This window comes from Paenibacillus rhizovicinus (assembly GCF_010365285.1).
Classification (GTDB): domain Bacteria; phylum Bacillota; class Bacilli; order Paenibacillales; family Paenibacillaceae; genus Paenibacillus_Z; species Paenibacillus_Z rhizovicinus.
This window is the reverse complement of record NZ_CP048288.1, coordinates 115344-168523: the sequence shown is the minus strand read 5'-3', so window position 1 is coordinate 168523 and position 53180 is coordinate 115344. Positions and strand designations below refer to the sequence as shown.

Here is a 53180-nt window from a genome sequence, read left to right as displayed (position 1 = left end):
TTCATGTCTCGCCGCTTCCAATTTCTTTTGCATTCCCATCTTGATAAGCTCCTCGCAGTTAATTTGCCGGCTTGTGCTCGACGGTTTTCGTTTTGACTTCTTTTACATCGTCCAAGCGATGCAGAGTCTCCTGGATCTGGCGCTCCAGCCAGGCTGCGTTATAAGAATGATGAGTGACCTCAACTGTGATCGTTGTTTTGATCATGAAATCTTCTCCTTGTAGACTGTTCGGCCTTCATGCTCGCCAAGGATCTCAATGCTCTGCAGCTGCGCAGGTGTGTAATCCTTGATTTGATTCGTCGGCTCGACGTAATATTCGTTAGAGCTCTCGTCTTGAATAGCCGCACCGTCCTTGCCGTAATCTTCCTGAATGATCAGGGATCCCTCCGGGATCCCTGTCACCTTCGACACGGCCAGCCGACATTTTTCACCGGTCAGCATAACTTGTCCGTCGTGCATTTCTTGCAGAGATCAACAGTCCTGCCTGATGTTCCACGCACCCGTGGCAGATCCACTTGCGTGAGTGTGTCGTGCCAGGTCTTACATTCATCGCATTGTTGCTTTCCGAGGAACTCCATGACGTCAGATTCATCCTCCGGACCTGGATCGATCGAGAACTCGTCATCCTTCATCTTGGTTACTTCTACGACCTTGTTTTCCCAAACGAATACTGCCCGGCGAAGATTGTTGTCGTTGATGATCTTGACCATTTCATCGACTCGCTTGTCGTATCCGGCTTCGTCTTTGAAATTGAAATTGGATGAATAAAAGCTGGTCATTGTATTTCCTCCTAAGATAAAAAGTTTTCCATGACGGACTCGCTGGTGTACCAATAGCTATCATGCATTAGTATCTGGTCTGGGATCGAGAATTTTGGATCCTGGTAAAGGACCTGTACGTCATTGCGCACGATTAGCAGGTTGATAGCCTTCAAGTTACCTTCATGTACCAAATACCAGATCGTATTTGTTTCAGCGACGTATATTTTCATTTGCACCGGAACGGAAGCCCCGGTGCGCAGAATTGTAACCTTCATGACGCTACCCCCTAATTGTAGTCAACGATTTTGGGTTCGCTATTCATCCAGGCCCTCTCGTAATCGGTTGTGGTTGGCGGCTCGATCTGTTCGGCATGAGGCGCCAGATCGGACCAATGCATTTCATTGATTGCCCAATTGATAAGAACGTCATCAGACTCCTTCATGGCCAGTTCCACTGCATCCGGGACGTAATCCACTTCGCAATCATCGTTTTCTCCCTTATGAGTGGCTACGACTTCAATAGGAAATTGCCAAAGCGATCCGTCCGGCATCCGGACTTGCATGTATTTACTGTCCATCGGATTGGCCTTCTTCGGACTCGGACTCGGCCGCCGGAACGTCCTGATAATCCCGAATGGTCACGTCCATGTACCGGACCACGAAGCAGTCCCTTCGATTTGCCTTCCAACTCTGGATGCTGGTGATCTGTGCCGATGGAAATCTGCTTTTGATCAGCTGTTCGAGCAACTGGCGATTATTATCGTTGTCGATAAGCTGCGGATCCCGGCCGTCGTCGTCCATGTAGATTTCGAAGCCGGCATCTTTCAGCTCCTGCAGCCTGTTGCGATGATCCTGCTCATCGCTTACTGGCGTCTTGGTGAAGCTCCGTCGTTCCATCGAGCTGAGCATGAAGCCGAACTTCACCTTATAGCCGTATTGAGTGAAGGAGTCCTCAGAGACGTAACAGAATCCATGGTTGTTCCACCAGTCTCGAACGGTATCATGCAGCACCCCCAGCTGCTCGTCCAGGCCGTCTATTGGCTTACTGGAGCCAAGCTGCTCCCGGAGGCGGTGAATCTCGCCGTTCGCCCGGCGGATATCCTTATAGCGCTTTTCCTGTTCTGCTTTCAAGGTACCAGCATACTCCAACGGCTCGCCGAGTTCAGAGACATAAGATTCAATCAGACTCATCAGCGTGTTGCGCATTTCGTATGTGAGCTTGCCCTCTTTGAGCAATTGATGAAGATGGCCGACAGAGCCGTAAATATCCTTCAGGCTTTTATTTGCCAGCGCCTCCTGGTCGGCCGTCATGGTCACGATCTGCAAATCCTGCTCGGTGCGCTGAGGAATACTGAGCGTGTATGGCTCATATGGTTTTTTCTCTTCAGTCATGGTGGCCTCCAATGTTAGATGATGATTTCTACTTCGTTACCGTCCTTGTCCCACTCTTTGAAGCAGTGGAAACTAGTCTGAAGCCGAGGAGCTCCGTTCGATGACGTGCCTTTCAAATAAATAGTCATGTCTAGTGCGACCGCTCGAGCGTCCATGTAACGTGGAACTTTATTAATGGCCTCTGCAATTCGATTTAGATCGCATGTTTCATGCACCATCAGACGCAAGCTGCCGAGGAACAGCTCTGAAATGGTCGGCGGAAGGTCAGACTTAAATAACCAATAGAAACCCTTTCCCCTCAGATCCGGGGATAGCTTCTGGCTAATGACTCGATACTCGTTACGAGGATCGTCATCAGCGCACGGCATACGGTATTTGATCGATTGAGAGATACTCTTCATGTCATTGACCATGGGCGATTGCCTCCAGTTCTTTGGTTATGCTGCCGTATCGCTGCTCAGCCGCCCGACGGACACGTTCCGGCTGCTTCTCGTCCTCCATCAATGAACGGTTATGCATCTGCCTCTCGGTTAACGCCTCAACTGTCAGGCGACGCTCTGCCCATTCAGGCAATGTATCAATTGCCTGTTCAACGATGCTCATATGGAATTGAATCCACTCGTGGCGGTCGGAGCCTTCTTTCTCCTGCTCCAGCTTGTGGAGCGACTGCACTGCATTACCATGGACAACCATGAAATCATGGACATCAAGGCAGCCAGTGAGCATCAACCGAAGATCATACTTCTTTTTGATCGCCTGCAACAGGTCCTTCTTCTCCTGGTATCTCGACAAGAATGTTCACCTCCCTCCAGTAATCCAATAGGAACTGGCGCTGGATCTCGTCCAGCTCCTTGAAATGCGTTACAAACCATTCGACCTGATTCATGGACATCTTCTCGGCACCTTCAATACGCAAATGAGAGAAGACCTCCTTGTCAGGGCCCCTGCTGCCCATTGTAACGAACCCCATGCGTTTGACGAACTCATACATGGATTCTTCCAGCGAACGCCTAGAACGCAGCCCTAGCTTCGCTGCGACGGCATATAGCCGGTATACATTGGCATCAGCTTCATGGCATCCATACTCGCAAGGGATAAACTCCCCGTTCGGACAGAGAGTACCATTTAATCCGGTATTTGTATTCTTAAACCTTGAATGCAAGTTTATATCCATCAAACGTAACCTCCGTGTCCAATAAATACCTGAATTGCTTCAGCATCCATCCAAAAGTTTGGACCTGCAGCTCATTCATTTGTGCCTTACACACTGCGGTTAGATAGCCGCAATTGTCCTCATCATGCACACGAACCCATCCGGATTCCACTAGAAACTCACGAGCGTGGATATAGGGATCTTTCGGACCGAGGCCGGCTTTGCGCATCTGCCCCCAGGGAGTCCCCTCTTCTATCCGCTCCGTGAACTCGGCGATCTCCTTGTCGAGTTTCAAGTGGGCGGCAAGCATGCGGGACTTTACATCATGGCCGCCAAATCCGCAGGAGTACCAATCGCCTGCCGGGGAGATCCATCCGTATTCGCTTGAGAATACGCCAGGTAGGTCCGGCTCCAAGTCATTGATGTAGCCGCTGAGCGAAAGTTCAGTCAGTCTTACTGCAGACATCATCAAGAGCCTCCTGTCCGGTTTCGGCGGTAAATTTCTTGATATACTCCACTTCTAGCCGGTGCTTCTCTTTTGGCCCGCACGTTAAGCATAGCCCCTCATATTTGCCAATGCTTGAATGCAGGTTTTCTACCGGAACGTCTTCTGCCCCGCAGCCCTTGCATGTATCGTAGGTGGCTTTCTCAGTCGAGTAACTGACCCTGATGTTTCGAGTACCGTAGTAACACTTCTCGCAATTGCTGCATTCAATCAAGCCGAGGTCTTCGTCGCCTGGCGACGTTTCCTGACTTTCTGTGTCCTCATGGCCACAAAATGGGCATACGAGATTGTCGGTATATTCGTGATCAATATCGCTCATTATGCGTCCTCCCCAATAGCATCATCAATGGTGTCCCAGTCAATATCTGCACTGGTGAGTGGATTATGGTCCAGCTTACGATAGCGAACCATGGCCATTACCGCTGCTCGCTGCAGCTCGTTTAATGAGTGCCCATAGCCTGGTCGGATCGTTCCTGTGTTGAACTCGTCCCGCAACATCACCCAGCCGATGCTATCAAGGAAATCTTTCGGCAATCCTTGTTCATACCGGAACCTCATCATATCGTCGGTGAAATCCTTGCCCATCGATTTTTCGTAGGCAATATAAAGCTCTTCGATGTCGGATCGCTCCCTGACAATCTTCTCCGCCTTGATCTGGTGGCCCGCAAAGCCGCAGCTATACCAGACGCCTTCTGGGCTAACCCAGGCAAATGGGCTGTAAAACTCGCCGTTCGCATCGGGCTGTCCGTGAAACTTAAATTCTTCATTTCGTGTAGGAATGTTCCAGTTCTCGACGACTCGATCGTAATCTTCCTTCGAAACGTATTCGTCAGAGACTTTGACGAATTCCTTGGCCTTTTCCGTGTTGACCGTCCGTTCACGTTGAATGTCATCCAGATAAGGATGCGTATAGACAATCTCCTCGTCGCCCCATTTGCGTCCAGATGCAAGCCACTGCCGATCATAAACGATTCTCTGGTACTCGCTCATTGTCTCTGGCGTGACACCGGCGGCCTTCCATTCCTTTAGTTTTTCGTGCCAGAACATCGTCATCTTGTGCAATGCTTCGGCGTGTCCACGCACCGGCCCGCCAAGCACCTCGAAAGCGAAGCGTTCATCCGTCAGAAGATACGTGCCCCAACCGAGTGGATGTGGTGGCAGCTTTGTCTCTAGGGAAAATCCGACACGCTCCCTTGCCCAAACCACGCTACTGCGACTGCCGTCGGTGAGCGGAGCGTTGATGTGATTATAAAGACCGTTTCCGCCCATAAATGAGTCGATATACCAAATGGGCGCCACATCCATATGACGTTCCAATTCGAATCGATCGATCTTTGCCTGCTTCTTTTTGATCATGAGCCCGATTGGACGAATGAGCTTGCCGTCCTCGACAACCTCACCCTCATTGACGCCGACAATAATCTTGCGGCCTTCCAGGATCTCGATGGCAAGTGGGTATTTCTTTTCTTCCGGGCAGCCCTCCATGATGCTGTAGAGAAGCTCGAGCACCTTGTCCATGTCTCGGCCATCATCCCAGAATTGTGTGCGGGCCAGCTCGCAAATAAAATCCATATGTACTTGAAACGTTAATGATTCCATGACTTCCCTCCTTAGTAGTATCGATAAATGAAATAGCCGCCTTCCTTGTGTTCGGCATTGTCATACGGGTCCAAATAATGCCCATACCCATTTGTCATTGCCAGCGTTTCGGCGAACTCGATTAGGCCACAAGATTTGCCGATAGCATCTAATAGCTGCACGTCGTTAAAATCATAGCCGGTTTGATTTTTAACTCCTGTCGTATGTGGAATGTTTTTGACCTGATCCATCGTGAGCCCGGTCATCGTGTGAAGAAAAGCATAAGTAAACGAGAGACCTGAGATATTGCTATCCAAGTACCGGGCGAGGCGATACTTGCGTTCCTCTGGCAGCAGGACCAAAAAGCCCATCTCGCATACACCGTCCACGATACTCGACTCAAAGTATGAGCGGCGGAAACAATCAAAGCCATGATCATAACCAATTTCGTCGATATCACAAACCAAATGGGCCGCCAGGGCCTCCGACCGCAAGCTTGTGATTGGGTAGGCCTGAGCCAGTTCCATAGGTTTCCTGACCTTTCCATAGGTTATTTTTGGCCAAAGAAAACCCCTTTTCAATTGAAGGGGTGATAAATAATGTTGGCAGTAGCCGGACTCGAACCGACAACCATTTCACATACAGCTACTCCATGCTCATTCGCATCTTTCACAGCAGCTACTTCCTCCCTATGAGGAGCTCTATCCAATTGAGCTATACCGCCATGTTGTACTCCATTCAACACACGAGTGCAGGACAATCACTTCGTCACTGGCCAATAAGCCCCGCATACTTGTCCGATGCGGCTTCTAGCAATATCAGACATGACTCGGGTATTTCGTAACCGCTTGGTAGCCTGCGCAGAGAATACAATCGTCGCCACCATGTCACGGTTCATGCGAACGAAGGATCCTGGCTTGTGCATTACGCTTCCCCTGCAGCCCCTTGAGCTGTTCGCTACCGCCGGCCAAAGCGACTTGGGATCATAGAAGCAGGGTACTGACGGTCTTTCTCGTGTGCTGAATGGAGGATCCAATCTCACCAGCTTAGTTCATGCGTGTTTTATAAGGTGTTGCAAGAGTATTCCCCGCTGGGCAAGTGACTCAAGCTCACTGACACATCATCTCGGCGTATTAAGGGTGTTGATTGGACCACCATGCCACTTCGTCGATACTATGCACGATTTCAGGTCGTGTTGGCTGCTCTACTACGCCGGGCCAGGCGCCCGAGCATTTCGTTTTTACCTACTCTCGATCGTTGCAGCTCCGGCTTTTCTCTAAACGTACCGGGTTGAGCCCCGTGGGCCACGCTGACAGACCTCATGCCACCACTATCTGTCTGGGGGATCCCTATTATTGGCCCTTCCTGCGACTTAGCCGCTTTGATGACCCTCACCCACCGCTTGGCCATCATGGGGGAGCCACTCCTACTCCCCTTCTCTCGAGGTTTACAGCTTATCCTATGCTGGCGCTTGTGGCGACTTCCAGTCATTCACGAGGGGACTGGCAAAACCCCACAGGCCGAAGCCTGCATGCGCTAATTACGCATTGCGCCTCACTGCGTATCGTTTTGAGGACCATCAGCCAACATGGAGTCGGAATCGATGCATCTTCGGTTCTTCACCTACTGTACTTTCGGCAAGCTTGCCTACTTGTACCTCGACACCGTGCTCGCCAGCATATATCCAGGGCTTGCCACGATAAAACCCATCCCATTCTTCGATTTTTGCAAGGGGAACATAACGGGAAGAAAACTAACCCCCGAAAGGCTCACAATGCCGTCATGTCTCAAGATCCGCACGGCGCAGGACCGGTACAGAGGATCGGACGATTGCGAGTCCTTTCGGGAGACAGGATCAACTAGGATCCTGTCGCCTTCTTCTCTTTAATGATGTTCGCACTCGGCGCATAAAAGTCGCTAAGTTTACTTTTGCCGCCACGAGGCACTTCAACGAGCGCTCGGCGATAAACGTAGTTGCGATCCTGGAATTTAACTCTGCTGCCAGGCATTTTTCGAACAAGCCCGTCTTTCATTTTATCGAGAGGCAGCATGGCATGTCCGTCGGCTTTTCTCTCGATAAAACCCAGGAACTTTCCGGTCTTTGTCGTCGTAGATCCACCCGATTGGCTGGACCAGGTTACGATTGTCCCGATCTCCATGGCTATTGTTCCATCTCCTTTTTGACGATCCCGGCCCGGAATTCTTCGTATGCCGGATGGTTCTGATTTTTCAGCCACCGTACATAGGCGACATTATCGGATCCGTAAATTCCAGAACGATCTTTCAGGGGGACCTCCTTCTCAAACTGACGCCAGAGACCGGTATGTTCGGCCGGAAATTCTGAGGCAAATGCGTTTGTGATGAAGATGGATTGGTTGACTTGATTCTGGTCCATAGGAGATCCCCCTTAATTTTTAGGCGATGAGCTTGCTGGCTTCCGGCTTCTTGAACGAATCGGAAGGAATTGCGAGCTCATTGCGTGTTTCGGTCACGATCAGATCGAACTCCATTTGACCGGCGCCCGGCGGCTCAAGTGCAGCCGTAAGCACGCCATTTTCCACCAGGTAGCCTACGCCATTAATGACGTATTCGCCGTCGTCGAGCGTTACATCGCTGCCCGTTGGCTTGGTTGTCAGCGTCATCAGATCGATCATATTACCGTTTTTATCTGGATACCATGTATTGATTTTGATTTGTCTCATCGGTCTCACCTCGTCTTGAGTTTTGAAACCGTGTAATGCGTTACGCATGTAAATATAGCACACTACACGGCATAAATCAAAGCTATTTTGAGAAATTATTACAAGAATCGACTACTACGCTTGTTCACCGTAGCTGGCGACCATTGCGGCGAAAGCGTCGCCTTCCGTCTCAATCGGATTGAAGTTTTCAATGGCTGGCGTTGTCGGTGCGCCGGCTACCCGAATCGGCAGAACCAGATCCACGTTTTCCTGACGGCCGTTGTACGTGCGCAGGATCATCGGCGCATCGGCTGCGTTCAGCCCAAGCGAGAGCTCGACGTCGCCCGCATGCGCAAGCATATCCGTGAAGTATTTGACGTTGCAAGAGAGAACGAGATCGTCGCCCTCGCCACGAGTCAACTGCACGTCTTCCTTGAGTTGATTACCTTCTGCGGTCGTGGCGGTCAGCACACGCATACGGCGCTGCACCGGATTGATGATCATATGCGCCAAGCAGCCCTGTTCATCTTGAAACAGCGAGCAGCGATCGAAGATCTCTTTGAGCTCCTTGGACCCGATCGTCATATTGATTTGCGTCGTCGGCGGAATCAGCGAGTCAACTTGCGGATACACTTCCGCATAGACGCTCGAATAGATCTTCGTGTTACCGAGGGTATACATGATCGAGCTGTCGTTGAACTCGATCAGCGTCGTTGGATTGCCTTTGAGGCTCTTCTTTACCTCGGAGACCGTCTCAGCCGGAACGGCGAGTCGTGCATCTTCTGCCGCTACATCCAGATCGTAATGCTGCGCTGCCAAACGGTGACGGTCGCAAGCAACCGTGCGGAAGGATTTGCCCTTGAGCTCGTGCATGACACTGGTCAGCACTTTGTCTGTTTCCTTTTTGGAAACCGCATAATCCGTGCGTTTGTACATCATCAGCAGCACGTCGGTTGGGATCTCGAACGAGCGTGTGCCTCTGACAGGATGGAGCTGTGGATACAGATCGAGATGAAGGCCAGTCATATTGACCTCGGCCCCTTTGGATTTGATCTTCACGCCCAGGCCGTCGAACGTAAGAACCGTATTCACCCCGGTCAGCTTCGCTAGCAGATCCATGAATTTCTTTCCAGGGAACAACATGCCGCCTGCCTCTCCTTCGAGAGCGGCTACGCCTTTCTCAAGCGGCAGGAAGGTTTGCGTCGTGATGCTGCCATTAGAGCCACGCAGCTCGAGGCGATCCTGATTGATATAAAAATAGAGCATAGTGAGCGACGGAATGGAAGCCTTCGTGGAGATCGATCCGCCGACACGGCCGACAGCTTCCTTGAGGGCGCTTGTCTTGATTGTGGCAGTCAGTTTCTGAGTCGAAGTAAAGGCAGTCGCCGCTGCTGCCGCTTCTAGCTGAGCCGCCCGTTGTTGTTCTTCTGTAAGGGTTTCGGTTGTCATCGGACAAAACCTCCGTTAATTTTTCATATAGAATTCCGCCGATAGGCGGTAATGGTTTTGGTAGTCACCGATCGATTAATGTTAGGTCAAGTTCCTGGTCCCGTTGTATGCCGGCCGACCACCGCCGACTTTCCAGGTATTCACCTTGCCGACGTTTGACTCTTCTTTTGCCCAGTCTGCTATTTTTTTCGGCACAATGACAGGGGATGGCCCCCGATGTCGCTTTTTGGGTTGTTGTTGTTGTTCATCCGACACTTCAATCACCCCCTCTCATGCACCGTCTTTCAAGTCATCCAGATAGCAGAGATAACACTTTTCAACCGGGCCGGGCTCAATTTCATATTCGCACCGCCGGCACTTCGGGCATATGACAGCATACACCCGAATCCGGCCAGTAAACAGAATAGGAACTTTGTTGAAGTAAGTCTGGACCAGCTCCATTAGAACGAAAAGGCGATTTGACCCTCGATAACACGATCCTTCTTGCGCAACCCCTTGTTGTACTTCGAGGCATCTTGGATCGAGAGCATCATGTCTTCCATGTGCTTGAGGTAATCGTCCAGAGCTTCTGCGGAGATCTTGCCGGCAGCGAAGTCGGCTTGCTTGGATGCGATCATGCCTTGTGCAATGCGGCGCACTTCTTCAAGACCGAGCGGATTCATGACGGTCTCATCATAAGACTCGTAACCGAAATTCATCACGCTCTGCATGCTTTGATCACGAGCCTCATTGATTCGCTTCCAGCGATCTTCAATAGAGTCCACTCCGTCCAGCGTTCCTTCACGCATCAGGCGCTTGGCCAGCGCATTGATGCCGTCACCGGTCTCGGCCATTGCACGGAGGCCTTCCTCGGAGAACTTACCCTGCAGCGCCAATGCGGCATCGATCTTCTTGGCGATATGGTTCAGCACGTCGGCTTGCATCGTTTCCTGATACACCAGCGTGTAAACCTCGACATCCTTCGTTTGCTTAATACGCCACGAACGGCGGCAAGACTGCATGTAGTTGTAAGTCGAGTAGTCCATCTGGTAGTACACGATCGTCGGGAAATCGAGCAAGTCGAGCCCGACCGAAACAAGACGAGGGTTGGTGATCAGAACGTCCCAGCCGTTCTTGTCCATCATTTGGCGCAGCCATTTCTCACGGTCCTCCTGCTTAGGCATCGTCAGGCCATCGTAGTCCTTGCCACTAGAGCGCAGGATGCCGACATTGTAGCCTTCTGCCTTGAGCTTGTTGTACAGGTAGAGATCGACCGGATTGACGCCGGTGAAGCGGCAGTACACCATGGTTTTGCGTTCCCGGCGGATCTGCGCATCAATCATGTTCGTGAGCGCATTGTACTTCGTCGGGATCAAGTCATCAGAGCTGAAATTGATCGGCGTGGCCAAAGTCCGCTGCCGGCCCTGGTCATCGTAATAGGTGATCGGACTTTGGTTAAACGGCATATCTGCATACTGATAGATCCGGTTCACGTAAGTCGATACATGCTTCATGCCGCCTTGCGCCACATTGCTTCGCATCTGGGATCCGACTTGTTCCTCGAGATCCCGGTAAGCAGCCAAATGGTCCGGATGCATCTCAACAAAGATCGGCTCTTCTCGATACCTCGGCAGCGCCTGCGCCAAGTCCGACAGCTCGAGGAATGCACAGTTCGAGATCAGGAATCGAGAGAATACCTGCGGCGAAACGCCGGGCTTTTCGGAGCGGCCACTCTTCTTGCGGGTTTGTGATGCTGTATTTGCCAGCGATGCGCCTTCCCAGTCATCCACCATGCGGAATTTGTGCTCGAACACGCCATAACGCTCGATGAACCCGTTAATGTCGTTGTACGTGATCCCTTCACGCTTCAGCCGGCGGGAATCCAAACGGGCAATCAGGTAGAACAGGTCAGAGGCTTGTCCGCCAAGCAGCGTACCCGTCAGCAGAATCTGCTTCGTCGTGTGATTGACGAGCTGGCCAAACGCATTCGCACGGTCAGTGTCGCCGGATTTGTACTCATGTACCTCATCAGCGATCAGGTACTTGAAGAAGCCACGGCGGAGTCGGTTGTTGATGAACCAAGCAGGGGACACTTTTCGATTCAGGGATTTATCCTTGAGTGGCATCGGCTGCCACAGGTTATATCCGCAGGCATGCATTTGTTTTCCCGGCGTCTTGATCCGGTGAGAAGGCATGTATTTTGTCGCAACGAGATTCGTGCAATAGGCATTCGCCACTTTGCGGTCATAAACCATCTTGCCGCTGGAATTGCGGGTCTTGTAAAAGTTTACGTCCGACATCTTCTCGTTGCGTCCCTTGCCTACTTTTAGAGGCTGGCCGCAATCCGGGCAATAGAAGCCGGTATCGCCGCTCATCACGTACTCACGCAAATGGCCATCGGCGTAGAATTCACTTTTGTGCAGCGCCAGTCTGGCCTTTTTGCCCTCTTCACGAGACTGCTTTGCATCGCCTTTGCGCTCACGCCAGTTTTCCACCGGAACGATCGGATAATCCGCTTTGGCAACATCGGAGCTCATAACATAATACTCGATTGTCTCGGGCTTATACGGTGCATGCTGGAGCGGAATGATGTCACGATAGCTTTTGATCTCGATTACTTTGGCGCCAGGGATGCGGTCTTGAATTTCCCGCATCCACTTCGATACCATGATGGTCGGCACGAAAACGATGGTCCGGAATGGATCCGGATTTCGTTTCGCTTGATCAATCGCTTCCGTGATGTATGGCAGCACTTCGCCCATAACCGTTTTACCAGTACCCATTTCACAAACGAGGAACACATAGCGGTCGTCAATCAGCGTCTTCGCTGCACCCATCACCGTATCGGCCTGCGGCGGAAAGAGCCCAGTGATGCCCCGCTGATTCGCATGCAGGTTGACATCATAGAAAGCCTCACTGTGGCGGTCCCGCATTGGATCAAAGCGCAGTGCCGTGTTCTCTTGGATACGAGAACCAAGGGCGCCGGCAAAATGAGTCAGGTAATCATCAAGACCGTTGCAATCCTTCAAGATGCCTTCGTCTTCGCTGCGGCCATCGCTCATCAGGTTGGATCCGGATGGATCGAAGTAGATCTCCTGCGCCAGAATGCCTTGTGTAATGATCTCTTCGAGCTGTCGCTCTGTAATGGACAGCAAGCCGGCCTCCAGCGCATGCTCACGTCCGTAGCAGCGAACTTCAAGCGGCGAATAAAAATGATCGGCGATCAACGTATCGACGATATATTCCTGCCAATCTTCAAGCATTGGCGTATTGTACCGGTCATTGAGCACCTGATAGATCGTCTTCTTGAAATCACCATCCCAGGCCAGGATGAGTTCCTCGGGCGCACGACGTGGAGACTCTCCATTTTGGAGCCGCTGCTCTTCTTCAGCCTGCCAATCCTGGCGATCCTTTACGTTCGGACGAGCGTTCTTGGCGACAAACATCATCTGCAGCAAGTCGTCCACCTTGCTGTCATGTACATGGAAGAAGTTCTTCTCATGGATGTATATATTCGTGATTTCGTTTTTGTGCAGAGACTCCTTTTCATTGCCTTCAGCCCGCACGATACGACCGGTACGCACCTCTTGCATATTGGCAGCCAGTGACTTGACACGAATATCCGTGCTCATAACATTGGCGAGATAAACGTTCCGTACATTGCGGCGCATGTCCAGTACCAGCAGATCGCAAAATGCCTGCTCGTGGAAACCACGGCCAAAGATTTCGAGCTTGTATAATTCAGTGGATCGCAAAGTACCCATTGTTCATCCTCCTAAAGTAATCGATGAAATTCTCCGTGACGATCGAGGTACTTGATGCCGATATTGAAGAACTCTCGCTCTTTGATGCGCACATCGGTGCCATCTTCGCTTTCTTCTTCCTCGGTCGTTTCCTTCGACATTTTGATGACACTGCCCTTAACCAGATGCTGGTCGGGCCCGGTTCCGATATGACCGTTCAAAAGTCCACTCGCAAGCAGCAAGGAAACATGCCCCTTATGCAACTGCGTAGGCGGCTGTGGCGCCTCATTGTTCAGCACCGATCCGTATGTCTCTACATACTTCGAGATAAGCGGAGACTTGCCCAGGGCGCCCAGGACCTCGTCACCAGTGATAGGGCCTACCCTGAAGTTTTCGATCCACTCCGGTTTACTCATCGGCACCTGGTACATTGGTGTTTGTTGAAAACTGATCTCTGGGATTTCTTTATACGGTGTCAGCCGGTACTGCATAAGCACCCGTGCCGCATCCTGATCACGATTCGCTTGCCGCCGCTTCTTGGCGAAGATAATACATTTCCGCTGTTCGGCATACTCTTCATCTTCCAGACGGAAAATTTTCACGTCCTCGTAGCTGCTCGCCAACTTAAAGCAAATTTGGCCATCGATAAATTCCTTCGGCGTCACGAACACAAGGATCCCGCCGGGCATCAAATACTTACTGACGAAGTTCAAGACGAACCGGTCCCACCGATACTGCTCCGTGCGTTTTTCTTGTTCAAATAGAGCACGACGGAAGGCGATCTCTCGATCTTCTATTGCTTTCTTGAGCTGCCTGTCAGCTTCTTCTTTCCGTTTTTGGATCTCTTCTTCGGTTTGGCCTTCATCACCGAAGTCGATCATTTCCATCTGCTGTGCCATAGCCTCGATGCGAGCCCGCTCTTCAGCCTCAAAGTTCGGAACCTTAAACGGATCAAAATCACGGAAAAGCTCATCTGTGAAGCGATCGTCAACGATCGGGTTGGCCAATACCATGGAGAACACTTCATTCGTGATCTTCGATTGGCTCTTGTAGTCCGACCGGCATACCTTGTCGAAGCCGTTGCTCTGCGCCAAGCGTGCCTGGTATGTATTCTCCTCGATCCCATAGCGGTGAGGCTGAGCTGCTTTCTTGGTCATTTCAAGAAGCGGCTCACCGTCATGACATTTGATGTCGAGCGCTGTGATCGGCTGATTTTCCGGGAAACCCAGGTGTGTACCGATACACCTTGAAGTAATCTTGGATAATGGATCATTCATGTATCGCATTACGACTCATCCTCCGTATCGTCCATGTAATTTCGAATCGATCTTAAAATAGCTTCTTCTCCGATGTCTGCGCTGCCGATAAGCCGATGAAAAAGGCGTTCTGCCTCTGCGACGCCGACCCCTATTTCACGACGAATGAGAGCGATAGCGTCCGCTTCAAGAGCAGCTGAAATATCCCCACCGCCAAGCACATTCACACGGCGGACCGGCCGCCCGTTAATATCTCGCTCAGGCGTGATTGAAACCGATTGGACCTCCCCAATCTCTTGGCCACCCAAAAACATGCGGATTGGTCGTCGCTGCGCCGAGTAAAGATCGATATCGACCTCTGGCGCATCAACATGTTGAATCACCGTTTTAAGATCATCAATGACTTCATTAATCAGCACTACGGGAACTCCCGCCTGGAAGTAGCCGATCGTGCTCTTCATTTCCTTGCTGTGCCATACTTTGACGTCTTTGTAACGGGATTCCGTCCCGTGCGCTTTTTCGACCTCATACCGCTCCGAGAGCATAACTGCAAATGGGATAGGCGTATCGAGTGTGTAAACTCCTGGCGTATCCAAGCGGAATCGCAGAACAACCCGGTAAACGACATCGGCAACCTTGAATCGTTTGTTCATGATCTTGAAATTCTTCGGTTGACGTTCTTCCTCGAACCACCTCGATGAGGTCATATTTTTGAATGTCGATTCCATGATGTTAAATACATCGATGGGCGACTGATTATATAAATAAGCTGTAATCAGTTCCATGGTGGAAAAGTACACCTCCGATTAATTTCTAAGCTATTATACCACATATATACATAAAGAAAAGGCACTACACTTAAATTTGTGTAATGCCTTTCAATATAGATCGTTATTCCTTTAATTTACTCAAGATATATTGACGAACGTCTCTTGCGGATTTAAATCCGTCCGGCTGCAGCTGCAGGTCATACATGGCGATACCGAGCAGCGTCTCGATCAAGACGGACTGCGTAATCGCCTCGCCGCCCTCGAGCTGATTCTCTTCCGAGAAGTCCCCGAGCCATTTGACAATATCCTTGTTATAATAGCGCACGTTGCGCTGAAGCGGCTTGACGCCGTAACGCTCCGGATCCACATCGTCCCGGTACACTTTCTTTGCTTCGGCGGGAAGATCATCATACATTCTTTCGCCTTTCGGTACAACCTGCTGCTGCCGTCTTGGCGCCGGTGTTGTTTGGGCGGCCGGTGTCGCCTCAGAAGCTGCTGCGACCTGGGAATGATTAATAGCGGGCGCTGAAGATGGTTCATTGCTTGACGATTGCTTTTTACCTCCGAGGAAACCTCCACCCGAAGGCAATGCGGTGTTGTTTGTCGGGCTGCCCACCAGTCCCTTGGCAAGCTCCCTGATATCCTTAGACATGTGAGCCCTCCTTAACTATGTATGCCTTGATTATAGGCGATACAGAATTAAGTATCAACATATTTCATACCGTTATTACGTTTTTTATGCTGTTATGGGCTGATTGCTCGTGAGAAAGTTCTGTATTGTCGTGAGTTCGTCCACGGACAGTTCATGCAGCTGTTGGAATGGACGTGTCCTCCGGATGCACTCTTGGTGCAGTTGAACTAAGTTCACCTGACGAGCAGCCAGATCCATCAAGATGCCATTGATTTCGTTCTCAAGGCGCACACGCTGTTGCTGTGTAGCTTCTGTGTAGCCAACCTTAATCATCTCTTCCTGGCTGCAGGATCCACTGTGGTACCCCAGATTATCCAGTGCCCGGCCAACCGCTGATTCCTCCGAGTTCTCGACCCAGGCATTCTTATCCGCTTTGGGTCCACCCGCAAGGGATAAAGAGTGGCCAACGCTATCCGCCCTGGTCATGATAGCGATCGTCGTCGCCACGATGCCGGCATTGTCATGCGTCGCACTCTTGGCCAGATCGGAGATCGCTGCAACCACTTCAGGTGTCAGGCTCATCTCCGTCTTCTCTTTCCAGACCATCGCCACATGCATAACGAAATTGTTTGCATAGCCGATACCGGAGATCGTCATTGGATGAATGATTGAATTCGGATAGTCCTTGCGTAGGCGAACCTTGCGCTGCTTGACTGTCTCGTAATTAGCCAGATCGAACCCACCATTGCCCGCATTCCCTTTATTGTTGTTCCCGTAACTCATCCGAGGAGTCCTCCCTGATCTTCTCCGCTTTGAACGCTCGTAAGAAGGCATCGTGATCTTCTTCAGTAGCGGAAGCACCGCTTAATTGAAGCTGAATCATTGCTGGCAGCCACTCGGACGGCTTAGCACCTCGATCCACGGCCGGTCCAGAAAAGCCGGCTACATGGATCGAGAAGTCATGAATATACGAGCCGGACACCGTTTCGCATTTCCATACGCCATCGAGCTCATATCCGTCGTATCTGAGAAATTCTTTACAACGAATGGGAGTGAGAACGACCCGCTCTCCATAGGGAGAGAAGTCTTCTTCATTGAACTGTTTGATATCATGGAGGACACCGCTCAAGAAGTCACCTATCTTATGCGGATCCATTTTGAATCGCATTTCCGTAATGCGCTTCGTACTCATGATTGTATCAAATTCCTGCTTGGTGATCTCTTTTGCAGGCAGGAACCAGAATAATCGATTAAAATAGCGGCCATCCCGAACGAAAGCGTGAAATTGAATATGTTTCTTCAACCATTCTATCATGTAATGCACCTCATGACACCAGATGTTTTTTTTGAATCGCATAATGATTGACTTGCGCTTGCAGAGCTTCATACGAAACGTTGAACAGCTCCGAAGCCTGGCGAAGATACGTGTCCTGCTCGACCGGCACCATGACGGCGCTCAAAATTTCGATCACCTTCTGCATCCGCATGTTCTGCAAATAGGCAATCTCAGAATGATGGTACATGATCCCCTCTTGAGTCTCATTGAACACTTTCTGAATCAGCCATTGCTTATAGGTGCGCTTGTTCCGGTCGATGTATTTAAGCATTCCTTCGGCATCCATGCCGTCAAGATACGCCTTGCATAAATCAAAGGGATCTAGCTTATTGTCGAGCGGCACGATCATTGGAATCAGTCCATGCTGCTCAATAATTTTACAGTCCCGTTCTGCGGCGTCCAGGCCGGCCTTGTCGCCGTCCCGCATGGTGATCACATATTTGGCCCCGGAGCGCTTGATCAACTCCATCTGGGCGTCTGTGAGCGCTACACCCATCGTACTAACCGCATGACGTGCGCCGCACTTATGTAACATGATCGCATCGGTCCATCCCTCAACGACAATGGCGGTCCGCCAGTCCTTGATATACGTCTTGGCCAAGTGGATCCCATATAGGTGATTTCGCTTATCGAATTCCGGATACGGATGGTTTTGGAAATAAGGATCTTCCTTCTTAATAGGGAAACGATCCTGATATTTCGGAATCTCCCTCTCCCCTCTCGACTTCCGTTCTTGGTTGATTCGATTGAGCTCTTCATCTGGCAGCAACACCCGGCCAGTGAAGCTCACGAGATCTCCGTAATAATCATGAAGCGAAAATACAATTCGGTCCCTGGTATTGGTGAAGTCGGTATCCTTGTCATCGCCGAATCCCAGACCCCATGATAATATGTCATGCAGGTTGAGACCTCGATGATACAAGTAATTGTAGGCAACCTTGTGATTCATGAGGCTTTCCGTAAACCGATCAGCAGCCTGCTTACAATGGTCCACCCATGCCTGCCGCAGCGTTGCTTTCTTTTGATCCTCCGGCGTAAGGGCCGGCAGCGGCTGATGCAAGAAAGTGGCCAGCCACTCTATCGCTTCGCCGAGATTGCAATTCAAGACACCTTTCAGGAATCCAAAAACATCACAAGATTGAACGCTACTATGATGCTTAGATCCGGCGCCACATGCCCAGCATCCGAACGTATTCAGATCCGGACGAATTTGCATACTCGGATCCGTATCGTTGTGAAATGGGCAAATCGCTACGAATGCATTCCCGTTTTGCTGGATCTGCACGAATTGCGAAACTACATCCAGGATCGTGGCCTTGTCTTTGAGCATTTGCTTAAATTCGTCGGGATATTTTCTCCCCACACCCGTCACCTCCGTTTGTTTATTTCATGATGAATGGGAGCGATAGCGACTACAAATTTCAACAAGCTTAATGCACTTCGGAACATCGAACATGCCGATGTGCGCTTCCTGCGGCGTGAGATCCATAACCTTCTGCATCCAACGATATGCCGCAGTGCGGTGCATGCTCTTGCTTTTCCAGATCGGATCAAAGGCTGCATGAGCCTGATTCCGATACCGTCTAAGCTCTGCATTCGCCATCGTCCCTAATGGCGCCTTGCTTCTCCCGTGAGTCCCGACGTAGGCATCGCATGGCCGACAAACGTAAACATTGCCGCCATAATCCCGCCCGTAGAACTCCTTGTGCGTCATAAAAACTGCGGGGCTGCCGCAATACGGGCATTCCATGCATACACCAGCCTTTTATAGACAAAATAAAAAGGAGAAGCGACAAGCGCCTCTCCTACTTTTCTGCACCAAGTACATATTTCACGAGGTTAGAAAGCTCAGTGGTGACTTGCTTCCGGAACTCGTTCCGGCTCAGAGCCATCGATTGGTTGGGCTGATCAACGAAACGGTCGATCGTATTCACCATCACCTGGTACATCATTTTGACTCGGTTTTGATCGATTTTATCTTGTTCCTGCTTGTTTTGCTTCTGCATGTTCGTGATCATTGCCACATGACCTTTGACTTCCTCTTCCAGCTTTGTGATCTTACCCATAAGCTGATTGCGCTCTTCAACCAATCCAAGAATCAAATTCTTGTCTGTCACGGTCGAGAGCTGATCCATAAGATCCTTGAGATAGATCATGTTTTGCTGAATCGTCTCATTGACGACAGCTAAGATATCACGGTCAGTCTTTTGCAGCACGACTTCTGCAGAAGGAATCGAATTAGATCGAGCAAGGAAGTCTTGAATTTTTTGATCCAAGGAAAACTCCGGGATGCCGACACTTGGCGCAGGCGCTGCCACAGGATCAAGATCTATCGGCAGTTCGGGCTGACGAGCTTCTTCTTCACGCAATGCGGGTGCCGGCTGCGGTGTTAACGGTGAAGCGTCCTGTTCCGTTGTTGCGCTCTCATCGTCTGTCTTGAACCTGGACGAGATATCCGTAACGGATGAGCCTGTGCCTGCTCGGCGCTGTTCAAGCCACTTTCTTCCTGCAGATCCGATCTCGGATGAGCCTTCTTCTTTTGGAACGCTTACGGGGATCGATGGGCCACTGCTTTCATCCGTTAACACATAAATTTTACGATTGTAGCGACCTCGCCGTTCTGTTGCCCGAATTAGTCCATCCTTAACAAGAGCCTTGAGATGATGATCCATTGTAGGTGGTTCTACTTGAAACTCATGCGCAAGATCTGTGGACGAGATTTCGGACTGCTGGTTGGGTGAATTTTTAATTAAGTTGGCGATATGATCGAATAATTCCTGGCGATCAACCTTTCTTGTTCTTGCAGTGGCGGCCATGCGAATCCTCCTTTAATCTATAAGGAAACTCTCTAGTTTATAATATAAGACAGTTATTGCCTGATGTAATACATTATAAACTAGAAAGAGAGAAAAAGCTAATGTATTCTTTAGTTTCTCTGCGGAATCTCCATTTTCCTTACGATTTCTTCTGGAAGTTCGTCCAAGAAGCGAGAAGGTTCAACCAGTTCCATACCGCCACGGAAGTTTGTCCGCTGGGTGGTGTGTGTCAAATACAACTCTTCTTCAGCTCGTGTAATGCCGACATAAGCCAGCCGACGCTCTTCTTCGATGTCCTCTTGATCCTTGCTGCGCCAGGATGGGAACACCTTTTCATTGACGCCGACAATGAACACAACTGGGAACTCCAAGCCTTTACTGGAGTGCATCGTCATGAGTTTGACCGAATTATCCGCAGCTGGATTATCGAAATCCATGAGCAAGGAAGTTTCAAGAAGGAATTCGCTCAGTTCTTTATCTGGATGTTCTTGTTTGTAACGCTCAACAAGACGCAAGAACTCTTGGATGTTCTCAACTTTCTCTTGAGCTTCCGGCGTCGCCTTGTTTTCCCACATACGGACGTAGCCGGTTTGATCCAGCACGTACTGGCAGAACCTCAAGACGTCCATGTCCAAGAACTTCTGGAAGTGTTCTATCAGATCCACGAACTCAGTGATTTTAGTTCCCGTTCGCTTATTGATCTTGTCGATGTCCCGGACCATTTTCATGGCTCGATGCAAGCTGACTTTATGAGACAGCGCAAAAGCCTGAAGGTGATCTTGTGAGGTGTCTCCTATGCCTCGTGCCGGCTTGTTCATGATCCGCCCGATCGCTGCATCGTCTTTCGGATTGTTGATCACTCGAAGGTACGAGACAATGTCCTTGATCTCCTCTCGCTGGAAGAAGCCCAGCCCTCCGACGACCTTATGCGGGATCATGTTGTGCAGAAATAACTGCTCAAACGGCGCCGACTGGTTGTTCGTCCGATAGAGAATCGCAAAGTCGCTCCACTTTCGCTTTCCTTCCTTAACAGCCTTCTGGATCAGCCAGGACACGAATGCGGCTTCCTTGTGTTCATTCTCCAGCGTCACGTCGTTGATCGGCTGCCCGCCCTGTTTGTTGGCGATTAGCGTCATTTCCTTCTGACGTGTGTTGTTCTTGATTACGCCGTTGCCGGCCGCCACGATGGTCGCATTGGATCTGTAATTGATCGTGAGTTGAACCGTATTACACGGAAAGTAAACAGCCTCAAAGTTCATGATGTGAGCAATGTCGCTGCCACGGAATCGGTAGATGGACTGTTTATCGTCCCCGACGACGAAAATGTTATTCTGTGGCCATGCCAGCATCTGCAGCAGCCGGAACTGCGCATGGTTGACGTCCTGGTACTCGTCGCTCATCACATACTGGAACTTGTTCTGAGCCCAGTTTCGGACCTCTTCGAAATTCTCCAGCAGCATGACCGTGTTCATAATGAGATCATCGAAGTCCATAGCATTGGCCTCTTTGAGCATCATCTGATAATCCCGGTACACGATGGCCATCATTTCATCTTGGGTCGTGTAAACTCGATGGACCATTGCCGTCTCCACGTCGGCCAGGTTGTTCTTGCAGTCGCCAATGAACTCTGCTGCTTGCTTCGGATGATACTTATCTTCGACGCTGTGCATCTGGTACACCTTGTAGATCAGCCTGTGGGAGTCATCCTGGTCGTAAATCGAGTATTTGGGGTCATAACCCAGATGATGGCCAAAGCGGCGTAGGATACGAACACAGAGGCTGTGGAACGTGCCTGCCCAGATATCGCTAACTGCATCTGGACCGCATGCCTTGATAATCCGCTCCTTCATCTCCCCTGCTGCCTTATTCGTAAACGTCGCAACAAACATGTTTTTAGCCTGAATGTTATGGCGGCCAATCATGTTGGCAATCCGATACGTCAAGGTCTTGGTTTTTCCGGATCCGGCGCCCGCAATAACGAGAACTGGCCCATAAATGATTTCCGCCGCACGCCGCTGCTGCGGATTGAGCTCCATAAGCATCTGTTCGATGGACACCTGTGGCAGCTGATTAGCTGGGATTGACATGACTATCTCCTCCTTCTAGTTGAATGAATCCGACAGGATCGGGAATTGAGCCAATTTGGAGGCGAGGGTTGGATAATGCTCCAAGTAATAATCACGGCGAGCTGCGAGCTGTTCACGCATCACCGGCCGTGCATTGCCGTGCTTCTCCAGCTCCTCAATTTCGTTCTCATACTCAATAAGACGAGCCTCAATCGTGAGCTGATTGGATTCCGAAAAACTGAGATTGTGGAACTCTTGAAAATACATGCGGAGTTGGCGAGCGCTAGAATTTACATCTCTCCGAAGATCTGTCGATTCAGAATCTTCAGCGAGCTTTTGCTCTGATTCACGCATCTTAATGATTCGGTACCTAATGTTATTGGAGCAACGGTTAAAGTCGTGCTCGTCTCCGCCGGTCTTTTGGATGAATGGATAGAATAAATCCAAGAACTGATCCAGCAGCTTCTGGAACTGTTCGGACGTTTCGAGTTGACATACTTTGCTTCTGAAATAGCGCATTACGCACTCTCCTTCATGGCTTCTTGATCGAGCTCATCTTGCAGGATCTTGGCAAACACTGGTGCAATCTCCCTGCAAAACGCCTCGCAGGCGACGTCACCAGTCGTCTCCGGACTGCCGTCACCGTGAATACGCCATTCCCAATCGAATACATCGTTGATAGATTCACGATCCAGCGACATGTAAAAGCGATCTTGAGAACAAGTGCTTCCAAGTTCACGCTCAATAATGCATATCGAATCCCAGACATCTTTGGCTTGTTCCTGCGAGATCTCGCCGCTAGAAAGTTTCACCCAATCATACCGCTTATACCGGAGGCCCGTTTCACGGCGCATACGGATGATTTCCTTTTTCCAAACGGTCAGCGATTTCTTCACATCGACTGTGGCTGCCTTACTATGATCATGCAGCTTGTCGTACAAATAGCCTTTTGGGTGATCGCCGGACTTGCCGCAGATCCGGATCAGGAACTTCTTGAAGTTGTCGCCGAAGGAGCGCCATCCGTATGTATAATTGCCGTAGTCGGATTGGATGTTCAGGTCGCCCATTTCATTGATCATGATATTTGCCCAGGTAAATTCCCCTGGCCATGTAATGTGATACGTTTCCGATACTGATTTGCTATGTTTGTACTCGGCCATGCCGCATCCCGCCTCTCAAATATTTTTCAACTAAATCCATGTTTGCTTCTTTTCTTCGCTCTTCATTGGTAAGGCGCCGCTGAAAAGCCAAGGCATCCCCATATAGATCTGTGACCACTTCCAACTTGTCAGATAACATGTTGATTTTATCAGTAATATCCTGAAGCATGGTTCGGAGCTTGGAGGGATCCTCGTAAATAAGGTGCTTGAGATCCCGGCGGTGCTGTTCAGTGCGATCGAGATACATCGCTTATTCACCTCCGTCTTGCATATCAGGGTGTCCTCACGCATTTAACGGCTTCCGACTTTCCCTGATCCAATCCAGGGCGCTTCCCACCGGCCACCGAAGCTGTGCTCTCATCGAACCCTCTACAAAGGTCAGGGCGCTCCATATTGATATGCAAGACGGAAGGAACAAACAATCTGCCCCTTCCTTCCATGCTGGTTAAGTCGGATCCGGCTCATCTGCGGCTGCCTTAAATTGTGCTTTAAGAGCTGCCGCATTCTGGTCCACGATCGCATTCTCCTGAATGACATTGATACCCGCTTGCATGCGGATATAATTTTTCTCGGAGTTTACGTACTTCTCAACGGTCGCATCAAAAACCGCTTGCGCCTTAGCTGCGTTCATGACAATCACCTCCCCTCATGATTCCCAGCCCACGTTACGGTCGTATTCTTCGGGCGTAATCAGCTCAAACATTTCCACCGGCTTCTTAGCGATACCGGCCACTTTTTCTGCGAAGTTCTGGTGCATCTCCGTATAGCGGTCTGCAGGAGGCACCTCGGGCAGATCCATTTTCAGCTGCGAATACAGCGGCACCAGCTCCCCTGTGTCGAGGTCGTGCGCCATCTCAGCTTCCGCTTTGATTCGGAAGCAAAATCGTACTTCAGATGTCGTCATGGCTACCTCCGCTTGGCTGCCGAAATCAGGGTTGGATGGGCAAACTTGAGCTGTTCGTACAGATCATTGAATGCCTGCCGGATATCCCACTGCGCCTCTTCACTCGTACGCAGGTTGATCAGATGGTACATCTCCCAGAGGTTGCAGTCGGCCAGAATCTGGCGCCGATGCGCATTCAGGACGACGTATTCTCTAATGCCTGGGCTAAGTGTTCCGAAAAACTCTTCGGCTTTTGCTGCGAGCTCGACAAGTTTGTGTTCGAGTCCGGCCTCTTTGATCCTCGGCGGGATAGTGATTCCGCTGTGAACATTTGGTGGGGCAAAAGTGAAGGCTGTTTTGCGATTATGGCGAAGCAGCTGATGCCAGTTGGCCTCCGAAATGAGCATGGAGAACTGGTAGTGAATCTGCTTGAAGCTCTCAGGCGGAGCGTCATATTTACCCATCTCCCAGATGAGCTCGAGAACGATTTCTTTAAGCTCCTCCGTGGAGTATGTGCCGGCACGAGCACGAGCCTCATTGATCGTAAGTCCTTGAGCTCGTACTATTTCATGCGTAACAATTTCCCGAAGTGCGTGACCTTCCAATGGGAAGTCGTAAAGCGCCACCGGTTGCAGCGCCTTGCCTTTGACAAACGTTTCCGGGAAGCGAGCCTTCATGCGCTTTTTGCTTTTCGCCTGGTATTCAGACGGATCGGCATGTTTCAGCAGTGTCGGCAGCACCTTCGTGATTTCACGTTTTAGCTTGTTGGTCATGTCATGCACTTCAGCATAATCAGACGCATACAAGTTGCTGAGTCCATCCCGCCATGACCGGCCGTTTGCCGTCATACCCAGTTGCGTGAACATCGCCAGCGGCAGCGCATAGCGGGCATCCTCGAATGACAGCTTCATGGCAGTGGCATTGATACGAGCGATCTCCGAGTCGGCCGACGGATAAAACTTGCCTTCCGTGAGATGCTTATAAACGCCATCAATCAGCTCTTCGAATACGTCGAAGCACTCATTCATGAAGCCCTCGTAGGCGATCCAGGCGGGGTTCTCGTGCATGTCACGAGTCGGTCCGCTGTGATTAATCCACCGCTCGAACGGATTGAACCAGGCGCCACGCACGGGCTTCTGGTAACGCTGTGAGTATTCCGTAATGGCATAATGCTCGTTGGAAAGTTCCAGCTCGGCAGAGGCCAAGCGGGACACTCGCTCCACGCCGACGTGGGCATTAGCATGCTCGGCAACCGAGCTATGACCATAGCCTACAACCCACTTTTCGTGGAAGGCTGCCGCTTTATCGCTCAGTTGCTCATATGGATTCTCCAGGATCTTGGCCGGATCAATAAATCCGTCCTTAATCGCCTGAAGCACATGCTCCTTGAAGCTTTTTGGAGAGCGGGATACCCATGCAAAAAGAACGGCGATAAATTCTTCAGGAAGATTCGTAACGCAATACACGTTATCTTCCATGTTGGTAATGAAGCGTTTTAGCATCTGGAACTCGTCGAGGACCAAACTCGCCGGAGCCTGGTCAAAGAGATCAGGATTTTGTTCGGCGGGCTTTGTTCCACCGGTACGCTTATTGCTGCGTGTTGTCGTCAAGCCAAATCACTCCATTCTTTGAAAAAGCAAGCGGGCATTTCGCCCGCCGCTCATTACGCAATTAGTCGTTCAGGCTGTTGAACACTTCAGTGTTCGGGCCGTCCTCATAGAACTCCGGCTTCTTGCCTTCAGAAACGACCGCATTGGTGCGGGAAAGGTGCAGCTCGATGTCACGAGTGACGACAGTGCAGGCTTGACCTTGCACGTTCATTGCTTCGAATTTGATACCGCCGGCTTTGCCGATCGTAAACTTCACTTGTTGTTGTTCCATGGTAAAATTCCTCCTGACGGAATGTTGGATTTGGGTCATACCAGGCACGGTATGTATAAATATTGGGGGACCTACACCATAGTAGCGGCAGCCCCCAATATACGGGATTCAAGTGCAGCCGTGGTTCCCGATCGACCACTGGCATCGTCACCTAACAGGACGCATCAATTTTATGCAGCGGCCTAAGAAGATCGCTTGACACTTTTTTTTCGAGAACAAGACATGATGATCAGAATGCCACCAAACAAGATAATGGACGTGAAAATATCAAGCGCCCACTCCAAGGTTGATTGAGCAGTCTGATTCCAACCCATGAATGCTGTGTAGATGATGTTAATCATGAAACCAAGGGCCGCAATGTTTGCGCCCATTCGAGCCCGCTTCATTTTCTCTGGGTCAGCCTGGTGGAGATAATATCCCACCAGGAGAGCCAAAAAAATGGAGAGCAGAACGTATTGCGTTACAACGCTCATTACGCCCAGCTCGTAGCCAGGAACTCGATCTCGCCGGCTTCATTCGTGGTCAGGGAATCCATATCCACGCTCCATCCGTTTTGTTCGCAAACGTCGATCGCTTTGTGCTTGTCATGCAGCTGCGCCACTTTTTCCGTGAATTGCTTCTCGGAGAAGCCGGTCATGAACCAATCGGCGTACAGTTTCAGCTCGCCTTCTTCTTGAGCAAAGCCGAGCGGTACCAGCTTGCCATCTTTTACGACGCCGAGAACGACGTTGCGTTTTTGATGCGCCCAGTCCTCGATCTGGCAGTTCTCCTTGTAGCCGAGATTCATTTCTTGCAGAGCTTTCTTGACGAACTCCACGGAATCAACCTTACATGCGAATGCTTTGAAATGAGACATTCAAATCACCTTTACCCTTCTGTATGTTTTATTTTTACTACCGATCGTAACGTGGGCATGGGCCACTCTCCCATGCATGCCGACTCTCAAAAAGTCGTACCCGGATTTCTACCGGACTGCCCGGCCTTTAGCGACAGGCACCCCATTGCCGTCCTGCTCATAAGCGTTGCGTTCTCTTGCGCCACCACGTTGCTGTTATGAAAAATAGCTTTTCGCAATCTTTTTAAGCACTTCAACCCGCTGCTTCTGAACGGCGATCACATCCTGATAGACGTGCTCCGGAAGCTCCTGGAGCTCATCGGTCGTGTACGTCTTCTCCATCATGTGCCGAGCGTGATTGATCATTTGACCCATACGCTCATCCAGAATGGGCTTCAGTAAGTGCTGAAACACTTGCAGGTGCTGATTCTGCTGCGAAAAATTGCGATAAGAATTTTCAAATTCAAGAATCTCATCCAGGGCAATTTGTATCGCCCGCCGAACCTTATCCGTTTTATCGAAATCACGCTCAAAGGCCATGGACTGATTCACAAAATCGATGGCCTTGATTTTTTCCATCGTTGGGTTATAGAGCAAAATCACCCCCTCCTTGCAATTAGTTTTCAAGATCAAGGTCTTCGAAGCCGCCGCCAATGACACGAAGCTTCGATTTCCCCTCTGCTTTATAGTCCTTGTGCAAGAAGTTGTGCTCCTCGGAAGACGCACACTTCGCAGAATGTTTTGCCCAGTTCCGCAGATCTGCCAGCAGCTGTGGATTACGCTTAGCCAGCGGAACGATCGTTTCGATCTGGAATACCAAATCCTCCGGTTGAATGTGGTGTACTGTTCGCTCGTTCTTCTTGAACGAGGCATACGCACGGCGGCCAGACTCGGCAACCACTTGCTCGATTTCTGCACCGGAAAAGTCTTTCATCCGACTGGCCAGTTCAGCAATTTCTACAACCGAGAACTTGCCGGATCCGATTTCCGGAACCGTGTCAACAATCTGGTAGCCACGCTTCTGCAGGTGGATCGAAAGGATCTGCTCCCGCTCTTTGTCATGAGGCAAGGAAACAAAGAATACCTCATCGAATCGGCCGGCACGAGTGAGCTCCGGAGGAAGCTTCGTCACATCATTCGCCGTGGCGATAACGAATACCGGCGCTTCTTTCTCGGAGAGCCACGTCAGCAGCTCTTGAACGACACGAGACAACGTGCCGGAATCGGACTTGTCCGAAGATGCGATGCCAGCAAGACCTTTCTCCAGCTCATCGATCCATAGCACACATGGGCTAACCGCCTCTGCGAGCTTCAACGCCCTGGCGATGTTCTTTTCGGATTGACCGACACGAGAATCCATGATGTCACTCATGTTCATCTTGAGTAGGGGAAGGTTCCACATGAATGCTGTGGCTTTAGCGAACAGTGACTTACCGGCGCCTGGCCATCCTGCCAGTACCGCCCCACGAACCGGATCGACGCCGAAGTTGCGGGCCTCCGGATCAAAGGCGAAGTAGGCATCGGTCAGCCAGCTTTTCACTACATCCATACCGCCGACATTACCCATGTCGCCCAGCTTGGTGATGTACTCTAGCAGTCCGGTCTTCCGGATCACCTGCTCCTTCTCGGCCACGATTTCAGCCAGTACGATCGCTTTGTGTTTAGCGACGGACTTCTTCAAGACGTTCGTGACTTCCGAATCCGTCATGCCGACCAAAGCGTTGATAATCGCTTCCCGTTCCCGGCCTGTTGGTAAGGCCAGATCTTTCGATTGCAAATAGGCCTCCAGGCTTTCGAGGTGCTCTGTCACCCGCCTGCGATCTGGGAGGTCATATTTTACCAACGTCACCAGCTTCTCGAGCTCAGTCGGGATCTGGCATTGCGGCGCAACAATGATGATCGGCTTATACATGTTGTCTGGCCATTCAATGACGTCACGCAGCTTACGCTTGGCCATCTTGTTGTCCCAGATATCATGGAAGTCCTTCAGAATAAATACGGTTTGATCTTTAGTATCCATGATGTGCTGTAGCATTTTGATTGGATCAGTCATCTGCTCCTTAGCCGGCTCACGGGTAATAACGTCACGCAATCCAGAGCTGGCGGTCCAGGATAAGCCCTTGTAGCTGCGGGCCTCGATCAAGGACTTCATGTCCTCAGTGAATCTTTCCTCCTCGTAGGTTTGAACAAGGATCAAACGGCGGCGGGAATTGAGAAGGATTTGGATCTCTTCCATCCCGGATACAAGCATTGAAGCGGCGGCGGTAGTCATGTATGGTGTTCCTCCTAAGCGATTTTGGTTTGGAGATTATTTCAAGGAATGAGAGCGACAGCGACCTAGAACAGCTCCAGATCGGCATATTTATTCATCATTTGCGCCTTCTTGGCCTTTTGTTCGCTGACTTTAAGGATGTCGAACCGAGCAGAATTAAACTGTTCCACGTACTGCGAATGCAAAAAGTCATCGCTGGCCACGCCACGAAGCGTATTCTTGGTTTCATTGGCCTTCTCGATCAGAAGGACTTTGTCCTTCTCTGTTTCCAGGCTGCGGATTTCCATTTGAACATGATTCATTCGAATGGATTGGTCGCTATGACCTTCCAGTGTTTCATCCAAGGCGAGCACGCCTCTGCCGGATTCCAAGACAATGAATTCGTAAATCGTCTGCGTGTCCAATGCATAATAGCTGAACCGATAGCGAGTTGGATCATCGAGCAGATCCTTCATGGATCGGACGCCAGATAGGATATCGAGGATATCGAAATGCGTTTCATTTGTATTCTTTTTGACGCAGAAAACAAGTGTCTCGAATGTGCCGACGTCCTGGTTAGCTTTCAGGTCATGAATAATACCAATTCCGTTATCCAGCGACACGATCTCGTCAATGCGAGAAAACAGCTTTCCGTCACCACGCTGATTCGAAATATAGTTCTCGATCATCGAATCCGTGGCGTTCTTGAACTCCTCCGTTTGTTCCAACCGGAGCTGCGTGTCGCTATGTACGACACGAGACATGATCGTTTCAAATTGCTCGCTCTTGAACGCCCGAGTGCTTCTTGTCTCAAGCGGGAACATAGCTTGGAACGTAACGATATTCGCTTCTTCATCGCCGATGATCGAGAAATCGATCTTCTTCTTCTCGTTCATGTCGAAATCATGCAGATATTCGGGCTCGACGATGATTTTATTGACGATCGACAGATCAACATGATCCATCTCGCCGGTCTTTGGATTCATTACTGGCATGGGTTGATACACCTCCGAGTGAAATTCCATGTTGGCCCGAAAGAGCTTTTGGCGCAGCGCCTTTAAGACGCCTCCGAACCTTATCATGGGGTCATTACGTTTTTGTTGGGAAACCGGCGGAATTTGAATAGTAGTAGGCCTATCTACTGACACGAGCGAATCAAGCTCCTCTTCCAAGGACTGAAACAATCGAGAGACATCGATATCAGCCATCATTTATCGGAAAACCGCAATGTCTTTCTGGCGTTTATGAAATGCCTTGCGGCAACGACTGTCGCAGTACGTGAACTGACGATTGTTGATAGGATGGCCGCAGCATTTACAATGCTTCTTGATAAGGTGCTTCTCCATCCAAACATCCGCATAGTCGAACACGAATTGCGGCGCCCAGCGAAGCGTTTCCTGAGTGTCGATCACCCGTTGGTTGCTCGACCCAATGAACATGCCTTCGTTCATGTATTTCTCGGTTGGAATCCGGTGCTTCGATTGGTAGTCGCCATCAACCAAAATATCAATGGTTCCCATGAGCTCTCGGATCTGATCCGCAGTCGCAATTTGAAAATGCGTAAGCTCCGGATTCCAATGGGCGCTGTAGGATAATAACGTCTCTTGAACAGCAGGTTCGTCGCCTCCACGCAGTCGATAAAAGACTCCTTGGGAGAGCAGATTCTCCAACAGATATGCGGTGTATACGACGATATGTATCCGAGGATCACGGCGCTTGAGTTCCCTGCAAACTTCAATCAGATTGCGTGTTTGCAGCAATGGCTCACCGCCGCAGAACGTCACCTGACGATTCCAGGCATCACGATCGATCATCTCGACAACTTCATTGATGTGCATGCGCTTGCGATCGCCGCCAAACTCCCATGTCGATGGGTTAAAGCAACCTTCGCAAGGATTAACAATCCCACGGATGCAACCCTTGAGAAATAGCTCTAGCCGTTTCCCTGGCCCGGCAGTGGTGGCGTCCTTTGTGACCCCGATAAAGCGCATATGTTGACGCTCAGAGATCGATTCTTCAATGTCACTCATATTATCTCTCCTGACTTGCGTAATGCATTACACAAAGTATAATCCAAAACCTGCGGTAACACAATAGAAAGTATGAAATATTTAACGCTTCATTAAGAAATGCGGCGATAGATGCCGGTTTTTTCTTGCATCTTCTCGTTGAGCTGTTCTGACAGCTTAATAAACTCATTCTGAGCGTTATTCAGATCAACTTGCGCCATTTTGAGTTCCACAATTTGTTGTTTCAGCTCGTCAGTCTTGTCCTGCAGAGCTTCCGCTTTCCTCTTTATGAAGATGCTCAAAATTATGGCAATGGCCAAACAGATATATCCAATTGACGGGAAAAAAATAATCATGCACGGGCCACCATTGATAAGGGTATTCATCAATATGGCTATGACTGTATAAGTATTCAACAGGCTCATCCTTTCACGACTTAAACTGGGCTGACTTGAGCCTTGCGAAATAGATCCATGGCATATTGATTATTATGTTAGTCGTTGGCGTATTGAACTTCATTCGGCGTAAATACTTCGATTGCAATGATTTTAACGACCTTGCAGCCTACATCAATGCTTGATCGAAACACTCGAAGGAGCCACTATATCTTTTTGGAGATCTGGTGTTTTATACTACGCACAATGACAGCTCCGACGTGTAGCCTATCGCAAGTCCAGGAATAAAAACACCCCGATCAATGTAATGCAATACATCGCATTATCATCAGATCGGGGCACAGGTTAAGCAAAACGAAGGTTAACTGATTGACCTTCTGCCTTATATTCACCAACGTTTTCTGGAAGGCCGACTTTTGCAACGAGTGCAGGAATATAACCGGCGATAAGTTCGTCTTTTCGGCGCTTCAGCTCCGCTTTTGTGAATTTCTTATCTGGATTTTCTTCCTGCAATTTCTTCAGTTCTGCTTCTGCCATCTCGTCGGCATTCTTGTCAACATACTCGATAATATCCGCCTTCGCAGCTGTCACATCGAGCTCTTGCGGCTTGAGGAAGGTGGCCTCTTTGCCGATCGATTTTAGCCATTCACGGAACAAGATTGGGTCTTTGATCTCGAACGCATGCGGAACCTTGCGTGTGCTGGCGGTTCCGACGTCAAGCTGCAACGGCTTGCCTTTGTTGGTTTCGATAATCCATCGTTCAATGAAGGCACGGAGGGTCTTGACCTCTTCTTCCTTCTTCTTAATACGACCATCCCATGTTTCGACGATAGCGGATTTCATCTTCTTGTCTTTCGAGATCTCTCGCTCGTTGATCTTCATGCGAATCATCATGCGACGGATCGTCATTTCGTCCACTTCTTGTGGGACATGGCCGCCGGCCGCTTTTACATTGGCCAGCATCTCCATCATTTCGTCGAGCATGGACACATCTTCGGACAGCAGTGCTTCTTGCAGCAAATCACTCATTGGCTTCGCCTCCATCGGTATAGGATTCAATTGCAGGATACTTCGGGTTGTATTCTTTGAGCAAATCTTCAATCCCCTCGACAATATCAAGGGCTCCTCCACGATCGTAGATCTCTTGAATCTTAGTAACGGGGACAACGGTGCCTTCATCGGACTCCGGAAACTCTCGATCCAATAGACCAGGACGGAACACCCGATTGTACGCCGGACTAGAAGAGCCCGTATTCTCCGTCCAACGATCAAACGGAACCCCCTGCTCTACCAAATAATGCTCAAGATCAAACTCACCGCTCCGTGCCAGCGGATCCTCCATCATCCAGAGTCCGCTGTCCAGCGTGATCTTCCCGTCGATTTCTTCAAATCGATTCATCTTGAAATGCGATGCAATTCGGGCCCGAATCTCGTCATTCATGAAGCGATCCGGAATTAATAGTTTGGCGTAATAAAAGTCTCCCATGGGACACCTCCTGTATTCTAAAATGAATGAGAGCGATAGCGACCGGAAAGTACCCCCACAATCAAAATAAAACCCACTGTATGTGAGTTTTTCTTTTGATTGTGGTTAGCAAGCCGTATTCTGGATGAGATGCACAAAGGACGTATATGTGAAATCTTGTCCTGATTTTTCGACAATCTCGGCTGCGAGATCCTCGCTGATTGCGTGATCAGCAACAACAATCGCCTCACGATCGGAATTATCCAGATAACATGGAATCACGACAGGTTTTGTGTTCCCGGTAGGAATTTGCGACAAAATGGAATTGAGGTTAAGAGCGATGTCCTCAGCGTGAGGAGTTTGATTTACTTTGAAAGTGAAAAAGCCGTAAACAGTGAAAGATCTCGCCATGGGTAGGTACGCCTCCAAAAATAGGTAGTACATCAACCACAATGATTTGATACAGGGCATTGCTACATAGCAATTTCAAATCTTGTGTCGCTGCCTTATATCCTAAAGTATACCAGCCGAGGTCAAATGCTTCCATGCCTATTTGTGTACATAAATTCCTATTGACAAGCTGTAAGGTTTATGTAATTAGGCTATATTGGGACTATTTGACTACTAATACTCCCAATCGCTTGCGATATCCTTCTCTTTTCCTAGTTTTCTTTTGATTTCTCTCATTTTCGTATCGTTCAGCGCAACCGAAGCGGATTTATTGGTAACTACCTCGTCACTATATACGGCCCCCTTACTGGAATCGTAATTTTTGATCTTCTCTGCATTGAAAATGTTTTTTCGATCGGATATTTCAAATCCTGGGCCGAAGAACATAGAGACGTCATCGATGGAAAGCGGCCAGTAATATTCCTCATTAGTGACAGTGGTCATTACTATCCGCCTTCCAAGTAGACGCACAGAGAATATATCAGATTCATCAAGCAATACTGGCGAGCCATCGTGGCTGATTGCTGGAAGGTCCATAAATTTGTTCTCCAGTTTCTACTTTTTCAGCTCTGCAGGAACGTCAGGGCTGTTAGTCAGCCATGGGGATGCCATGGCTACAACGGCAAATGCGACAGCGGCAACAAGCGTAGAAGTATGCTTTGCTACAAACCTTTTCATTGAAATCACCTCCTCTCAGGCTTTCGGATCAGAAGCAAACACTGGACCAGAATGGTGATGGAAACCACTTCTGACCGGAGCAACGATCCGATAGCAATGAGCAGCACTGAGAGGTATTTCAAGAGAGGATAAAACCTCTCTGGAATGTTCGACTGATTCCTGATGTTTGATGGTGCATAGACAGCAGCAAGGACAAGACTACATATATCCATAGCATACAGAATGTTCTCGTTAGCGACATGAATCCACGGAATCAATAAAAAAATGGTTACAGAAAACAGACAACACGATAAAGCCGAGCGCAAATGATATCCACCTGAAATCTGCCGCAACATGATAAACGTAAGCAGCGAGATTAATGTTTCAGTGAAATGCCCGGTAATTGCCCCAAAAATAATGCAGGCAAATAAGGTAAGAAATCCATTGAGCAGCACTGTGAAGCCGTAAGTGAGAACGGCAATGCTATGCGTTTGCTCGGGATTCATCCTCTTTATTGCTATAGCTGATTTTTCTGACCACTTTTCTATCATGTTTAATCCCTTCCTTTCGCTTGAACAAATACAAGAGCAAGGCGACGCATGCGAGCTGGATCACTGAGATCAGAATGAACAAAGTAATCTTGCCTTCGGTTATGAAGTGGAAGTTAACCACCGATATGCCGATCATGGATATGAGCACGAACACCGTGATATTATTTAGGCGATTGAATTGCAGCTTGATGAACTCTGTCGTAGGAACGAACAGGTTGTAACGGATACGAAGCTTTGTCGCAAGGTAACTAATCAAAAGCGGAACCGCTATTGAAAGTCCTTGCAAGATAAGCTGTTTTTCGGATAACGGCACCAAGTCGGTTTCATCCATGAACGATATAGCATGCAGCCCCAAAAACAATGCAGACTGAGTGATCATGTAGATTCCGTATGACACAACGGATATTCCGAATGCATAAAAGACGTTGATCCGCAATATAAGCCAAGTACACAGGTACAGCGCTATTACTTGAATCAGCAGTGCATACGTAGATCCCGATAAGTAAGTTTGATCAATCCCCCATCCGACAAAAGCCATCAGCCAGGAAATAAAAATAATGTGCGGGATGAACCCGCTGAAGCTGAGGTTAAACAGTGAAATCAGCAGAATGACTATTGTAAGCCATTCCAGGGATACCAAAAAATTTGCAATCAAAACGGACATGACCAAGTGCCCCTTTATTTAGGATGTTTATTTCATATTTGGATACGATGTACGCTAAGGCCGGCCCTCATTGCCATGCTGTTTACACGACTCTGATGGCGGGTACTTTGCTGCTTGTTTATGTATGCGGCCACTAATTCAAGTCCTTCTCTAACCTCATAAGAGCCCAAGTTAGGATTTCCGAACGGAGAATACATGAACGATTTCGGATCCTTCTTTGGATCAGAAGGCGGCACAACTGGTCTCTGCAAATATTTCTTTCTCGGCGGAACAGGTTGAATATGTTGAATGTAAAAGATGAACTTTGCCAAGCACACCCGCTGCTTGTCCGATAGCGATCTCCGAGCACTGTACTGCGAAATAATGCTCTTGATGATCTCATGGGCCGGATAATCATCTCGCTGGTCGATATGCCTATTAGCGTGATCGACCAGGCTGTGTAGTTCCTTATTCAAGTTGCGGCGAATCTCAGCATTATAAAAACCGAAATCGTCCAGGATCACCTCCTCCTTCCATTGTTGAAATGCATTAACCATTGAGTTGCAATTTCAATAAACGATTCTGTTCAAGGAGGAATTGAATATTCTGAATATAGCGAAGCAGCATATCATATTCCATGGCCACATAATCTTTCTCTGCTCCAGCAAATGAGAAGGGCAAGAAATAAAAGTCCCGATTCATTTGCCTAGATTCCCAGGCAAGCTTATCCAGCCATTCCTTTTTGATCGTGATCTGCTTTCCGCCTTTGGCGCCTACACTAGAGCGCTCCTTGAACTCCGCAAGCGAGGCGGTCAATTGTTCTTCGGTGATCATATCCCCGAGCGCATTAGACATTGCTCCGGAGTTTGGTTGACGGCGAGCTGCTTGACGGGCTCGAGTTACGGCTGAATTATAAGCTTTCGTGCCCCTATTCTCGAAGTCCATCCCCTGTTTAACTTCTTTCCGATTTTCGGATCGGGAGCGCAGCTGTTGATATTCTTTATGAGGCTTGTACATGTCATGGTTAAAGCACCGCCGGCACTGGCCGAAATTGGCGCATTCCGCCTCGTAAACGCAATCCATGTAATGCACTTCCTTTCGGCGTTAGCCGGTTAGATCCTTTTCCAACTTCAGTAGCGAATTGTTCGTGATTTTCGCCTCGGATTTCATGGCTAGGGTTTTGATCGTGGATTCCAAGGAATAGAAATAATACCGGAACCGATCCTCCAGATCGAACAAATCGACTGTATCCGCATGCCATTCCTCCGGAGCTGGATAGCACCTGGCGTATTGAATGCCGGCTGCCTTACGAGCGAGCTCATTCGGCCCGTTATAGTAGTCCTTTATGACGTTTTCGACCAGCCGCTCGACAGCGTCCTTATTCCGTCTAGCCCTTGCGAAATCATAATGGGCACGAGTGAACAGCTCGCTTAACCGGACATTAAACCGATGAAGCGTAGCTGCGCTATTCTCAGACGGAACCAGCAGGGCTCGATTTTCTTGCTCGTAATTATGTACAAGGGACTCCCAATCAGTGGAAGTTTCCCGTACCAGCCGTGTTAAAACCAAGCTCATCGAAATCACCGCCCATAAAAGTAGTGGCAGCCATCATAGCCAGAGACATGTCCACGTCCTTCTCAGCCTCAAAAATCAGCCGGTCAAATGAACTGATCGTTAACCGCATCATCTCACGTTGGACATGAAACATGAATCGCTCATCGAGTCGCCCTAATAGCTGAAGATCTTTCCGTATCCCTTGGTGTTCGGAAGGAGAAAGCGGGCGGCTCAAGAGCCTCAATAGCTCCTGTGCCACCCCGTGGCACCTTTCTTCAAAATCAACCGACTCCTCAACAATACATTGAAAATATTTAAGTGAGACGCCTTTATTCATTCCCAATCCTCCCAGATTACTGTTGGAGGATCACTGCGATGGTGCCATCAGGAAGCTTCTCCGCTTCGATTATTTTCCCTTGTCCAAATACCTCGTGCCCGGCTAGATACTCCTGCAGCATTTGGTTGAGCATGGTGTTCGTGTTTGTCAGCTGCGCATTCGCTGCCTTGACGGCGTCGATTTCTTTGAAAAGCCCTTGACGTTCACGCTTCACCTGCTCTAGCTCCTGATCTTTGCGAGCAAGCAAACTCTGGAATCTGGACAAGCTCAGGCTGAGTTTTTGTCCGAGATCCATCAATTCGTCAACTTGACGCTCCTCATCGGGAAGGCCATAGAAAATTATCTCGTTGCTTTCAGACTTTTCCTGGCTGGCAAGAACACCGACAATGCCCTCTTTAGTCATTTTACGGATCGCACGATGGACAGTCGCTTCGCTTAGCGTTTTCTCCGTTTCACCAGTGGTTGGGTTTGGGCGTCCCTGAATTTCGTCATTGTAACGATGCAGAATTTGCTTGGCCATTTCTTTCATTGATAGCTTTATCGTTCCGTGAAGGGATTCTTCCTTCAGAAAGCGATAAACCAGCTGTTCGGCCTGGCTCAATAGCTGCCCAATGATCAGTTCTTCTTTGTTCATTGCATGCATCCTCCAATTTTATGCTTTCGACCCGGCACGGTCTGCTGCATCAGTATCACATTGATGTAATACACTATACCACACCTATACACCATTATCCATAGCTGTGCCTAATGTATTACACGGAAACCGAAATATTGCCATTTGGAGAGGGGAGCATATGCAATAGCTCGTATTTTCTGCAATATTCTAGGAATTTACACAAAATACGAGCAGAAATAACACCCGTTGTACATTTTCTTACATCATTGCAAGGGCAGATTCGAGCTCGTTCGCACATATCCCTCTCGATTTGGCAATTTCACGAATTTCAGCGATATTATAAATTCTGTAGCCGTTCCCAGGATTTCGTCTTGCGGGCGGAATCAGTTTCTGCTCCTCCCAATATTTCACGGTATCCTGATGGACACCGAGAGCCGCTGCAGCCTTTTTGATCGTCAGATCTTTTTTCATGCGGTCTTCATCTCCCGTATTTGTTGTGCAATATAGGAGAATTGCCCTAAAAGATACTGTTTCACTTGACCTGTGTTGTCTGCCTCAACATCCCGCATGGAATAGGTTGGCAGTAAAGTAATTTTCGCAAATAGTGGAATGTAGCTTCCAACAGCAGGCTGCGGCGTCAGTGCCAATGATGCGTTGTAGCCAAGAGCGATAGCCAGGAGAGGTCGAACCGTGAGTAACTCAGCAACCAAGTGATGCTGGCAGCGGGTCGGATCCATGGCTTCAATACATTTAGTAACAGAGGTCAAATATACATCTTTCAAGGACAATTGACTTGATTGCAGTAAAGTTGATAGCGCCATGCCCATTTCTGTATCCAGCATGACATCATCCGGCCGTTCGCCAATGATCATGATCCGAGCCTCTTCGTTATGAAGGCTTAGAGGCTTTGTCAGCTGACAAGAAAAGCAGGCTTGGCAATTGATTATGTTTTTGCGAATCTCCCCGTGCCGGGCTGAAAGAAGCCCGGCAATAGGAATATTCAACATGTCAAGAAAAGGAACGTCATCGGTATCATGAGGGCTAAGTGGAACAGCAAAAGCCATATGCTCTCCTCCTTATGATTGGCCGGCTTGGGTAAATAAATCCGGCCCGGCAGAAGCGTTATCAGACTCTTCGCCCGTTTCTCGCTCCAGCTCAACAAGCTCCGACGGATCATCAGCCTCTTCAACAATGAATTGAGCATCACGAGGAATGATCCCCAGCACCATGTCGTTGATATAGGCGAACAGCTGCGGGCTGACACGAAGCGATTCAAGCAGCGATTCCGCTCCTTGCCACTTCAGCTCGTTCCCGTTTCCGTCAGTGTAGGGCTCCTTGTTGCTTGGGCCCACATAATAATAAGCGCCCGCACGTCCAATAACGTTGGTGTCAATGGCAACTGTCATGATATTCTTGGTCATGTCGATGCCACCTTGCCAGTAATAATCGTACTCGGCCTTCGTGAATGGCCTTGCACACTTATTTTTAACGATCTTGACCGTAGTCGATTGACCAATGAAGGTGTTCCCCTTCTCGATCGTCGTGCGGCGAACGTCCAGGCGCATGCTGGCATAGAATTTCAATGCCCGGCCGCCAGGAGTCGTCTCCGGTGTTCCACCGTGTGGTGATCTGGTGCCCGGCTTCTCCCGGATCTGATTGATGAAGATCACAAGCACGTCATGTTTCTGAGCGATACCGTGGATCTTACGCAGCCCCTTGCCCATAAGACGAGCCTGAAGACCGATGAATTGATCGTCCATCTCTCCTTCAATTTCGGCTTTCGGCACTAGGGACGGAACGCTATCGACGATGATGACGCCAAATTGATCCGATTTGATCATGGCTTCGATTAGATCGAATGCCTCTTCACCATTGTTAGGCTGGTTGATCAACATACCGGTAGAGGCCGATGTGTCCACCCCAATAGCAGCGACGTGAATCGGATCAAGCGCATGCTCTGCATCGACGAAGCCTACACGACGGCCAAACAAACGATGCCCAAACACTTTTGCAATACGTTGAAAGGCGGCTGCGACGTAAAGCGAGAACGTCGTCTTGCCGGATGATTCCGGTCCATACACTTCGACGATACGGCCCAGCGGAAGACCGCCAATGCCGGATGCATAATCAAAGGATGGAATACCTGATGGTATCGGGAAGATCTCTCTCGAGGCACCGATATCTTCGAAGGTAAAAAACGTACCTGCGCCGAATCGTTTATTGAAATCGGCCTGTACATCATAACCTCCCTTACCCGTTTCTGCTGCTGCCGCTGCAACGGGACTTTCGGGCAAACTTTTACTCTTAGCTTTTGGTGCCATGCAAATTCCCCCTATGATGAAGTGGTGCCCTTGTAAGAGCTGATGAAGATGTCCACCGCATCTTTGACCAGCTTAATGTCTTGCATGGCTTTGAGAATAACCTGGACTTGCGGATCATCCTTCTGGAGATCCTGCGCCTGTTTCGCCAACTGCGAGCCACGCAAGTTCAATGTGCGGGACATAAACTGAGCGGCGATCGCCAGCATGTGGTCAGGAATGCCCTTCTCTTGCTTCATCAACTTGAAGAGCGTCTCGAAGGAATCGTCATACATCTTGGCTTTAGCAACCGGAACCGGCAGGCCTTTATCCTGGTGGTAATCAAAGATAGCATACAAGAAACGACTGAGTGACGCAGTGGGGTTGGAAGAAGACATTGAACATCACCTTTCAGGCAACACAGGAGAGGGATTGCTCCCCCTCCTTTGCCGGAATTTCCGTATTAACGGCCTTGTCCGAAAGGACCTTGACCAGGAGCACCCATCGGTGCGCCGTAGCCGCCACCTTGTTGGCCTTGAGGAGCCCCGTAGCCGTAACCGTTAGGCTGCTGTCCTTGTGGTGGGAATCCGCCTTGTTGACCTTGTGGTGGGAATCCGCCTGGTTGACCTTGTGGAGGGAAACCTCCACCTTGCTGTTGGCCCTGCGGCGGGAATCCGCCTGGTTGACCTTGCGGGGCATAGCCGCCTTGTTGCTGTCCTTGCGGCGGGAATCCGTTTTGTTGCTGATAAAATTGCTGTTGGCCAGCACCGACATTCGCCGGCGGCTGTTGACCGTAGCCTTGCTGTTGTTGCTGTTGCTGGCCGCCTCCGTTGCTGCCTTGGCCATTCGTACCGGCTTCGCCGTGACCGATGATTTTATCGACAACGATCGTCGGATAGATCTTGTTCTTATCGTTGCGATCCTTCTTGAGGATCAAGGTTCCACGGATCTCGACCAGACGACCTTTGTAGCAGTTGTTCATCAGGAAGTCATGCTGCGCCGAGCGAGCCGGATCATAAGACCAGGCTTCGATCTTGTAGAAGTCAGCCTCATCTTCGTTCGGGTGGTTGACCGCAACAATAGCATTGGCCACTTTGTGATTGCTATTGTTCGGCATCAGCTTGGAGTACGCATGTACCTGCTGCTGCGTGTCCGGATCCTTCAGCGTTGCGATGTTGCCGGTGACGTGAATGTATGCATCGTTAGAAAAGCCTTTTTTGCCGTTATTGTTTTCGCTCATGGGAAGTACCTCCGTGAATTGGGTTTTTGGATTTGTAAATTCTAAAGTGAATGGGAGCGACAGCGACTACGCAAGATCTCCCAGGACGACAGGGCGACGGGGCAACGACGATCGGCGAGTCGAGCTCACCTCCTTAAAAAGATAAGTAGTACAGGATCCGTTTTTCTTCAGAGACAATCGAAACGATTTTGAACATTTGCATGGAATCATCGTGCATCGTAACCTGGAGGGGCTCACCCTCCGAAATTTCACGATCAACTGGATACATGAAATGCTGTTCGGTTCCATCCGGAAAGACCAACACGTTACGCATGGGTGCTTCCTTCCCCGATCGGCAACGGGCTCATTTCGTAGCCTACAACGGAATACTGATTTTCTATGCCAGTGGCCACTTTGCGGGAAACCACGTTGACAATGCCTTTAATGAGAAAGAATTGACCCTCAAAGGCGATATCAGCAAAGCAATGATGATACATCTCATTAGAGATGATAACCTTCGTTGTGCCGATACTGTCATCGAGGATCAACTTGAAGTATGTTTCACCGAAGAATGCTTCAGGGATGACTTCAACGCTAACGATTTTGCCGCCGACGACCACATCATCTCTCGGCTGTGCCTTAAACTTCAGCTCTTCAGAGAAATGCGTTACATGAGGCTTGAGGATCGCAATCATGTGCGACGCCCCCTCTTTGCCTTGAATTCGGTCCATAGCTCATCGATAAGCTTGCTAACCTCATCCTCTTTTATGTAACCTTTATCGATCAGCAAATTCAAAAGAGCATTCACCATCAAATACGACGTGGCTACCATGTCGCCGGAAGTCAACTTATCATTGAACTCTCGGACTTCCTGGGCTTCCTGTTGCGCCGATTCGGATGATGCATGCTCTCGATTGCTGCCTGGTACCATATGATCAAACAGATCGCCATACTGTTCTTGGGACATGCTACGTATTCCTCCTCAATCAAGTGAATTAAGAACAGCCGCATTACACGGCTGTCTTCTGCCCCGAAATGATGCGAACTTTAACGGTCGGATTCCCCGACGTGTTGCTCGCCTTCGGGATGTAAATATCCAGATGTTTGCCTTTAATAAGGCGACCGGTGTCATCGGCACGTCTGCGCTCTACTTTGCCGTTCGGATACAGAATTTCGATCCATGATCCCAATGGAATCACTTTTGGATCCACGCTTACCGTCACACCGGCTTGTACGTGTCTACCGGAAGCCGTAATGCCATACCCATGATCTCCAGGGCTCTTTCCGGTGGATTGATAATCCGCATCGTAATACGTGGCTTTGAAGCTCTGCCACTGGTTGGCTCGTTCTTGCTCCACTTGCTTTTCGAGCTGGTCAACCTTCTCTTGCAAGGATCGCTTATCCTCCTGCAGCTTTTCATTCTTGGATTGGAGTGTATCACTCTTCTCCTCCAATGTCTGCAGGTGATTTACAAGGCCCGTTTGCTCCATTTGAAGCATGTGGACCTTCAGCTCCAGATCATGACCGATCTTACGCTGCTCTCGCAAGACGTTGTTATAATCAGTGATTTTAACAACTGCTACGGCAATGAGGAGCGAAAAGATGAGAATACCTGCAATTATCTTGCGTTTTCTCAAGGTTTTCACCTCACTTGTGTAGTTGTCCTCAATCATCATAGCATCTTTCCCTATGTTGTGCAATGCATTACACGAATTTAATCCATAAGGTTTCTGGCATGATAACGTTCAAACAACACCCGCTCAATGCCCAGCATTGTGGCCATTTTGTCTGCGACGGCCTCTGCGAACTCCATCGCCTGCTCTTCGTCCAGGGCGGAAACTGTAGTAAGTAGGCCCTTTTCATTGGTGTCTTCCGGCGTGCGGCCATAGAAGCGGAAATAGTAGTCGTGTAGGAAGATGACCTCCGGCTGCTCCTTAATGCTTATGTTCATAGGCTCCTCCTTTCTTTCAAAATGAATGACGCCGACAGGCGATTTAACGTAATGCATTACATAAAAGCCACAATATGCTTTAGATTAGCACATCGTGGCTTTTATCTGCAAGTTATTTATGATTGCTCAAATTATCGCCAAATCTCACTTTAAATTTGGAGATCTCGAGCGGCTCGATCACGTCATCGTGGCCACGCAGCTGCGACGGGTCAAACATCCTAAGCCGCTCGCCAATTTGCATAGGGGCGTTGTCCTTGCCGCATTTCTGCATGTAGACCAGTGCGCCGGCACAGTGTTGATCTTTTTCCGTGAGCGGGATATGTCCGTCACTCTCCTCCAGCTCATACTGAATGGTTTTGTGACAACGGAATAACCTGTCCTCGTGAAGAGTTTGCACGATCTTCTCTATCCTTCCCTCTTCAAGCGTTTGAAGCATAAAGCCATTGGCAAGGAAAGGACAGTCGCTGCAAGGCTGCTTGATATTAAACAGTTGCTTCTCACCTCGATTTGCCCCAATCGATTGATCGGAACTGTAATTGGGCAATATAGACCTGAGCTAAATCATTCAGATCGTAGATGGCCTCATCGATCCGCTTCTTCATCTCTTCCGGATCATGTCGCTTATCCCATCCGCCATAGGTGGATCCGCCACGTTCTTCTATGTGCGAGTATTGTGGGTCCTCATAATTTTTGGTCGGCTGCCCGCTGAAATCGCTATACCCATCTTCCGTCTTCGGATATGTAAGCTTCGGCTGCAACTCACGGTAAAAAAAGTGTCCGTATCCAAGTGCATTACCGCCATAGCGATTGTATTCATTCTTGGTTTGGACAGCGCTCCACGGACTTCCCCAGGTTGTGGCGACCCAAATGAGTTGGCCGTCAATTTCTTTAAGGATCGGTTTCCTGGCATCTGGATTCAACACCTGTGGCCAGATCTCCTGCTTGAACCGATCAGTAGCCTCGTAAGCACGGACGGCTTCGACGATCAGCTTCTTAGCTTTCTTGATGGATATGCCTTTGCGGTGAAGGATAGCTTCGCCGGTAACACCGTAATGGATGTCCGACTTCGGGACAAGCCGAACCTCAAACTTCGGGCCACGGATCCGGCGGCCATCCACCCGCTTGATTTTATTATAGTCTCCCTGGACGTATCCGGTATAGCAGAACACGTTTCCGAAGTCGCCGGTCCGGATCTCGATATCATAGCTGCCGGAGAACTCCCACTCCCCATCAGGATACGGGGACCCACCTCTTGCGTTAAGTCGCACCAAGGTGTATGGCTCTTTCTCCTCCCAGCGTTCTTCCCCCCATCCGGTGTTGTATAGCACATTCCCGTTGTCGAGCAAAATAACCTTGCTTTTCATTTCAGCCCTCCTTACGCATAAAAAAAGACATCCCCCATCTTACACATGAAGGATGTCCTGGTCAATCGTCAGGCCAATTGTTTATTCTTTCGCTTGAGCATCCGTTCAATCGCCAAGGCGTGAACATCAGGGCCTCGATGATGCGAATCTCTTCCGCCTTCAATGATGGCGGCGGCCAGCTCGGACTTGCGATTAATGATCTCCAGGACCTGCTCGTCATAGCTATCGCCCATGCAGTAATAATAAATGGTGACGTTGCTGAACTGGTTCCCTGTCCGGTCAATACGACCGTTTCGCTGCTCAACCCAGGTATGGTCCCATGGCATATCAACGTGGATCAGGTAATTCGCCACCTGAAGATTTAACCCCGTTGATCCTGCGTCAGTCGAAATAAATGCTTTAATCTCTGGATCCTCACGGAATCGTTCGACAGCGAATTGTTTGCCGCCCTCGCTCATCTCACCATGATAGATCACTGAGTTAGGCAGCTGTTTGTGTATCAGCTGCGCCATGCCCTCAAATCGAGTAAAGATAACGACTTTGGACTTCGGCTCATCGAACGTCATGTTCTCGTAGAAGTCTTTAAGGTGCTCAATTTTCGGAGACTTTAACGATTTTGGGTCCAATCCAAACTCGGTGCGGATCCGTTGTGCCATCTGAGAAGCGCTGTTATAAATGAGCTCTGGGGAGTCGCAGGTTTCGATTAAGAAGGTAGTATATCCTTGCGCCAGCGCATCGAAGTAGTCTTTCGCTTCTTGCGGCGAAACACTTTGTCCGTTAAGGAATGTGTAGCCGTTGATCCCTCTCGCCTGCTCCTTCACATCAGCCAACTGCTGCAGTAAATAATTGTGCAGCTTGTCTTGAAGATCGGTCATCTCTAAGAAGACATGGCTGTGTTGAACTTCCGGTAGCTGCTGCTGGATTTCCGGCATATCCTTCGTCCTTCTGATGAAGTACGGTGCAATTCGATAGTATAGTTCGCCCTGGTTCTGATAACCAGTGATGCCATACTTTTTGGAATAGGTGCAATACCTTTCACGGAAGTATTCCCATGGTCCAAGAATATTCTCGTCCAGGAAGTAAAACAGACTCCACACTTCTTCGGCTTTCCCCTGCAGCGGCGTGGCCGTCGCAATAAAACGGTATGGAATATGTTTCAGCTCATGGGCACCCATTGCGTTCTGGCTCGGCTTAATGTCCAGATAAGCATCTGTAACACCCGTCTTTATTTTCTGTGCTTCATCAAGAGCAACTACATCGATCTTAATCGATTTTAGGATTTTCATGAAGCTCTCTGATCGAAGCATCTCGTAATTAACTACAAGGAATTTAATTTCTTTGCGCCGGCCAAATTCTCGAAGAATCTTGCCTCTTCGATCGGATGTGCCGGTGGCGGCCAAAGCTGTCTCGCCTGTGAATTTCTCAATCTCTTTCGCCCATTGTCGTTTCAAACTGTTGAGCGTAACGATGAGTGCTTTTTCAGCTTTACCCATTTCATTAAGCTTCATGATCGCACCGATCAATTGAGGCGTCTTCCCCAGCCCGCAGCCGTCAAACACAGCGCCAGATCCACGGTCGATCAAAAAATTAGATCCAACCTTCTGGTACGGGTACATCGGTATGAGGAAGTTTTTGAACTCCCCTTCAGACTCCCATTGCAAATGCTGATTAACAAGCTCATTATCAATTGGGACATCTTGTACAATTTCAGCAAGAGGAGTCATCCAACTGATTTGATTGTTGAAGCAATAAAGAAGATGGCCGATATGAGTACGTGGAAACATCCACTCCCCTGTGGCCATGTTGAAGGATCGATCTGGAATTGACCGCACTTTTTCAAGGGTCAGATCAAAAGTCTCCATGGAATCGAGAATCTTCACGTATATATTATTATATTGCGATCGAACCTGTATCAAACGAAACCCTCCTCGGGGGCAAAAGGACCCATAAAGTATAGCATTAGGTCCGTCAATACGATATCCAATGCTCCTAGAATATTATAGCAATATTCGGTGAAATGTGCATCGGGTGCTGCAAGGAAACTTTACCCACAGCACCCAATACGACTATCTTGGCTGCCATCCAGACGCAACTGCACCGGCGGCCATACCGAATGGGCCAACATTTCCGGAAGCTAAAGTAGGCTCTTGGACTCTTGTGGCCTGAAGTGTATGTCGAATACTGTCATAAGCTACTTCCATGGCCGTCCGAAGAATTACTTTCTCATAGGCCAGCGCCAATGCTTGAAACTCATTAGAAATATCTCGGCGCCATACGAAGCTAGCATTAGGATCGACCTGAGATACGCCATTCATACCTGACTGCATCGCTGCTCGTACATAAGGAAAGGTGTTTTCCCCCTCCTGAAATACTTGAATGAACCGTGCGCTGTCCGGAGCGAACTGAGCATTGCGCTCATTGAACACGTCAATGGCTGCATCCCACTGCTTGTCGGACCCCACCATGTGACGTTTTCCAGGCTCCTGTTTGCTATTCATAACCGTGAAATTAATGGACAGCATATAGAATGGCGAATTGGAGTCAAGGATCGAAACTGTGATTGTATTGCTATGCTCTTTTTGCATGCAAGCAAAACGAGAAGTAATGCGACCCGTTCCGTCTCCGAACTCATAGGCTGCATGCTTCCGACCACGCAGCTCTTGCACGCCTTCGCCGGCGAGAAAACGCTGATCGACAGACATGACTGCATTGTACAGGTTGCTGAACATGGTAATACCAAGAGACCCGAACGCCTGCTTGATGTCGTACAAGCGCTGACGGTCATGCGTCAGCTTTGGATAATAAGTGAGCGACCAGCCATTTGTGATGGAACCCTCAGCTACATCAGTGACGATTACCGGATACTGTTCATAGCGATTCTTTTCTTTGACTTCGACACGGATGCTGTTTTTAATTACGTTCTGGATAAGTTGAATCATTGGATATTTCCTCCTCGAAATTGGGTTGGTTTAGGTTCCGTTTCGGATCCATTGATAAATGAGCCAGCAAATAAAAATAAGCGGCAACGCCATAACGTTGCCGCCAATAAGACAGATGACGCCAATCACGACCAGCGCCTTATTCATCTTCGAAGGGATTGCACATTGTTGGCCATGCGCTCGACGTTAAGCTGAAGATCTTCCAGCATGGCAAGCCGAGTCAATGTGAAAAGAGCCAGATTATGATGACCAGATGCAATGAAGCCTTCTACCTGGTCGCCGAGTTGTTTGATGGCATGATTCAAGGAATCACTAGCAACCGACGCTTCGATAGACGACAGGATCGATCTAGCCTCTTGAGCAGAATCGCAAGTGGCAAGATTTAAAGACGTTTTGTAATTCAACATGATGTATATTCCTCCTAATATAATTTTCGCAATGAATGAAGCCGACAGGCTTGGTTTAAGCGTGCTTCCGGCGACGGCGCAACATTTCTTCATGCACCTCTTCTTTGACAACCTTGGAGGGCTCCTCCTCGATCAGCGTCCAGCGGAAGTACATCACAATGACAGGTATCATCAGAGCAAACATAACCAGTGCAAGCGGCCCCAAAGCGATGGCGATTCCTAGAAGCAGGATCCCGATGGGCACATAAAGCTTCGGACGATCGATTGCATAGTCGATAGCTGCGCAAATTTTATCTCGCATACCTCTCCCCTTCTCTCTCATTGAGCTATGGCCACGTCGAAGAATGTTTTCTTCGCTTTCATGGCGTATTCCGATGCAGTATGAATCGCACGAAGATTGTTCTGCGGATCTGGACTTTCCTTCTGGAAGTGGCATTTATACGAAATGCATTTTTCCTCGAGCAAGGCAGACAGTTCACGCCAGAGATCCTCGTGCTGCAGCAGCTCCTTCTTACGGCCCTTTGTGAAATCCTTGGCCGCCCACTTACGCAAATTCTTGTTGATGCCGGCGCTTACTTGCGGCAGCGTCGTATAGACGTGAACAAACATTGGGTGTTTGATTTGTTTCAAAGCCTCCACAACAGCTTTTAGCGTCATCCGAGTTACGGTAGAACCATCCAGCCCATAGCCGGCAACTTTCTTGGAGTAGTCCACCCCACCAATGTGGGATCGCAGGATGGCAGCGTATCCTCCACTCGTTTCGTCGATTGCTGCAGTGCCGCTGATCCAAATATCGCAACGCATTGCATCAAATTTAGCTTTTCCTTCTAATGTCATGCCTTTTCACCACCTTCTTGGAATAGAAAAAGACGGGCTAATACCCGTCTTATTAGAGCTCGTACAAATAAATGGTGCGACCATGGAAATCAGAGACTTCCTTGATCATGCTTTCAATGATCGTCCACTGCCCTCTCGCCAGTCCGGCCCCGATCCGGTACGGAAGCCCGATCTTCGGGTTCGGGATTACTTCTCGCTCTTCAAGCAGCTGAACGAACTGCATCATCTTATTGAGAGCCGATCGTAAGCCCTGGTAGTTGGTATAGGTCTTGTTCTCTCGCCCGTAATCGTACTGGCCGTAGAGATTGAAAACTGCGATCCTACCCTCCCCCATTTCATGTTTGCATACCGCATAAGAGCAACTTCCAAGGCGATCCCGTGGCTGAGCGGGATAGTTCGTATCCGAATTGCGAGCTATGGGATACATCTTGGCAATTTGATGAGCAATGCCGGACCCCATGGTTGAAAAGCAGTTGGCCTGGTGGCCGATGATATTGCAATCGCTAAGAAGCAGATTGCCCTTCATATGCTTGATCATACGGCTGCTACCTCCTTTGATTTAGCGATCCGATAGATCGCCCTCGCCCTTTGATAAATCTCTGGACTACCTTTGACATAGGCTTCAGCAAGCGTGGAATGTGGATACGAGCGATATTCCGCCCCCTCACTACCATGTCTTGCGATGACTGTACCGCCGGCTCCACCTTGATTGCAGCTGTACCAATCAATCCTCTCTGCTGTCACCTGTTCACTTGTGATGTAGGTGCATTCGAGGCAGTCATGATTATGAAATGGCACTTTGCTGCATTCATCTGGACGAACACGAATGCTGTATGGAAGCTCACCAGTTTGCGACAACCCGAAGTCTCCCATCCTAGACACCATGACGATTGTCCAAAGGTCATTTTTAAAAATAACCTTCTCCCCCTTCGTCATGTTGTTGTAGCCGTACAGATCAGGCTGCATGAGATGCTGGCTCGTCCATTTATGGGCAATATTGAAAATCCCTTCTCTTCCAGGATTCATGTGGATCCACTTTTCTGGCACCGTCAGCAGCCAATGCGATTCAAGATCAAGTTCGGTTGGCATATAGTCCGGCTCGTCCAAGTGGTCAATCTGAGCTCCGTAATAGGTGCGAAGATCCTCGATCGTGAGCTGCAGCTCCCTCCCCTTATGATTAATAGCCATCTCTGTAAACCGCTGTTTTTCGGCTACAGTGCGCTTATCCAATTTGTTCAGGATTTGTGCGGCTATCGTTGCACCAATATGGATATGAGCCCCTTCTCCGTTCTTGAAAATGAACCAGTAATTCGTGGATTCACCGGTCAAAAAGCAGATAATCGGATCCGGATTCATATCCCAGTGAATTGCAGAATCATCAATAATAATGCGCATATCTCCCACTTCCCTTTCCTTTAAAATTGAGCTACATCAGAGGCATTTAACTTGATTTCGCCCTTGCTGTTTTGCTAAATATAAGGCTTGATCAGCTTCCTTGAACGTTTCTGCGAGGTCGTTCCCTTGAGCGACACCAATAGAACATGTGACCTCCTGTTCCCCTGCTCTGACCTTTGACTTAATCAGCTCGAGCAATGATTGACCTCTATCAAGGGCTATCTGAAGGTCAACATCATGGAGAACAATGACAAACTCCTCTCCCCCATACCGGTAAAAGACATCGGCTGGTCTTATGTGCTGACGAACGACTGCACCTACCTGTTGGAGCACGGAATCCCCCATCACATGGCCGAAGGTATCATTAATGGATTTGAAGTGATCCAGATCGAGCGCTAAGACTGCCATTTCCTGGCGGTCCCTCCTCTTCAGATCCATTTCCCATGCCAATCGATTGAATGCCTTGGTCAAAGTGTCGATCATCGCATGCTTTTTCAGCGTTAACTTGCCTATCAGGTAGTAATTCATAGCTGAGATGGCCAAGGCGACCGATATGATAGCCTCTGAGTGACCTCCACGACATGTCATAGCTACTATTACAGAGGTGAATCCGCCATACATGAAACCTGATAGCCGCAAAATCAGGTGATTCATACCTACATCAAACCCTTTCAGATACTTTCCTCAAAGATTATTCTATGAAATCTCATGGATAGCGGGTTACTTCATTGATAGCGAGTTATGAAATCTGAAGTATAGCGACCGATGCGCATAGCTATATGTATGAGATATCATGTAGGGCGAGTTGCATTTCGACCTACATCATAGCTCAGTATATGAACTATCATGTAGAGCGAGATACCTTAATTATCTAAGTCGATGACCTATGATATAGGGCGGGGTATAATCTATAGCTACACCTATCAACTCTGGTGTTGAGCGGATTGCTCAGATATGCTATACATAGAGTAGGGGAGGTGTTTTTATTTATGGCAATTCAGCGTGAAGTGCCGTTTGTGACGCTCGGCGATGCCTCCGAGATCCTGGGTACTCCGCAGCCGACGCTTCGTGGATGGGCAGATATGCTCGAAAACCACGGCGTACACTTCGTGAAGCGCAACGAGCGCAAAGAACGGCTGTTTTATGACACGGATATCGAGATATTCAAATTTATCAAGGATCAAAAGGAAGTACATGGCCGAAAGACGACCGGTGAAGACCTGGCCCGCATGATCTATGACATGGCTAACGAGACTGGCGCATTTGAGCTTCGCAAGCCAGACGGGGAGTTCCCGTTGCCGATACCGGCGCCGCAGCTTACATATGTGGACATGGATCGCCTAATGCAGCAGGATGCATTCCGAGAATGGTTCGTCGCTTTGAATCAGGAAATGAACAAAGAGACGCTGGAGAAGATTGATTCTCTGGAGAAACAGGTTGTGCTGGCCAAACAGGAGCAGATCCAGAAGATTGAAACCCTCGAACAGCAGCTGGCTCACTCAAAGAACGAACAAGCAGTAAAGATTGATAAGATCATCGAGCATCAAGAGAAGAGGGACCGAGAGACGATGGCTCACCTCAAACAGTCCTTGGCTCTTCGACAGTACATGGCTTTGCCAGCATGGAAACGAATGTTTAAGTCTCCGCCGGAGATGGACGCCCAAGAATAGGGGCGTCCTTTTTTCATACCGTTAATTCCTAATATTCCATAAGAACATGATTACGACATTCAATAGTTCATATTAAATATGAACATATAACGTATAAAGTAATAACGGTACGTAATATGACGTTACTTATTCTTAAAGATTGGAAAGCCAGGGAAGGTAAAGCCTTCGGCATCAGCGCCAAGGAAATGAACGAACATGCCACTATCGATTGGATGTTGTTCATGAGCCGGCTTACGTACCTCACGGACGATATCGAGCACAGCCTTGCCGATCGCAGCCATGTGCTCAGCCTGCTCCCGAATGCCGCCTTCAACTTCATGCTCGATCTTCAGCTCTTCGACTTCAACGGAAGCGACTGCTTTACCGTTCGATTCGTCGTTTTGCGGCCCTTGGATGTTCACGTTAACCTTCAAGCCTTTAATCGTGTATGCGTATTTCATGGATAGTTCCTCCTTGGGAAAATAGGGGTATGGTTAAGTAAATCGTATTGAATAGGTGCGATAGCACCCTCTGTAATAGCTGTGAGTTCTGATAGAGCCCGCAGGTTATGCTCCTTGCAGCTGCGCCTTGACCTCTGCAAGACCCTCTCGAATAGCTTTCTTTGCAAGGCCATCAGCACGTTTATGTAGTGGATCCGCATCACTCGTCTTAACAAAGCGCACTTTATGATAATCAACCAGTTCAAACAGGCGTTCCCAAAAGGGCCGGTGCTCAACGAGCTTGTTCTTAGAGTTCCTCCAGCCGTTAGCTATCCATCTACCACGCCAATCATGATCAAAACAGTTGCGCACCACGCTGGAGTCTGTTTTGAGAAGCACTCTGCTAGGCTCGATGATAGATTCAAGTGCCCTGATCACAGCAATGATTTCACTGAGGTTATTAGTAGAGTAGGGGATGAAGCCAGTCTTGATTTCTTCATCACCATTCGGGTATACGAATATATTGGACCAGCCGCCTGGACCTGGATTTCCAGAGCAGGCGCCGTCAGTATCGATGATTACGTCTTTCATGTTCTACACCTCGGCAATTGGTTTTTTATAGCTACGACCTTTCTTTACTGTGGTGTAGCTGATCGTGACTTCACGGGTATAGCTGAATGGTAGCGAACAGTGACCGCAATCGTGTTCGGCATCATCACCGCTCCATTCGAAGCAATCATGGTCTTCATGCCCGCAATGAGGACATACGGCATGTTCTGTATCCTCGGTATCATGTTCATCGCCGAGATCAATGCGGCGGGCAACAGCAGCCCGTATCTTAAAGGATTTTTGGCAGAAGGAATACGTCTGGCCCCTGATA

Annotated in this window: 77 protein-coding genes and 1 tRNA gene (2 of these 78 cut by a window edge); 1 reads left to right on the top strand and 77 read right to left on the bottom strand. The window is 49.2% G+C overall.

Features of this window, described 5'->3' with window-relative positions:
* The 74 genes from GZH47_RS33450 to GZH47_RS33085 form a co-directional block, all read right to left on the bottom strand.
* Positions 1–39, bottom strand: partial view of a hypothetical protein gene (locus GZH47_RS33450; RefSeq protein ID WP_162645935.1) — the beginning only. Its footprint begins 243 nt before the window's first position; the window shows 39 of its 282 coding nt (coding positions 1–39); its start codon is at positions 37–39; its stop codon lies off the left edge, out of view.
* 19 nt (positions 40–58) lie between these two features.
* The gene (locus GZH47_RS33445) at positions 59–205 is read right to left on the bottom strand and encodes a hypothetical protein (RefSeq protein WP_162645934.1); all 147 of its coding nucleotides are present in this window, start codon (positions 203–205) and stop codon (positions 59–61) included.
* Positions 202–441 carry a hypothetical protein gene (locus tag GZH47_RS33440; protein ID WP_162645933.1) on the bottom strand — a complete coding sequence of 80 codons (240 nt, stop codon included), beginning with the start codon at positions 439–441 and terminating at the stop codon, positions 202–204. Before GZH47_RS33440 ends, GZH47_RS33445 begins: the two co-directional genes overlap by 4 nt.
* Positions 435–779, bottom strand: coding sequence for a hypothetical protein (locus GZH47_RS33435; RefSeq protein ID WP_162645932.1), 345 nt, complete (start codon positions 777–779; stop codon positions 435–437). The genes GZH47_RS33440 and GZH47_RS33435 overlap by 7 nt, the downstream gene beginning before the upstream one ends.
* 11 nt (positions 780–790) lie before the next feature.
* Positions 791–1036, bottom strand: coding sequence for a hypothetical protein (locus GZH47_RS33430; RefSeq protein WP_162645931.1), 246 nt, complete (start codon positions 1034–1036; stop codon positions 791–793).
* Between the two features lie 11 nt (positions 1037–1047).
* Entirely contained in the window at positions 1048–1338 is a 291-nt protein-coding gene (locus GZH47_RS33425) for a hypothetical protein (RefSeq protein ID WP_162645930.1), read from the bottom strand.
* Complete coding sequence (locus GZH47_RS33420) at positions 1328–2152, bottom strand: hypothetical protein (RefSeq protein WP_162645929.1); 825 nt, start codon at positions 2150–2152, stop codon at positions 1328–1330. Before GZH47_RS33420 ends, GZH47_RS33425 begins: the two co-directional genes overlap by 11 nt.
* 14 nt (positions 2153–2166) lie before the next feature.
* Positions 2167–2565, bottom strand: coding sequence for a hypothetical protein (locus GZH47_RS33415; protein WP_162645928.1), 399 nt, complete (start codon positions 2563–2565; stop codon positions 2167–2169).
* Complete coding sequence (locus GZH47_RS33410) at positions 2555–2914, bottom strand: hypothetical protein (protein WP_162645927.1); 360 nt, start codon at positions 2912–2914, stop codon at positions 2555–2557. Before GZH47_RS33410 ends, GZH47_RS33415 begins: the two co-directional genes overlap by 11 nt.
* A complete protein-coding gene (locus GZH47_RS33405; protein WP_162645926.1) occupies positions 2889–3326 on the bottom strand; it encodes a hypothetical protein in 438 nt (145 codons plus the stop codon). The genes GZH47_RS33410 and GZH47_RS33405 overlap by 26 nt, the downstream gene beginning before the upstream one ends.
* Positions 3298–3774 carry a hypothetical protein gene (locus tag GZH47_RS33400; protein WP_162645925.1) on the bottom strand — a complete coding sequence of 159 codons (477 nt, stop codon included), beginning with the start codon at positions 3772–3774 and terminating at the stop codon, positions 3298–3300. The genes GZH47_RS33405 and GZH47_RS33400 overlap by 29 nt, the downstream gene beginning before the upstream one ends.
* Positions 3749–4129, bottom strand: a complete 381-nt coding sequence (locus GZH47_RS33395) for a hypothetical protein (RefSeq protein WP_162645924.1) — start codon at positions 4127–4129, stop codon at positions 3749–3751. The genes GZH47_RS33400 and GZH47_RS33395 overlap by 26 nt, the downstream gene beginning before the upstream one ends.
* A complete protein-coding gene (locus GZH47_RS33390) occupies positions 4129–5409 on the bottom strand; it encodes a hypothetical protein (RefSeq protein ID WP_162645923.1) in 1281 nt (426 codons plus the stop codon). The genes GZH47_RS33395 and GZH47_RS33390 overlap by 1 nt, the downstream gene beginning before the upstream one ends.
* Positions 5410–5420: 11 nt before the next feature.
* Positions 5421–5915 (bottom strand): hypothetical protein, encoded by a 495-nt coding sequence (locus GZH47_RS33385; RefSeq protein WP_162645922.1) that lies wholly within the window; start codon positions 5913–5915, stop codon positions 5421–5423.
* Positions 5916–5991: 76 nt separating this feature from the next.
* Positions 5992–6112 (bottom strand) — tRNA-OTHER (locus GZH47_RS33380).
* A gap of 1135 nt (positions 6113–7247) precedes the next feature.
* Positions 7248–7547: a hypothetical protein gene (locus GZH47_RS33375; RefSeq protein WP_162645921.1), complete on the bottom strand. Its 300-nt coding sequence runs from the start codon at positions 7545–7547 to the stop codon at positions 7248–7250.
* Positions 7548–7549: 2 nt separating this feature from the next.
* Positions 7550–7783: a hypothetical protein gene (locus GZH47_RS33370; RefSeq protein WP_162645920.1), complete on the bottom strand. Its 234-nt coding sequence runs from the start codon at positions 7781–7783 to the stop codon at positions 7550–7552.
* Positions 7784–7802: 19 nt separating this feature from the next.
* Entirely contained in the window at positions 7803–8090 is a 288-nt protein-coding gene (locus GZH47_RS33365) for a hypothetical protein (RefSeq protein WP_162645919.1), read from the bottom strand.
* A gap of 114 nt (positions 8091–8204) precedes the next feature.
* The gene (gene dnaN, locus GZH47_RS33360; RefSeq protein ID WP_162645918.1) at positions 8205–9518 is read right to left on the bottom strand and encodes a DNA polymerase III subunit beta; all 1314 of its coding nucleotides are present in this window, start codon (positions 9516–9518) and stop codon (positions 8205–8207) included.
* Between the two features lie 440 nt (positions 9519–9958).
* On the bottom strand, positions 9959–13261 hold the full coding sequence (locus GZH47_RS33355) for a helicase-related protein (RefSeq protein ID WP_162645917.1): 3303 nt from the start codon (positions 13259–13261) through the stop codon (positions 9959–9961).
* 11 nt (positions 13262–13272) lie between these two features.
* Entirely contained in the window at positions 13273–14526 is a 1254-nt protein-coding gene (locus GZH47_RS33350) for a DUF6094 domain-containing protein (protein ID WP_162645916.1), read from the bottom strand.
* On the bottom strand, positions 14526–15281 hold the full coding sequence (locus GZH47_RS33345) for a hypothetical protein (RefSeq protein WP_162645915.1): 756 nt from the start codon (positions 15279–15281) through the stop codon (positions 14526–14528). Before GZH47_RS33345 ends, GZH47_RS33350 begins: the two co-directional genes overlap by 1 nt.
* Before the next feature lie 106 nt (positions 15282–15387).
* A complete protein-coding gene (locus GZH47_RS33340) occupies positions 15388–15918 on the bottom strand; it encodes a hypothetical protein (RefSeq protein WP_162645914.1) in 531 nt (176 codons plus the stop codon).
* An 84-nt stretch (positions 15919–16002) separates the two neighbouring features.
* Complete coding sequence (locus GZH47_RS33335; protein ID WP_162645913.1) at positions 16003–16680, bottom strand: hypothetical protein; 678 nt, start codon at positions 16678–16680, stop codon at positions 16003–16005.
* The gene (locus tag GZH47_RS33330; RefSeq protein WP_162645912.1) at positions 16658–17212 is read right to left on the bottom strand and encodes a hypothetical protein; all 555 of its coding nucleotides are present in this window, start codon (positions 17210–17212) and stop codon (positions 16658–16660) included. Before GZH47_RS33330 ends, GZH47_RS33335 begins: the two co-directional genes overlap by 23 nt.
* Before the next feature lie 10 nt (positions 17213–17222).
* Complete coding sequence (locus tag GZH47_RS33325) at positions 17223–18596, bottom strand: CHC2 zinc finger domain-containing protein (protein ID WP_162645911.1); 1374 nt, start codon at positions 18594–18596, stop codon at positions 17223–17225.
* A gap of 24 nt (positions 18597–18620) precedes the next feature.
* Complete coding sequence (locus GZH47_RS33320) at positions 18621–18983, bottom strand: zinc-finger-containing protein (RefSeq protein WP_162645910.1); 363 nt, start codon at positions 18981–18983, stop codon at positions 18621–18623.
* A 55-nt stretch (positions 18984–19038) separates the two neighbouring features.
* Positions 19039–20049, bottom strand: coding sequence for a helix-turn-helix domain-containing protein (locus tag GZH47_RS33315; protein WP_162645909.1), 1011 nt, complete (start codon positions 20047–20049; stop codon positions 19039–19041).
* 110 nt (positions 20050–20159) lie between these two features.
* The gene (locus GZH47_RS33310; protein WP_162645908.1) at positions 20160–22136 is read right to left on the bottom strand and encodes an ATP-dependent helicase; all 1977 of its coding nucleotides are present in this window, start codon (positions 22134–22136) and stop codon (positions 20160–20162) included.
* A gap of 15 nt (positions 22137–22151) precedes the next feature.
* Positions 22152–22634, bottom strand: coding sequence for a hypothetical protein (locus GZH47_RS33305; RefSeq protein WP_162645907.1), 483 nt, complete (start codon positions 22632–22634; stop codon positions 22152–22154).
* Positions 22634–23275 (bottom strand): phiTE_072 family protein, encoded by a 642-nt coding sequence (locus tag GZH47_RS33300; protein WP_162645906.1) that lies wholly within the window; start codon positions 23273–23275, stop codon positions 22634–22636. The genes GZH47_RS33305 and GZH47_RS33300 overlap by 1 nt, the downstream gene beginning before the upstream one ends.
* A complete protein-coding gene (locus GZH47_RS33295) occupies positions 23256–23522 on the bottom strand; it encodes a hypothetical protein (protein ID WP_162645905.1) in 267 nt (88 codons plus the stop codon). Before GZH47_RS33295 ends, GZH47_RS33300 begins: the two co-directional genes overlap by 20 nt.
* A gap of 198 nt (positions 23523–23720) precedes the next feature.
* Positions 23721–23906 carry a hypothetical protein gene (locus tag GZH47_RS33290; RefSeq protein ID WP_162645904.1) on the bottom strand — a complete coding sequence of 62 codons (186 nt, stop codon included), beginning with the start codon at positions 23904–23906 and terminating at the stop codon, positions 23721–23723.
* Between the two features lie 15 nt (positions 23907–23921).
* On the bottom strand, positions 23922–24179 hold the full coding sequence (locus tag GZH47_RS33285; protein WP_162645903.1) for a hypothetical protein: 258 nt from the start codon (positions 24177–24179) through the stop codon (positions 23922–23924).
* A gap of 2 nt (positions 24180–24181) precedes the next feature.
* Positions 24182–25768, bottom strand: coding sequence for an FAD-dependent thymidylate synthase (locus tag GZH47_RS33280; RefSeq protein WP_162645902.1), 1587 nt, complete (start codon positions 25766–25768; stop codon positions 24182–24184).
* A gap of 61 nt (positions 25769–25829) precedes the next feature.
* Positions 25830–26039 (bottom strand): DUF2997 domain-containing protein, encoded by a 210-nt coding sequence (locus GZH47_RS33275; protein WP_162645901.1) that lies wholly within the window; start codon positions 26037–26039, stop codon positions 25830–25832.
* A 182-nt stretch (positions 26040–26221) separates the two neighbouring features.
* The gene (locus GZH47_RS33270; RefSeq protein ID WP_162645900.1) at positions 26222–26512 is read right to left on the bottom strand and encodes a hypothetical protein; all 291 of its coding nucleotides are present in this window, start codon (positions 26510–26512) and stop codon (positions 26222–26224) included.
* The gene (locus tag GZH47_RS33265; RefSeq protein ID WP_162645899.1) at positions 26512–26895 is read right to left on the bottom strand and encodes a DUF1257 domain-containing protein; all 384 of its coding nucleotides are present in this window, start codon (positions 26893–26895) and stop codon (positions 26512–26514) included. The genes GZH47_RS33270 and GZH47_RS33265 overlap by 1 nt, the downstream gene beginning before the upstream one ends.
* Before the next feature lie 195 nt (positions 26896–27090).
* Complete coding sequence (locus GZH47_RS33260) at positions 27091–27471, bottom strand: hypothetical protein (RefSeq protein ID WP_162645898.1); 381 nt, start codon at positions 27469–27471, stop codon at positions 27091–27093.
* Between the two features lie 19 nt (positions 27472–27490).
* On the bottom strand, positions 27491–29146 hold the full coding sequence (locus GZH47_RS33255; protein WP_162645897.1) for an AAA family ATPase: 1656 nt from the start codon (positions 29144–29146) through the stop codon (positions 27491–27493).
* Between the two features lie 65 nt (positions 29147–29211).
* Entirely contained in the window at positions 29212–30120 is a 909-nt protein-coding gene (locus tag GZH47_RS33250) for a hypothetical protein (RefSeq protein WP_162645896.1), read from the bottom strand.
* Between the two features lie 216 nt (positions 30121–30336).
* Entirely contained in the window at positions 30337–31155 is an 819-nt protein-coding gene (locus GZH47_RS33245; protein WP_162645895.1) for a 4Fe-4S cluster-binding domain-containing protein, read from the bottom strand.
* A gap of 92 nt (positions 31156–31247) precedes the next feature.
* On the bottom strand, positions 31248–31490 hold the full coding sequence (locus tag GZH47_RS33240; protein WP_162645894.1) for a hypothetical protein: 243 nt from the start codon (positions 31488–31490) through the stop codon (positions 31248–31250).
* Positions 31491–31874: 384 nt separating this feature from the next.
* Positions 31875–32558, bottom strand: a complete 684-nt coding sequence (locus tag GZH47_RS33235) for a hypothetical protein (RefSeq protein ID WP_162645893.1) — start codon at positions 32556–32558, stop codon at positions 31875–31877.
* A complete protein-coding gene (locus GZH47_RS33230; protein WP_162645892.1) occupies positions 32551–33015 on the bottom strand; it encodes a hypothetical protein in 465 nt (154 codons plus the stop codon). Before GZH47_RS33230 ends, GZH47_RS33235 begins: the two co-directional genes overlap by 8 nt.
* Positions 33016–33120: 105 nt before the next feature.
* Entirely contained in the window at positions 33121–33405 is a 285-nt protein-coding gene (locus GZH47_RS33225) for a hypothetical protein (protein ID WP_162645891.1), read from the bottom strand.
* A 213-nt stretch (positions 33406–33618) separates the two neighbouring features.
* Entirely contained in the window at positions 33619–33981 is a 363-nt protein-coding gene (locus GZH47_RS33220) for a hypothetical protein (RefSeq protein WP_162645890.1), read from the bottom strand.
* A gap of 18 nt (positions 33982–33999) precedes the next feature.
* Positions 34000–34122 carry an AgrD family cyclic lactone autoinducer peptide gene (locus tag GZH47_RS33215; protein ID WP_162645889.1) on the bottom strand — a complete coding sequence of 41 codons (123 nt, stop codon included), beginning with the start codon at positions 34120–34122 and terminating at the stop codon, positions 34000–34002.
* A gap of 5 nt (positions 34123–34127) precedes the next feature.
* A complete protein-coding gene (locus GZH47_RS33210) occupies positions 34128–34652 on the bottom strand; it encodes an accessory gene regulator ArgB-like protein (RefSeq protein ID WP_162645888.1) in 525 nt (174 codons plus the stop codon).
* Entirely contained in the window at positions 34585–35316 is a 732-nt protein-coding gene (locus GZH47_RS33205; RefSeq protein WP_162645887.1) for a hypothetical protein, read from the bottom strand. Before GZH47_RS33205 ends, GZH47_RS33210 begins: the two co-directional genes overlap by 68 nt.
* Before the next feature lie 32 nt (positions 35317–35348).
* On the bottom strand, positions 35349–35819 hold the full coding sequence (locus tag GZH47_RS33200) for a hypothetical protein (RefSeq protein WP_162645886.1): 471 nt from the start codon (positions 35817–35819) through the stop codon (positions 35349–35351).
* 25 nt (positions 35820–35844) lie between these two features.
* Positions 35845–36378 (bottom strand): hypothetical protein, encoded by a 534-nt coding sequence (locus GZH47_RS33195; RefSeq protein ID WP_162645885.1) that lies wholly within the window; start codon positions 36376–36378, stop codon positions 35845–35847.
* Between the two features lie 21 nt (positions 36379–36399).
* Positions 36400–36870: a hypothetical protein gene (locus GZH47_RS33190; protein ID WP_162645884.1), complete on the bottom strand. Its 471-nt coding sequence runs from the start codon at positions 36868–36870 to the stop codon at positions 36400–36402.
* Positions 36827–37186, bottom strand: a complete 360-nt coding sequence (locus tag GZH47_RS33185) for a hypothetical protein (RefSeq protein ID WP_162645883.1) — start codon at positions 37184–37186, stop codon at positions 36827–36829. Before GZH47_RS33185 ends, GZH47_RS33190 begins: the two co-directional genes overlap by 44 nt.
* Positions 37187–37202: 16 nt before the next feature.
* A complete protein-coding gene (locus tag GZH47_RS33180; protein WP_162645882.1) occupies positions 37203–37820 on the bottom strand; it encodes an iron-containing alcohol dehydrogenase in 618 nt (205 codons plus the stop codon).
* 240 nt (positions 37821–38060) lie between these two features.
* Positions 38061–38273, bottom strand: coding sequence for a MerR family DNA-binding transcriptional regulator (locus GZH47_RS33175; protein WP_162645881.1), 213 nt, complete (start codon positions 38271–38273; stop codon positions 38061–38063).
* Positions 38270–38866 carry a uracil-DNA glycosylase family protein gene (locus GZH47_RS33170; RefSeq protein WP_162645880.1) on the bottom strand — a complete coding sequence of 199 codons (597 nt, stop codon included), beginning with the start codon at positions 38864–38866 and terminating at the stop codon, positions 38270–38272. The genes GZH47_RS33175 and GZH47_RS33170 overlap by 4 nt, the downstream gene beginning before the upstream one ends.
* 12 nt (positions 38867–38878) lie before the next feature.
* Positions 38879–40123, bottom strand: a complete 1245-nt coding sequence (locus GZH47_RS33165) for a recombinase RecA family protein (RefSeq protein ID WP_162645879.1) — start codon at positions 40121–40123, stop codon at positions 38879–38881.
* 11 nt (positions 40124–40134) lie between these two features.
* A complete protein-coding gene (locus tag GZH47_RS33160; RefSeq protein WP_162645878.1) occupies positions 40135–40497 on the bottom strand; it encodes a hypothetical protein in 363 nt (120 codons plus the stop codon).
* Positions 40498–40562: 65 nt separating this feature from the next.
* Positions 40563–41339: a single-stranded DNA-binding protein gene (locus GZH47_RS33155; RefSeq protein WP_162645877.1), complete on the bottom strand. Its 777-nt coding sequence runs from the start codon at positions 41337–41339 to the stop codon at positions 40563–40565.
* Positions 41340–41644: 305 nt separating this feature from the next.
* The gene (locus GZH47_RS33150; RefSeq protein WP_162645876.1) at positions 41645–42013 is read right to left on the bottom strand and encodes a hypothetical protein; all 369 of its coding nucleotides are present in this window, start codon (positions 42011–42013) and stop codon (positions 41645–41647) included.
* Positions 42010–42285 (bottom strand): hypothetical protein, encoded by a 276-nt coding sequence (locus GZH47_RS33145; protein ID WP_162645875.1) that lies wholly within the window; start codon positions 42283–42285, stop codon positions 42010–42012. The genes GZH47_RS33150 and GZH47_RS33145 overlap by 4 nt, the downstream gene beginning before the upstream one ends.
* Positions 42286–42328: 43 nt before the next feature.
* Positions 42329–42994: a 3D domain-containing protein gene (locus GZH47_RS33140; RefSeq protein ID WP_162645874.1), complete on the bottom strand. Its 666-nt coding sequence runs from the start codon at positions 42992–42994 to the stop codon at positions 42329–42331.
* Between the two features lie 38 nt (positions 42995–43032).
* Positions 43033–43269: a hypothetical protein gene (locus GZH47_RS33135; protein WP_162645873.1), complete on the bottom strand. Its 237-nt coding sequence runs from the start codon at positions 43267–43269 to the stop codon at positions 43033–43035.
* Between the two features lie 112 nt (positions 43270–43381).
* Positions 43382–43666 carry a hypothetical protein gene (locus GZH47_RS33130; RefSeq protein ID WP_162645872.1) on the bottom strand — a complete coding sequence of 95 codons (285 nt, stop codon included), beginning with the start codon at positions 43664–43666 and terminating at the stop codon, positions 43382–43384.
* Between the two features lie 100 nt (positions 43667–43766).
* Positions 43767–44633, bottom strand: a complete 867-nt coding sequence (locus GZH47_RS33125) for a hypothetical protein (protein WP_162645871.1) — start codon at positions 44631–44633, stop codon at positions 43767–43769.
* Between the two features lie 68 nt (positions 44634–44701).
* Entirely contained in the window at positions 44702–46549 is a 1848-nt protein-coding gene (locus GZH47_RS33120; protein WP_162645870.1) for a DEAD/DEAH box helicase, read from the bottom strand.
* Between the two features lie 150 nt (positions 46550–46699).
* Positions 46700–47572: a hypothetical protein gene (locus GZH47_RS33115; RefSeq protein ID WP_162645869.1), complete on the bottom strand. Its 873-nt coding sequence runs from the start codon at positions 47570–47572 to the stop codon at positions 46700–46702.
* A 143-nt stretch (positions 47573–47715) separates the two neighbouring features.
* Complete coding sequence (locus GZH47_RS33110; RefSeq protein WP_162645868.1) at positions 47716–47979, bottom strand: hypothetical protein; 264 nt, start codon at positions 47977–47979, stop codon at positions 47716–47718.
* A gap of 55 nt (positions 47980–48034) precedes the next feature.
* Positions 48035–48280, bottom strand: a complete 246-nt coding sequence (locus tag GZH47_RS33105; RefSeq protein WP_162645867.1) for a hypothetical protein — start codon at positions 48278–48280, stop codon at positions 48035–48037.
* A gap of 17 nt (positions 48281–48297) precedes the next feature.
* On the bottom strand, positions 48298–48816 hold the full coding sequence (locus GZH47_RS33100; protein ID WP_162645866.1) for an RNase H family protein: 519 nt from the start codon (positions 48814–48816) through the stop codon (positions 48298–48300).
* Between the two features lie 52 nt (positions 48817–48868).
* Complete coding sequence (locus GZH47_RS33095) at positions 48869–49354, bottom strand: macro domain-containing protein (protein WP_162645865.1); 486 nt, start codon at positions 49352–49354, stop codon at positions 48869–48871.
* The gene (locus GZH47_RS33090) at positions 49351–50211 is read right to left on the bottom strand and encodes a hypothetical protein (RefSeq protein WP_162645864.1); all 861 of its coding nucleotides are present in this window, start codon (positions 50209–50211) and stop codon (positions 49351–49353) included. Before GZH47_RS33090 ends, GZH47_RS33095 begins: the two co-directional genes overlap by 4 nt.
* 36 nt (positions 50212–50247) lie before the next feature.
* The gene (locus GZH47_RS33085; RefSeq protein ID WP_162645863.1) at positions 50248–50865 is read right to left on the bottom strand and encodes a GGDEF domain-containing protein; all 618 of its coding nucleotides are present in this window, start codon (positions 50863–50865) and stop codon (positions 50248–50250) included.
* A gap of 335 nt (positions 50866–51200) precedes the next feature.
* Between GZH47_RS33085 and GZH47_RS33080 the strand changes: the two genes are divergently transcribed.
* On the top strand, positions 51201–51881 hold the full coding sequence (locus GZH47_RS33080; RefSeq protein WP_162645862.1) for a MerR family transcriptional regulator: 681 nt from the start codon (positions 51201–51203) through the stop codon (positions 51879–51881).
* A 122-nt stretch (positions 51882–52003) separates the two neighbouring features.
* Here the strand turns inward: GZH47_RS33080 and GZH47_RS33075 are convergent, their stop codons facing one another.
* The 3 genes from GZH47_RS33075 to GZH47_RS33065 form a co-directional block, all read right to left on the bottom strand.
* Entirely contained in the window at positions 52004–52321 is a 318-nt protein-coding gene (locus tag GZH47_RS33075; protein WP_162645861.1) for a hypothetical protein, read from the bottom strand.
* Positions 52322–52426: 105 nt separating this feature from the next.
* Positions 52427–52891, bottom strand: a complete 465-nt coding sequence (locus tag GZH47_RS33070; RefSeq protein ID WP_162645860.1) for a ribonuclease H family protein — start codon at positions 52889–52891, stop codon at positions 52427–52429.
* Between the two features lie 3 nt (positions 52892–52894).
* Positions 52895–53180, bottom strand: the 3' portion of a protein-coding gene (locus GZH47_RS33065) for a hypothetical protein (RefSeq protein WP_162645859.1). The gene runs 131 nt beyond the window's last position; only the last 286 of its 417 coding nucleotides appear in the window; its start codon lies off the right edge, out of view — the gene reads right to left on this strand; its stop codon occupies positions 52895–52897.

Coding starts and splice junctions, on each gene's coding strand:
- GZH47_RS33135 (WP_162645873.1), bottom strand. CDS start 43,269: ATGAACATAAGCATTAAGGAGCAGCCGGAGGTCATCTTCCTACACGAC.
- GZH47_RS33115 (WP_162645869.1), bottom strand. CDS start 47,572: ATGATTCAACTTATCCAGAACGTAATTAAAAACAGCATCCGTGTCGAA.
- GZH47_RS33140 (WP_162645874.1), bottom strand. CDS start 42,994: ATGATGATTGAGGACAACTACACAAGTGAGGTGAAAACCTTGAGAAAA.
- GZH47_RS33190 (WP_162645884.1), bottom strand. CDS start 36,870: ATGAGCTTGGTTTTAACACGGCTGGTACGGGAAACTTCCACTGATTGG.
- GZH47_RS33180 (WP_162645882.1), bottom strand. CDS start 37,820: ATGAACAAAGAAGAACTGATCATTGGGCAGCTATTGAGCCAGGCCGAA.
- GZH47_RS33375 (WP_162645921.1), bottom strand. CDS start 7,547: ATGGAGATCGGGACAATCGTAACCTGGTCCAGCCAATCGGGTGGATCT.
- GZH47_RS33085 (WP_162645863.1), bottom strand. CDS start 50,865: ATGAATCACCTGATTTTGCGGCTATCAGGTTTCATGTATGGCGGATTC.
- GZH47_RS33160 (WP_162645878.1), bottom strand. CDS start 40,497: ATGTCTTCTTCCAACCCCACTGCGTCACTCAGTCGTTTCTTGTATGCT.
- GZH47_RS33405 (WP_162645926.1), bottom strand. CDS start 3,326: ATGGATATAAACTTGCATTCAAGGTTTAAGAATACAAATACCGGATTA.
- GZH47_RS33210 (WP_162645888.1), bottom strand. CDS start 34,652: ATGATAGAAAAGTGGTCAGAAAAATCAGCTATAGCAATAAAGAGGATG.
- GZH47_RS33225 (WP_162645891.1), bottom strand. CDS start 33,405: ATGGCGAGATCTTTCACTGTTTACGGCTTTTTCACTTTCAAAGTAAAT.
- GZH47_RS33275 (WP_162645901.1), bottom strand. CDS start 26,039: ATGGAACAACAACAAGTGAAGTTTACGATCGGCAAAGCCGGCGGTATC.
- GZH47_RS33245 (WP_162645895.1), bottom strand. CDS start 31,155: ATGAGTGACATTGAAGAATCGATCTCTGAGCGTCAACATATGCGCTTT.
- GZH47_RS33265 (WP_162645899.1), bottom strand. CDS start 26,895: ATGTCTCATTTCAAAGCATTCGCATGTAAGGTTGATTCCGTGGAGTTC.
- GZH47_RS33425 (WP_162645930.1), bottom strand. CDS start 1,338: ATGGACAGTAAATACATGCAAGTCCGGATGCCGGACGGATCGCTTTGG.
- GZH47_RS33080 (WP_162645862.1), top strand. CDS start 51,201: ATGGCAATTCAGCGTGAAGTGCCGTTTGTGACGCTCGGCGATGCCTCC.
- GZH47_RS33345 (WP_162645915.1), bottom strand. CDS start 15,281: ATGGAACTGATTACAGCTTATTTATATAATCAGTCGCCCATCGATGTA.
- GZH47_RS33290 (WP_162645904.1), bottom strand. CDS start 23,906: ATGAACGCAGCTAAGGCGCAAGCGGTTTTTGATGCGACCGTTGAGAAG.
- GZH47_RS33145 (WP_162645875.1), bottom strand. CDS start 42,285: ATGTCCCAAGAACAGTATGGCGATCTGTTTGATCATATGGTACCAGGC.
- GZH47_RS33400 (WP_162645925.1), bottom strand. CDS start 3,774: ATGATGTCTGCAGTAAGACTGACTGAACTTTCGCTCAGCGGCTACATC.
- GZH47_RS33270 (WP_162645900.1), bottom strand. CDS start 26,512: ATGAGCGTTGTAACGCAATACGTTCTGCTCTCCATTTTTTTGGCTCTC.
- GZH47_RS33305 (WP_162645907.1), bottom strand. CDS start 22,634: ATGCGCTATTTCAGAAGCAAAGTATGTCAACTCGAAACGTCCGAACAG.
- GZH47_RS33095 (WP_162645865.1), bottom strand. CDS start 49,354: ATGATCAAGCATATGAAGGGCAATCTGCTTCTTAGCGATTGCAATATC.
- dnaN (WP_162645918.1), bottom strand. CDS start 9,518: ATGACAACCGAAACCCTTACAGAAGAACAACAACGGGCGGCTCAGCTA.
- GZH47_RS33340 (WP_162645914.1), bottom strand. CDS start 15,918: ATGTCTAAGGATATCAGGGAGCTTGCCAAGGGACTGGTGGGCAGCCCG.
- GZH47_RS33390 (WP_162645923.1), bottom strand. CDS start 5,409: ATGGAATCATTAACGTTTCAAGTACATATGGATTTTATTTGCGAGCTG.
- GZH47_RS33105 (WP_162645867.1), bottom strand. CDS start 48,280: ATGCGAGATAAAATTTGCGCAGCTATCGACTATGCAATCGATCGTCCG.
- GZH47_RS33320 (WP_162645910.1), bottom strand. CDS start 18,983: ATGGAATGCCCGTATTGCGGCAGCCCCGCAGTTTTTATGACGCACAAG.
- GZH47_RS33220 (WP_162645890.1), bottom strand. CDS start 33,981: ATGGACCTTCCAGCAATCAGCCACGATGGCTCGCCAGTATTGCTTGAT.
- GZH47_RS33355 (WP_162645917.1), bottom strand. CDS start 13,261: ATGGGTACTTTGCGATCCACTGAATTATACAAGCTCGAAATCTTTGGC.
- GZH47_RS33415 (WP_162645928.1), bottom strand. CDS start 2,565: ATGGTCAATGACATGAAGAGTATCTCTCAATCGATCAAATACCGTATG.
- GZH47_RS33175 (WP_162645881.1), bottom strand. CDS start 38,273: ATGAAAAAAGATCTGACGATCAAAAAGGCTGCAGCGGCTCTCGGTGTC.
- GZH47_RS33440 (WP_162645933.1), bottom strand. CDS start 441: ATGCTGACCGGTGAAAAATGTCGGCTGGCCGTGTCGAAGGTGACAGGG.
- GZH47_RS33420 (WP_162645929.1), bottom strand. CDS start 2,152: ATGACTGAAGAGAAAAAACCATATGAGCCATACACGCTCAGTATTCCT.
- GZH47_RS33330 (WP_162645912.1), bottom strand. CDS start 17,212: ATGATAGAATGGTTGAAGAAACATATTCAATTTCACGCTTTCGTTCGG.
- GZH47_RS33235 (WP_162645893.1), bottom strand. CDS start 32,558: ATGAGTGATTTGCTGCAAGAAGCACTGCTGTCCGAAGATGTGTCCATG.
- GZH47_RS33125 (WP_162645871.1), bottom strand. CDS start 44,633: ATGAAAAGCAAGGTTATTTTGCTCGACAACGGGAATGTGCTATACAAC.
- GZH47_RS33310 (WP_162645908.1), bottom strand. CDS start 22,136: ATGTCAATCCCAGCTAATCAGCTGCCACAGGTGTCCATCGAACAGATG.
- GZH47_RS33435 (WP_162645932.1), bottom strand. CDS start 779: ATGACCAGCTTTTATTCATCCAATTTCAATTTCAAAGACGAAGCCGGA.
- GZH47_RS33445 (WP_162645934.1), bottom strand. CDS start 205: ATGATCAAAACAACGATCACAGTTGAGGTCACTCATCATTCTTATAAC.
- GZH47_RS33170 (WP_162645880.1), bottom strand. CDS start 38,866: ATGGCTTTTGCTGTTCCACTTAGCCCTCATGATACCGATGACGTTCCT.
- GZH47_RS33205 (WP_162645887.1), bottom strand. CDS start 35,316: ATGTCCGTTTTGATTGCAAATTTTTTGGTATCCCTGGAATGGCTTACA.
- GZH47_RS33165 (WP_162645879.1), bottom strand. CDS start 40,123: ATGGCACCAAAAGCTAAGAGTAAAAGTTTGCCCGAAAGTCCCGTTGCA.
- GZH47_RS33185 (WP_162645883.1), bottom strand. CDS start 37,186: ATGAATAAAGGCGTCTCACTTAAATATTTTCAATGTATTGTTGAGGAG.
- GZH47_RS33240 (WP_162645894.1), bottom strand. CDS start 31,490: ATGATTATTTTTTTCCCGTCAATTGGATATATCTGTTTGGCCATTGCC.
- GZH47_RS33295 (WP_162645905.1), bottom strand. CDS start 23,522: ATGTATCTCGATCGCACTGAACAGCACCGCCGGGATCTCAAGCACCTT.
- GZH47_RS33150 (WP_162645876.1), bottom strand. CDS start 42,013: ATGATTGCGATCCTCAAGCCTCATGTAACGCATTTCTCTGAAGAGCTG.
- GZH47_RS33285 (WP_162645903.1), bottom strand. CDS start 24,179: ATGACGACATCTGAAGTACGATTTTGCTTCCGAATCAAAGCGGAAGCT.
- GZH47_RS33365 (WP_162645919.1), bottom strand. CDS start 8,090: ATGAGACAAATCAAAATCAATACATGGTATCCAGATAAAAACGGTAAT.
- GZH47_RS33075 (WP_162645861.1), bottom strand. CDS start 52,321: ATGAAATACGCATACACGATTAAAGGCTTGAAGGTTAACGTGAACATC.
- GZH47_RS33230 (WP_162645892.1), bottom strand. CDS start 33,015: ATGGGAGACTTTTATTACGCCAAACTATTAATTCCGGATCGCTTCATG.
- GZH47_RS33090 (WP_162645864.1), bottom strand. CDS start 50,211: ATGCGCATTATTATTGATGATTCTGCAATTCACTGGGATATGAATCCG.
- GZH47_RS33335 (WP_162645913.1), bottom strand. CDS start 16,680: ATGAGTTACGGGAACAACAATAAAGGGAATGCGGGCAATGGTGGGTTC.
- GZH47_RS33250 (WP_162645896.1), bottom strand. CDS start 30,120: ATGCCAGTAATGAATCCAAAGACCGGCGAGATGGATCATGTTGATCTG.
- GZH47_RS33255 (WP_162645897.1), bottom strand. CDS start 29,146: ATGACTACCGCCGCCGCTTCAATGCTTGTATCCGGGATGGAAGAGATC.
- GZH47_RS33385 (WP_162645922.1), bottom strand. CDS start 5,915: ATGGAACTGGCTCAGGCCTACCCAATCACAAGCTTGCGGTCGGAGGCC.
- GZH47_RS33215 (WP_162645889.1), bottom strand. CDS start 34,122: ATGAAAAGGTTTGTAGCAAAGCATACTTCTACGCTTGTTGCCGCTGTC.
- GZH47_RS33395 (WP_162645924.1), bottom strand. CDS start 4,129: ATGAGCGATATTGATCACGAATATACCGACAATCTCGTATGCCCATTT.
- GZH47_RS33315 (WP_162645909.1), bottom strand. CDS start 20,049: ATGGCCGCCACTGCAAGAACAAGAAAGGTTGATCGCCAGGAATTATTC.
- GZH47_RS33350 (WP_162645916.1), bottom strand. CDS start 14,526: ATGCGATACATGAATGATCCATTATCCAAGATTACTTCAAGGTGTATC.
- GZH47_RS33370 (WP_162645920.1), bottom strand. CDS start 7,783: ATGGACCAGAATCAAGTCAACCAATCCATCTTCATCACAAACGCATTT.
- GZH47_RS33110 (WP_162645868.1), bottom strand. CDS start 47,979: ATGTTGAATTACAAAACGTCTTTAAATCTTGCCACTTGCGATTCTGCT.
- GZH47_RS33070 (WP_162645860.1), bottom strand. CDS start 52,891: ATGAAAGACGTAATCATCGATACTGACGGCGCCTGCTCTGGAAATCCA.
- GZH47_RS33195 (WP_162645885.1), bottom strand. CDS start 36,378: ATGGATTGCGTTTACGAGGCGGAATGCGCCAATTTCGGCCAGTGCCGG.
- GZH47_RS33100 (WP_162645866.1), bottom strand. CDS start 48,816: ATGACATTAGAAGGAAAAGCTAAATTTGATGCAATGCGTTGCGATATT.
- GZH47_RS33155 (WP_162645877.1), bottom strand. CDS start 41,339: ATGAGCGAAAACAATAACGGCAAAAAAGGCTTTTCTAACGATGCATAC.
- GZH47_RS33300 (WP_162645906.1), bottom strand. CDS start 23,275: ATGGCCGAGTACAAACATAGCAAATCAGTATCGGAAACGTATCACATT.
- GZH47_RS33430 (WP_162645931.1), bottom strand. CDS start 1,036: ATGAAGGTTACAATTCTGCGCACCGGGGCTTCCGTTCCGGTGCAAATG.